We start from the raw sequence: 55,822 nt of genomic DNA on the forward strand, positions 1-55,822 counted from the left end.
CGCCGCAGCCGCCGCCCTTTCCCTCGCCGCACCGATCGGTCCAGCCCATGCGGCCACCCCGGTCGCCGGATCGACCGATATCGGCTGCACCTCCACCGACATCAACCCCTGCCCCATCCGCCCCCTCCTCGACTTGCTCACCCTGGTGACCAGCGGCTCCGCGTAGGAAGACCATCGACCGACTTCAGCGGCTCGATCACCAATCGTCCAGGTAGGACAGGTCGAGGGTGATCGCTGCCGGGCCGGTGGTTGTGATGGATACGGTGGTTTCGTGGCGGTCCAGGGGCCACCCGGATACCGGGCAGGTGCCCCACCAGTAGTCGATTTCCCGACGGGTGCGGTACTCGAAAGCGCAGGCGCGCGTTTCGGTCAGTACCTGGCGCAGGCGCGCGGAGATGTCGTCGGCGCTCGCACCGGGCTGGTCGATGACGAATCGCCGCGTGCAGTCACTGTTCGAGGATCGCGCCGTACAGCCGACGTCCGCGTTTTCACGCACCACCATCCCCTCGGGTAGTGGTTCCAGCGCGTCCTCGGCGGGGACCCATGCCCACGCGCCGAACATCGAGAAGGCCGCCGCGAGCAGGACGGCTACGGTCGCCGTGACCAGGCAGAGCACGACGCTGACGGCATAACACACGCGCCGCCGCCGGCCAGCCGTTCGCGACATAGTCCGGTCGGTCTCCAGCCACGGTCCGAGCAGCAGCACCCCGACGACGAGCCCGGTGAGAACGAACAGCAGGGTGGCCGTACCTTCGGGAAAGACCCACCGCCGCGCCACCGCGACCTGCGCGGCGGCCAGCGAGGCGAGGACCACGAGACCGATCCAGCGGCCGCGCCGGGTAGCGGCGGTCGAAACCCAGAGCACGGCAGGCACAACCGATACACAGAGTGCGAACACCGCCGAACAGTAGCCGGTGGTTGGTGTTGTGATCGCTGTCGTCCACCGATTGTCGGAGCGAATCCGAAGACGAATCGAGGGGGTCGGCCGTCGGGGCACAGGCAGGTACGGTCGGACAGGTGACCGATGCTTTCTATGTTCCCGACCCGACGGATCCGAACCGCTTCGAGTCGACCGAGCTGACCAGGGGGCCGTGGACGCCCGATGCGCAGCATGCGGGGCCGCCTTCGGCTCTGCTCGGGCATGCGATCGAGCGGTGCGAACCGCGTGACGGGTTTCAGGTCGGGCGGGTGGCGGTGGAGATTCTCGGGCCGGTGCCGTTGGCGCCGTTGACGGTGCGGGCTGAGGTGGTGCGGTCGGGGCGCAGCGTCGAGTTGATCGAGGCTACGTTGTCGGCGGAGCGGGGGCCGGTGATGCGGGCGGTGGCCTGGCGGTTGAAGCTTTCGGAGCCGCCGCTGGATCTGCCGCCGGAGTTTCTGCCGAGCGGCACGAGGCCGCTGCCGGACGAGGCGCAGCCGGGGACGTTCCCGTCGAATCAGCGGGTCGGGTTCCACACCGGAATCGAATACCGTTTCAGTACAGGGTCTTTCGCAGCCCCGGGTCCCGCGGTGTGCTGGATCAAACTGAAGTACCCGATCGTCGCGGGCACAACACCGAGCCCGCTCGAACGTGCGCTGGCCGCCGCCGATTCGGGCAATGGGGTGAGTGCGGTGCTCGACTGGTCGAAATACCTGTTCATCAACACCGACCTCACTGTCACGCTGCACCGTCAGCCCGTAGGCGAGTGGGTCTGCCTGGACGCGGTGACCCACCCGCAACCGCACGGCATCGGCCTCGCGGAATCGGCGCTGTTCGACGAGACGGGCCCGATCGGGCGCAGTACCCAGACCCTGTTGATCGCACCGCGCGGATAGGGCACCTTCTCAGCGACGCCCACGCGGTGACACTTCGGTGCGAAGAACCGGGCGGCGCGGCGCGCAATCCCGGTGCCGACCCACCCAGCCCGCCGGGTGCGCACCGCAGCACATTCGTCAGACCACCGAAAAACCCTGGGGCAGTGTGGATCTCCCCGTCAACGCCGACAGCACCGATACTCCGTCGCCGAGGTGGACCGCAGTGCGTGCGGCAAGCACCGTGGCCTCGGTGAGCACGTCCTCGGGTAGTGAGCAGTCCAGGCCGGTGGCGGCGGCGATGTCGAGACTGTGCACGGCCAGCTCGAACGTCCGGGTGGGCAGGTAGGTGTAGAGCCGCATGCCGAGCCCGCCGATCACGGTGATCAACCGATCCTCGGCGCCGGTCACAGCGGCGGTCGCGGCGACGGCCAGCGCGTCGATCGCCGCGGCGGGGTCGTCGCCGAGTTCGGTGGCCGCGTCGCGTCCGCGGCGCACGATCGCCTCGCTACCCGCCCGCGCCGCATAGGCTTTCGCCATGGCGTAGTACTCCTGCGGGCTCGCCACGTCCTCCACCTCGGCGGGCTGCCGGAGGTAGGCGGTGACGGTGGTGAGCGAGCGGGAGGTGTGACCGACCAGCGATCGCAGATCCCACTCGCCCAGTCCCGGCCCCGCCCAGCTGTCGGCGGGGATCTTTCGGACAAGGGCGGCGAAGCTCGCCGCCGCGCTCACAAAGGTTTCGGCCGGATGCTCGTGCACAGCATCGAAAGTACCGGCCGCGGGGTACTCAGCGCAGGGCGTCGAGGTTTACCAGTTCGGCGTTGCCGTGCTTGATCAGTTCCGATTCACCGGTGCTCGTGCGGCGGAACGGATCACCCTTTCCGGTGGTGAGCAGGCCGTGGAGGCTGGTGGTGATGTAGGCACCCCAGGCATTGGCGCACACCTCGTAGCATTCGACCTCCGGCGCCAAACCCACGTGGGTGAAGCGGATTTCGGTGCCTGCGGGGGTTTCGGCGATGTCGAAGACGACATCGGTGTTCTCCCATTCGGCGGTGTCGGAGATGAAGGCGAGGTGGGAGTCGGTGACGTGCCAGACCAGGCGCTTGCCGGGGATCGATTCGGTGGTGGTCATGGTGCAGCGGTGGATGCCGGGGACTTCGAAGCGGTAGCTGTCGCCGACCGTTCCGGAGGTGCCCTCGACCGTCTCCGACCACCACGACCACACGTCGTTGATGGCGGCGAAGGCTTCCGCCGGGGTCTTGGGCACGGTGATTGTCGCGGTGAAGTCGCTCATGGCATTTCCTATGTTCGGCTCAGCCGTCGAGGTGGCGACGGAGCGCGTCGAGTGGACCGTCCCAGTCACGGGACAGGGCGGCCAGGAACTGCTGGGCCACCCGCATGGGGGCGGAATCGAGGCGGTAGCGCACGCGACGCCGTTCACCGGGTTCCGCGATCACCAGGCCCGCGTCCGCAAGCAGGGCAAGGTGTTTGGCGATCGCCTGCCGGGTGATGGGCAGGCGATCGGCGAGGTCGGTCGCGGTGGCCGGACCGTCGGCGGCCAGCGCGGCGAGGACCGCGCGACGGCTCGGATCGGCCAGCGCGACGAAGACCCGTTCGGCGGTTGCCTCGGTCTCAGGCCGCATCGAGGTACTCGACGAGCTCACCCAGCTCGCTCTTCCAGCCGCCGACATTGCCCTCGAACGCCTCCTTGTGGGCATCCTCGGGCAGCTGCGCGAAGCCGGATTCGACCACGGTGAGCCGGGTGCCCGCGCCGGTCGGTTCGAGCCGGAATTCGACGTAGGTGCGGCGCGGGTCGTCGTCGGGCAGGCCGTTGATGGGCCAGGTGTAGCCGAAGACGGTCGGCTCCTCGACCCGCTCCACGCGCATGTCGGCGGCCATGCCTTCGTCCCACGTCATCCGCATGTCCCCGCCGGGTCGCAGGTCGATCTCGGCGGTATTGCCGAACCAGCTCGCGAGCCCCTCGGCCGTGGTGATCGCCGCCCATACCTTGGCGGGCGGGTGGTCGAGTTCTACGGTTCGCACGATCTGATCGGGAAATCCCATGGTGCTTCCTCCTGTGTCGCAACCGATTGGTTGCTACTCACAGTATGGCAACCAACTAGTTGCGTCAAGAGTCAGTGTCCGCCGCTCACCCGGAACCCCTTGGGCACCAGCCAGACGGCGCCGACCGTCACCAGCGCCACCACGGCCGCGGACAGGTACGACGTGGTGGTGAGCGCGGAATCGAAAGCATGGGTGGCGGCACCGAGCAGCTCGGTGCGCGCGGGTTCCGGCAGGTCCGAGGCGACTTCGGCGGCGCCGCCCACCGAGCCGCTCGCCTGCTCCACCCGGTCGGCGGGGACGGGCAGATCGGTCATGTGCTCGGTGAACAGCCGGGCGTGCAGGCTGCCGAGCAACGCCACCCCGAAACCGACGCCGACCTCGTAATTGGTCTCCTCGACCGCACCCGCCTGGCCCGCCCGATCGGCGGGAACGGCACCGACGAGCACGGCGGCGGCCGCGGTGACGGCCATCCCGTCACCGAGCCCGAAGGAGACGAGCACCAGCGCAACCACCGGATACGAGGTCGGTTCCGGGCTCACCGCGAGCAGCAGGAAACCGAGCGCGACCGCGCCGAGCCCGACGCCGAGCACCACGCGGACCCCGAATTTCTCCATCAGCATCGGCGTGAGCAGCGACGCCGTGAGCAGGGTGAGGGCGGCGGGCAGCATCCGGATACCCGCCTGCGACGGGCTGTAGCCGTGCACATACTGCAACCACAGCGAGATCAGGAACATGGCGGCGCCGATGGCCATCATGGCGAGCAGGGTCGCGACGGCGGCCGCGGTGAACGCGCCGTTGCGGAACAGGCGCACATCCAGCAGCGGATCGGCCGACCGGAGCTGGCGGCGGGCGAACCAGGCCAGCGCGCCGACACCGATCAGCAGCATCGCCCAATCCACCACGGTCGCCTCGCCTTTGGCCAGATGCTTGATGCCCCACGCCAGGCAGACGATGCCGGCCACCGACAGCACCGCCGAGAACCAATCGAGCCGACCCGCCTGCGGGGTCCGGTACTCCGGCAGCACCCACAACCCGACGACCACCGTCACCAGCACCACCGGAACGTTCAGCCAGAACGCCGACGACCAGCCGAAATGCTCCACCAGGAAACCGCCGACGATCGGACCGACCGTCGCGCCCACCCCGGCGACCGCCGCCCAGATCCCGATGGCCATGGTGCGCTCGCGCACGTCGGTGAAGATATTGCGGATCAGCGACAACGTCGAGGGCATCACCATCGCGCCACCGATACCGAGCAGCACCCGCCCGACGATCAGCTGCGCCGCACTGCCCGCGGTGGCCGCGATCACCGAAGCGACACCGAACAGCAGAAAACCGCTGATGAACAACAACTTTCGACCCCACCGGTCCCCCAGCGCACCGGTGGTGATGAGCAACCCGCCGAGCACGAGGCCGTAGATGTCGATGATCCACAACTGCTCGAGCGGCCCGACGTGCAGATCGTCGATCAACGACGGCAACGCCACATTGAGAATCGTGGCATCCATCGCCACCAGCAACAGGCTGGCGCACAGCACCCCGAGCATCACCCAGCGCACCGACCCGTAGGTCTTCGTCTGCTCGTCCACCTGTCACCATCCTGGTCGTGATCGGTTTCCGTGGCGCTCGACCGCCCAGGTCAACGTAACCGCTCGGCACCGGTCACCCGGGGCAGCGCCACACCAGGTGAACGCAAAACGGCGCCTCCGACCCGGTGGATCGAAGGCGCCGTCAGGGGTCTGTCTCAGGACTTGTCGAACCTGGTGTCGACGTAGGAGTCGAAGTCGACCTTGCCGGGGATGGCCTTGGCGTCGGTGAACGCGTCGGCGATCTCCTGTTCGGAGGCGATCACCTGGTCGGTGAGCTCGATCGGTTCCTTGATCGAGCGGGTCCAGGTGGTACGGGAGGCATCGACGCTGATCTGGGTGAGTTCGGCGTACTTCGCCGACCAGGTGTCGAGGTTGTCCGAGGACCACTTGGTCGCGGCCGCGTAGCGCTGGAAGAAGTCGGCGAGGGCGGCCGACTTGCCCGGGTCGGCGAGGGTCTTGTTGCCCGCGGCCCAGAAGTTGTAGCCGTTGGCGGCCTGATCGGCGGTGGCGATGGACTTGGCACCGATCTCCTTCTCCGCGATGGCGGTGTAGGGGTCCCAGGTGGCCCAGGCATCGACATCTCCCCTGGTGAGGGCCGTGTAGCCGTCACCGGGCGAGAGGTAGACCGGTTCGACGTCGCTCAGCGACAGACCGGCCTTCTTCAGTTGCAGCAGCAGGTTGGCGTTGGCCGAACTGCCCTTGTAGACGGCGACCTTCTTGCCCTCGAGCGCCGCGACCGAAGCGATCGGCGAATCCTTGCCGACCAGGATCGCATCGCCTTTGCCGGTGGCCGAGAGCGCGCCGACGATCTTGATATCGGCATCGGCGGCGGCACCGAAGATGACCGGGGTGTTGCCGGTCTGGGCGATGTCGATGCCGCCCGCGCTGGCCGCCTCGACCAGCGGCAGGCCGGCGGTGAAGGTGGAGAACTCGATCTTGTAGGGCAGGTTTTCCAGCTGACCCGACGCCTTCAGCAGCACCTCGATCGAGATCGCCTTCTGGTCACCGACTTTCAGCGTCACCGTGCTCAGGTCGACCGGCCCCGAAGGAGCCGCCTCGGTCGCCGCGTCGTCACCGCAGGCGCTCAGCGAGAGCGCGGCGACGACGGCGAGGGCGAGTCCGGCCAGACGGGACTTCGGAGTGCGTTTCACGGGAACAACTTTCGTGCGATGGATGGGTGGGTCAGTGGGTGACGCCGAGCAGCGCGAGCAGCCGGGTCGCGTACTCGGCGACCTCCGGTGCCGCCGGGGTGCGGGGTCGCGGGAGGTCGATGGGGACGTCGGCGGCGATGCGGCCGTCGTCGAGGACGAGCACGCGGTCGGCGAGGGTGATCGCCTCGAGCACGTCATGGGTCACCAGCAGCACGCCGAAGGCGCGCTCGGCGTGCAGGCCGAGCAGCAGGTCGTGCATGGTCAGCCGGGTGAGGGCGTCGAGGGCGCCGAACGGTTCGTCGAGCAGGAGCAGGGTCGGTTCGGCGACCAGAGCCCGTGCCAGCGCGGCACGTTGGGCTTCGCCGCCGGACAGCGTGAGCGGCCACGCGTCGGCGCGCGCGGCCAGGCCGACCTCGGCGAGTACTTCGCGCGCGGCTTGTTCGTCGGCTCGGCGATTGCGCGGTGCGCGCCTGCCGAGCGCGACGTTGCGTACCACCGGCTGCCACGGGATCAGCCGGGGTTCCTGAAAGACGATCGTCGGCCTGCCCTCGACGAGAACCTCACCGGCACTTGCCGAATCGAGCCCGCCGAGAATCCGCAGCAGGGTGGATTTGCCCGAGCCACTGCGTCCGACGAGGGCGACGATCTCACCCGCGCCGATCTCGAGGTCGATGCCGTCGAGGACGGTTCGGTCACCGAAACTCTTGCCTAGTCCAGTGATTCGCGCGGCGGCGGCGGTGCGCGGGGCGGTGGCGGTAGTGGCGGTCATCGGGTGGGCCTCGCAATCGAACGGCGGACGATGGTCGGTCGGCGTGCGTGGCGCCCCGAGGCAGCTGTAGCCGATGGTGACGCCGGTCGCGACGAGATGGACTCGCCCATCACCGCACCCCCGGTCGCCAGCGCAGCGCACGGCGCTCGGCCAGCCGCACCAGCGAATCGGTGAGCAGGCCGAGCAGGCTGTAGACCACCAGCCCGAACACCACGATGTCGGTGCGCAGGAATTCGCGGGCGTTGTTGACGACGAAGCCGAGACCCGCGCTCGCGTTGATCTGTTCGGCGACGATGAGCGAAAGCCAAGCGATGCCGAGACTTTGACGCGCACCGACCAGAATCTGCGGCAGCGCACCCGGCAGCACAAGCAGCCGCAGCCGCTCACCGAGGCCGAGACGAAGGGCGGTCCCGAGTTCGAGCAGCTTCGGGTCGAGCTGACGGATGCCGGAGTAGGTGTTGAGGTAGAGCGGGAAGAACACGCCGAGCGCGATCAGATAGACCTTGGGTTCCTCGCCGATGCCGAACCAGATGATGAACAGCGGGATCAGGCCGAACAGCGGGATGGTGCGGATCATCTGCAGCGGCGGATCGAGCGCGTATTCGCCGATCTTGCTGAGCCCGGCCACCACGCCGAACAGCAACGCGAGCGCCGCGCCGAGCGCGAAACCGTAGAGCGCGCGCTGGCCCGAGACCAGCAGCGCGTCGGCGAGCTGACCGGACCGGTAGATCTCCAGACCGGCCTCGACCACGGCCGACGGCGCGGGCAGCTTCTTCGGTGGAATCCAACCGCTGGTGCTGCCGATCTGCCACAGCAGCAGCAACGCGAGCGGCGCGACCGCGCGCAGCAGGCCGGGTCGGCGATACAGCGGCCGGTCCACAGGTGCGGTGCGCGTTGCGATCGACATGGATGCATGGTGCCCCGCCCCTGTCACGCCACGACAGGGTTGCGATCAGCTCGAGGATTACCCCGCGCGGCTGGAAATCTGCTGCACACCCCACCCGTTGCCGTCGGGATCGCTGAAGAACACGAAGCCGACATTGTCGAGTGGATGCGGTGTGGGCGACGGGTTCACGCCGAGCACCTGCACGTCGGTGACCTCGACGCCGCGGGCTACGAGTTCGGCACGCGCCTGCTCGATATCGGGCACCACCAGCTGCAAGCCCTTCAACGAACCCGGCGGCATCTGTGGAACCGCGCCCTTGCCGATCACGATGGAACAGCCGGAGCCGGGCGGGGTGAGCTGGACGATGCGCACGTCGTCGGAGATCACCGTGTCGTGGTCGACGTCGAAGCCCAGCCGGTTCGCGTAGAAATCCTTGGCCCGGTCGATATCCGAGACGGGAACGACCACTACTTCCAGAGTCCAGTTCACGACGCACCCTCCAAGGTTGGTCTGCCGACTCGCAACGCCGATCAGTGTGCCACCACCTCAGGCTTTTCGCTCCCAACGCCAGGCGAATTCGCCCGGTGCCGGTGGCGGGCCCGGCAGGTCGCCGTCGGCGCGGAGGCCGTCGATCAGCAGGGCGAGGACGCGGCGGCGTAATTCGCCGGTGCGCGCCTGGCCAGGCATGGTTATCGCGGCGCATGCCTCGAGAACCAGGCCGATGTCCAAGGCGCTCACGTCGGCGCGCAGTCGACCGGTGGCGTGGGCGCGGCGGACCAGTTCCTCGGTGACCTCGCCGGAATGCAGCACGTCGGGCAGCATCGCGTCGTCGGGGGTGAAGGTGCCTGCCAACCGCACGGTGAGCGAGTGCACGTCGGCATCGACCACCCGCTCGAGGAAGCCGACGAACCCGCGCCAGCCGTCCGAGTCCTCCAGTGCGGCATCGGCTTCCACGTTGTAGCGCCGTAACCCTTCGTGGCACAACGTGCGCAGCAGCACCTCCTTGCTCGGATAGCGGCGGTAGAGGGCACTGATCCCGACGCCGGCCCGCTCGGCCACCGCGGCGATCGGCGCGTTCGGATCGTCGAGAAACACCGTGCGCGCGGCCTCGAGGATCAGTCCGTCATTGCGCGCGGCCTGCGCCTTGCGACCGGGCAAGCGCGGCTGAGCTGGGGATTCGTTCTGCTTCGGCATGAATATCAGCCTACCACTTGAAACGGAATGATCCGTTCTGTTACGGTTGGAATAGAACGAAGCATTCCGTTTCAACAAGAGGATCCGACATGACCGTCACGCCCTTCCGCATCGATGTCCCCCAGGCCCGGCTCGACGATCTCGCCGCCCGGCTGCGCAACGCGCTCTACCCGGACGAGCTGCCCGGCGTGGGCGATGCCTACGGCGTTCCCGGCGATCGGGTCCGCGCTCTGGCCAAGTACTGGCTCGAAGAATTCGACTGGCGCGCAGTGGAATCCGAGCTGAACGCCTACCCGCAGTTCACCACCGAGATCGACGGCGAGAACATCCACTTCCTGCACATCCGTTCCTCCCGCGCCGATGCGACGCCGGTGATCCTCACCCACGGCTGGCCGGGCTCGATCCTGGAATACGTGGATGTGATCGCGCCGCTCACCGAGCCCGAATCCGCCGAGGATCCGGCGTTCCACCTGGTCATCCCGTCGCTGCCGGGGTTCGGGTTCTCCGGGCCGACCCGCAGCACCGGCTGGAATCGCTACCGCACCGCCCGCGCGTGGGCCGAGCTGATGGCGCGCCTGGGTTACCAGCGCTACGGCGCCATCGGCAACGACGGCGGGTCGATGGTCTCCCCCGAGATCGGGCGGATCGCGCCGGAGCAGGTGATCGGCGTGCACGTCACCCAGCTGTTCTCCTTCCCCTCCGGCGACCCGGCCGAGTTCGAGGGGATGTCGGAGGCGGATATGGCCGCGCTGCAACACCTGCAGTGGTTCCACGAGAACAAGATGGCGTTCAACACCCTGCACAGCCAGCAGCCACAGACCCTGGCCTACGCGCTGGCCGATTCACCGATCGGCCTGCTGGGCTGGAACGCACAGCTGTTCGGTGAATCGATCGACGCGCGGTTCGTGATCGCGAATGTGGCGCTGTACTGGCTCACCGGTACCTCGGGTTCGTCGCTGCGGTTCTACTACGAGGACGCGCACGCGGCCGAGCACCCGAGCACACCGACCACCGTGCCGACCGGATTGGCCATGTTCGCCGGCGACTTCCAGTCCATCCGGCGCTTCGCCGAACGCGACCACAGCAATATCGTCAGCTGGAATTCCTACGACGTGCGCACCGGCGCGGGCGGGGCCAACGATGCCGCCGGGCACTACGCCGCGCACGAGGCGCCGGACGTGCTGGTGGGCGATATCCGGCGGTTCTTCGCCGGCCTGTCCTGAGTCCCGGTGCCCCGGCCCACGCTCCCCTCATCGGTGCGTGGGCCGAGGCCCATTCGAATCATGCACCAGCGCACCGACATGTGCGTAACGAAGTCGGCGATCAGTGGTGTTCGTGCAGGTCGCCCCAGGCGGGGAACGGGTCGTCGTAGGTCGCCCACACGGCCGCCCCCGCGGCGAATTCGGCATCGGTGAGCAGGGCGGCGGTCAGTTCGCGCCGCACCGCCGCCGCGTCGAGCCGCACGCCGATGAACACGATCTCCTGTCCGGCAGGCACCTCGAGCACCGACCACCAGGCGCCCGGTTCGAAGGTGAGGTTGGGTCCGGCCTGCGACCAGATCGCGGCCAACTCGGGGCGGCTGGCGATCCAGCAGAAGCCCTTGCTGCGGAGCATGCCGCGCAGGGTGGTCAGCGCGTCGGCCAGGCGTTGCGGATGGAAGGGACGGTCGGCGGTGAAGGTGAGACTGCTGATGCCGTATTCCTCGGTCTCGGGTGTGTGTCCGCCTGCCAATTCCTCTGCCCAACCCTCGGTTTCGGCGGCGACCACCGGGTTGTAGCGACCGGTGGACAGCACTTCACCCAGGTCGACGACCCCCTTCTCCGTGCGCAGGATGTGGGCGCGTGGGTTGAGCCTGCGCACGGTGGCCTCGACGGTCGCGGCGGCATTCGCACTGACCAGGTCGGTCTTGTTCACCAGCAGTACGTCGGCGAACTCCACCTGATCCACGAGCAGGTCGGCGATGGTCCGCGAATCGCCCTCGCCCGCTTCGAGTTCGCGCTCGGCCAGGGCTTGGCCGCGCACCAGTTCCGCGAGGAACGTCGAGGCATCGACGACGGTGACCATGGTGTCGAGGCGGGCCACATCGCCGAGGCGGAAGCCGTCCTCGAATTCCCAGTCGAAGGTGGCGGCCACCGGCATCGGCTCGGAGATGCCGGTCGACTCGATCACCAACTGGTCGAACCGGCCCTCGCGGGCGAGTCGCGCGACGGCTTCGATCAGGTCCTCGCGCAGCGTGCAGCAGATGCAGCCGTTGGTGAGCTCGACGAGTTTCTCCTCGGTGCGGTCGAGATGCCCCTGACCCGCGACGAGCGCGGCGTCGATGTTCACCTCGCTCATGTCGTTGACGATCACCGCGACCCGACGGCCTTCGCGGTTGGCGAGGATGTGATTGAGCAGGGTCGTCTTGCCCGCGCCGAGGAAGCCGGACAGGACGGTGACGGGCAGGCGGGTGGGCGAATCGGTAGTGGTCACCAGTTAATGATAATGGTTTTCAATTGCTGTAACCGGTTGGGTCCAGGAAATCGGACAGGCGGTCGTAGGGTTGGGGCGTGAAGATGTTGCCGCTCGCCCCCGATGGCCAAACTCCTGTTCGCGCGCTCACCATCGCGGGCACCGACTCCGGTGGCGGCGCGGGCATCCAGGCCGATTCGCGGACCATGGCCATGTGCGGGGTGCACGCCTGTGTCGCCGTCGCGGCGGTGACGGTGCAGAACACGGTGGGCGTCAGCGGTTTTCACGAGATCCCGCCACAGATCGTGGCCGATCAGGTGCGCGTGGTCGTGCGCGATATCGGGATCGGCGCGGCCAAGACGGGGATGCTCGCGTCCACCGCCATCATCGAATCGGTGGCGGCGGTGTGCCGCGAAGTCGGGATCGGGCGGCAGGGAACGGTGCCGCTGGTCGTCGATCCGGTCGCGGCGTCCATGCACGGCGACCCCCTGCTGCACGCCTCGGCGCTCGACGCCGTGCGCACCACACTCATCCCGCTCGCCACCGTCGTCACGCCGAATCTCGACGAGGTGCGCCTGATCACCGGCATCGAGGTGGTCGACGACCCGACCGCCCGCAAGGCCGCCGAAGCCCTGCACGGCCTCGGCGCGCAGTGGGCCATCGTCAAGGGCGGGCACCTGCGCACGTCGGAGACCAGCACGGACCTGCTCTTCGACGGCGACACCTTCCAGGAATTCACTGCGCCGCGCATCGCCACCGGCAACGATCACGGCGGCGGCGACACCTTGGCCGCGGCCATCGCGAGCGCGCTCGCCCACGGGTTCTCGGTGCCCGACGCGGTGGCCTTCGCCAAGGAGTGGACCTACCGCTGCCTGGCCGCGTCTTACGACCTCGGCGCTGGTCACGGGCCTGTGTCACCGTTATGGAGACTCCGCACAGATCGCTAGCGTGGCAATCGAAACTTGTCGGTGGGCAGGTCCATACTGAGGTCATCGCACCCCCACCGGCTCCAACGACGTAGTCGGCGAGAACAACGAGGTTCGTGCCGGGCGCGAGACGTTTCAGGCAGTGATAAAGGCGTCGCGCAATGGCTGTGCGGGGTCGATGCGCACGCCGTTGAAGCGCGCATGAGCTTGAGCCAGGGCCGAGATGCTCTCGGCCAGATAGTCGATGAACCGCTCCACGGGCATCGCCGACACCTCGCGCTGGTTGGCGCCGAGCCACCAGTCCGTCGCCGAGGCGACCGCCCCGAAAATCGAATAGCTCACCAATTCGATGCCCGCCACGTCGACCGACTCGTCCGGCAGCAACCCGGCGATGAACTCGGCGGCGCGCCTGGCCGATTGGCGGGCGGCGGCCAAGGCCCGCTCCGTTTCGCGAGCCTGCTGGCTGAAATGGCTGTGCAGGATGAACCGGAAGACATTCGGGTGTTCCGACACCACCGCCACGTATTCGGCGGCCGCGCGACGCACCAGTTCGGCGGCCGAGTCGTGGGTGAGATCGATCCCGCCGAGCAGCCGCTCCCAGAGCATTTCGCGCACCCGGTCGACGATCGCGTTGTAGAGATCGGTCTTGTCCTCGAAGTGCCGGTACAGCTTGGGCTTTGCGGCGCCCGCCTCCTTGGCGATGTCGCCCATGCTCACGTCCGGGCCGTGCGCGTCGAGGGCACGGAAGGCCGCTTCGACGAATTCGATCCGCACCTGCACACGGTGGGCCCGCCAGCGTTCGGTGCGCGCGTCCACACGCCGGGCTGGGACCTCGTCGGCCTTCCGATGCACGCGCGTCACACTGGCAGTATCGCTGGCCACGCGGCGCGACACGCTGCCACCCCTGAATTTTTGCCGTACCGGCAAGGAAGATTGCCAGTAGACGACATCGGTGTGCACCATCGAGAACATCCGATCAGACCCGCACCATCAGGAGCTTCGATGACCGAGACCACCCCGACCGCCGAACAGTTCTGGGAAGACTTCTACCGGGAGCGCGACCAGATCTGGACCGGCAACGCCAACGCCACCCTCGTCCGCGAAGCCGCCGACCTGACGCCCGGCACGGCCCTCGACCTCGGCTGCGGTGAAGGCGGCGACGCCATCTGGCTGGCCACCCGCGGCTGGCAGGTCACCGCGGTCGACGTGTCGGCCACCGCCATGGCACGGGGCGCGCAGCACGCGGCCGATGCGGGCGTCAGCATCGAGTGGCAGCGCCACGACCTGATGGAAACCTTCCCCGATGGCACCTTCGATCTGGTCTCCGCGCAGTTCCTGCATTCCCCCGTGGAACGCCCCGACGAACGCGCCCGCATCCTGCGCCGAGCGGCCGAGGCCGTGGCACCCGGTGGTTCGCTGATCGTCGGCGGACACGCGGGCTGGCCGACCTGGGCGGCCGACAATCCGCCGCACGCCGTCCACTTCCCTACCATCGACGAGGTGATCGAGCAGCTCGACCTCGCCCCCGGCCAGTGGCAGGTGGAGACGGCCGATTTCGTCACCACGCCGTCGACCAGCCCCGACGGTGTCGCGGGTGAGAGGTCCGACAGCGTCGTCCGCGTACGCCGTCTCGCCTAGCTTCGCTACTCGCCTGGCTGCGCTACCTCGCCTGGCTGCGCTACCTCGCCTAGCTAGCGGAGTCGCCCTGCTAGCGGAGTCGAAGGTGCCACGTGGGTGCCCCACCCGGCGGCGGTCGACCACCGAGGCGACGGCCACAAGGGGTTCAGTGGGCCAGGTTGAGGGCGTCGTGCAGGGTGGCGGCCCACTGGTCGACGATGAGTTTGCGGCGCGCCGAGTCGTCGGTGAGGACGTCGGCGAGGCCGAGACCGCGGGCCAGGTCGAGGGTGGCCTGCACGAGGTGGTGGGTGACCGGGTCGGAGTCGTCGACGCCGAGCGCTTCCACGGCGCGGCGGTGCGCGATGCGGCCGAAGCGGGCCTCGAGCGGGACGATGCGTTCGCGCAGGGCCGGGTCGGCGGCCGCGTGCGTCCACACTTGCAGCGCGGCCTTGAAGAACGGTGTCGTGTAGGACTCGATGAGCGCCGAGACCACGGCGCGGGTGCGGCCGATGCCCTGCGCGACTTCGCGCACCGTTTCGGCTTCGGTCTTGGCCTGGTCCATCCGGAACTCGAACATGTACTCGAGTGCGGCCGTGATCAGGTCTTCCCTGGTCGGGAAGTGGTGCTGCGCGGCGCCCCGCGACACTCCCGCCCGCTCGGCGACCACCGACACCGTCGCGGCGGCCCAGCCCATCTCGGCCAGGCAGTCGATGGTCGCCTCGAGCAGCCGCTGCCGGGTGGCCCGGCTGCGGTCCTGCTTCGGTTCGTGGGGTGTCGCCATGGGCTTATTGTGCCCAGCTCGGCGGACGCTTCTGGAAAAAGGCCGTCATGCCCTCGATCACCTCGGGGGTTCCGAAGAACCCCGCCGAGCGCTGCGCGAGCTCCTCCACCCGGGCGTCGAAGTCGGCGAGCAGCGTCGCGTTGACGAGCTTCTTCGACTCCGCCAACCCCTGCGGCGACCCCTTGCGCAGTTGTCCACACAGGCGTTTCACCTCGGCCGCCGGGTCGCCGGCCGCGATGGTGACCAGCCCGATCTCCCGCGCCGTCGCCGCGTCGAACTTCTCCCCCGTGAGGAAGTAGCGACTCGCCGACCGCTGGTCCATGCGCGGAACCAGCGTGAGCGAAATCATGAACGGCGCCATCCCGATCCGCACCTCGGTGAGCGCGAAACTACTGCTCGGCCCCGCGACAACGAGATCGCAGGCACCGATGATGCCCATACCCCCGGCGCGCACATTCCCGTCGATCCGCGCGATCACCGGCTTGGGCGAGGTGAGAATCCCGCGCAACACGTCGATCATCACCCGCGTCCGCTGGTCGGCGGCCACCGCCGGATCGACGGTACTCGCCTCCTTGAGGTCCGCACCGGCACAGAACGTGTCCCCGGTGTGGGTGAGCACGATCCCGCGCACAGCCGCATCCCCCGCAGCCCGATCGAACCCCTCGAGCAGCTCACGAACCAGCTTCGAGGACAACGCATTCCGGTTGTGCGGCGAATCGAAGGTCAGCGTGGCGAACCCATCGACCACCTCATAACGCACATAAGGCGCATCAGCCGATTCACTCATCGAAACAACTCCCATTCAGTCGCCACTAAATCCGCCATGACCGCACTCCCAACCCCGCACGACCCGACCTCGAGGAGGGTCCGCCGCGAAGCGGCGTAGCGGCCCGGCCGCGAGTTAGCCGCCGTTGCGCATGCGCGAAGCGCGAGCAACGGTGGCTAACTCGCGGCCCTCCAGGGGCCGCGCTCGAGCGCGCCAGCGCTCCAATAAACACAGCCCCAATACCTCCTTCAAACACAAACCAATCAGTAGGACCGCGGCAGCCCCAAAGAGTGCTGAGCCACGAAGTTGAGGATCATCTCGCGGCTCACCGGCGCGATCCGCATGATCCGAGCCGCCTGCAACATCGCCGACAGCCCGACCTCCTTGGTCAGACCCGAACCACCGTGAGTCTGGATCGCCTGATCCAACGCCTTGATACTGGCCTCGGCGGCAGCGTACTTGGCCATGTTGGCCGCCTCGGCAGCCCCGAACTCGTCACCCGCGTCGTAGAGCGTCGCGGCCTTCTGCATCATCAGCTTGGCCAGCTCCAACTCGATCTTGATCTGCGCCAGCGGATGCGAAATGCCCTGGTGCGCACCGATCGGCGTCTTCCAGACGGTGCGCTCCTTGGCGTATTCCACCGCGCGGTCGATGGCGTAGCGGCCAAGGCCGATGGCCATGGCCGAGCCCATGATGCGCTCGGGGTTCAGCCCGGCGAACAGCTGGGCCAAGGCCGCGTCCTCGGAGCCGACGAGGGCGTCGGCGGGCAGGCGCACGTCGTCGAAGAACAGCGTGAACTGGTTGTCCGGCTCGATGACGTCCATCTCTTGGACGTTCTTCACCAGGCCGGGCGCGTCGACGGGGACGATGAACAGCGCGGGCTTGAGCTTGCCGGTCTTGTGGTCCTCGGTGCGCGAGACCACCAGGATGGCCTCGGCCTGATCGACACCGGAGATGAAGATCTTGCGGCCGTTGAGGATCCAGTCGCCGCCGTCACGCCGCGCGGTGGTGGTGATCTGGTGCGAGTTGGAACCGGCGTCGGGCTCGGTGATCGCGAAGACCATCTTCGACGAACCGTCGGCGAGCTTGGGCAGCCAGGTCTGCTTCTGCGCGTCGGTGCCGTACTTGGTGATGATGGTGCCGCAGATGGCCGGGGACACCACCATCAGCAGCAGGCCCGCGCCCTGGGCCGAGAGCTCTTCCTGCACCAGCGCCAGCTCGTACATGCCCGCGCCACCGCCGCCGTACTCCTCGGGCAGGTTCACGCCGAGGAAGCCGAGCTTGCCCGCCTCATCCCACAGTTCGCTCAGCGGCTCGTTCTTGCGCGAGAGCGGCAGCACGTAGTCGCGGTAGTTGTACTTGGTCGCCAGCGAGGCGACCGCCGCACGCAGCGCCTTCTGCTCTTCGGTTTCGTGGAAGCTCATGCCTGCTCCTGCTCTTCTTCCTCGACGACGGCGAGGACAGTTCCGACCTCGACCTGCTGGCCGACGGTCACGTTCAACGCACTGAGAACGCCGGTGGCCGGCGCGACGATGGTGTGCTCCATCTTCATGGCTTCCAGCCACAGGATCGGCTGGCCCTGGGTGACCTGGTCGCCCTCGGCCGCGCCGAGCCGGATCACGCTGCCGGGCATGGGCGCGAGCAGCGAACCCGCCGCGACCTGCTCGGACGGGTCGGTGAAGCGCGGCAACCTGCGCACGGCCACCGGGCCGAGCGGCGAGTCGACGGCAACCAGGTCGTCGTAGCGGGCGATCTCGAACTGGCGGCGCACCGGCCCACGTTCACCCGGCACGGCGAGCACGACCCGGTTCGGCGTGGCCGAGATCAGTTCCAGGCCCTCATGGCCCTCGACCGTCACGGCACCGGACCGGTCGAACCGGTAGCGCACCTCGTGCGTGCCGCTGGTACGGCTCTCGTAGGACTTGCGCTGCGGCTCCGACGCCAGGTTGCGCCAGCCACTGGGCGCCAGCCTGCCGAAGCGGTTGGCGGCGTGGTTGGCGGCCGAGTCCGCGAGCGCGGCGGCGACAATCGAGAGCGCCTCGTCGGCCTCGGACGCCAGCGGCGCGGACAGCACGGCCAGGTCGTGGGTGGCGAAGAAGGCGGTGTCGGTGTCACCGGCGAGGAACGCGGGGTGCCGCAGCACGCGCACGAGCAGGTCGCGGTTGGTGACCAGGCCGTGCAGCTTGGCCCGCTGGAGCGCGGTGGCGAGCAGATGCGCTGCCTCGGCGCGGGTTTCGGCGTAGGAGATGACCTTGGCCAGCATCGGGTCGTAGTGCACACCGACGACCGAACCGTCGACGACACCGGTGTCGAGGCGGACGCCCGGCTGCTCGAGCACAGTGAATTCGCCTGCGGTGAAGGGGATCTCGATCTTGTGCACGGGACCGCTCTGCGGCTGCCAGTCGTGCGCCGGATCCTCGGCGTAGAGCCGGACCTCGATCGAGTGGCCGCGCTGGGCGGGCTGTGTGGCGGGCAGCGGCAGACCGGACGCCACCTGCAACTGCAGGCGGACCAGATCGAGGCCGGTGGTCTGCTCGGTGACCGGATGTTCCACCTGCAGACGGGTGTTCATCTCCAGGAAGAAGAAGTCGCCCTTCTCGTCGGCGAGGAACTCGACGGTGCCCGCACCCTCGTATCCGATCGCCTCGGCGGCCAGCCGGGCCGCCTCGAACAGGCGATCACGCATGCCGTCGATCTTCTCGACCAGCGGCGAAGGCGCCTCTTCGACGACCTTCTGATGACGACGCTGGATCGAGCACTCACGCTCACCGACCGCCCAGGTCTTGCCGAAAGTATCGGACATCACCTGCACTTCGATGTGACGTCCGGTCTCGAGGTAGCGCTCGCAGAACACCGTCGGATCGCCGAAGGCGGACTCTGCCTCGCGCTGTGCGGCGGCGATCTGGTCTTGCAGATCACCCAGCTCACGCACCACACGCATGCCGCGACCACCACCACCGGCGGAGGCCTTGATGAGCACCGGCAGGTGCGCCTCGGTGACCTCGGCGGGATCGAGCTCGGCGAGGACGGGAACGCCCGCGGCGTCCATCATCTTCTTCGACTCGACCTTCGAACCCATCTGCTCGATGGCGGCGACCGGCGGGCCGATCCACACTAGGCCCGCGTCGAGCACCGACCGCGCGAATTCGGCGTTCTCGGAGAGGAATCCGTAGCCGGGGTGGATGGCGTCGGCACCGGCCGCGAGCGCGGCTTCGATGATCAGCTCGCCGCGCAGGTAGGTCTCGGCCGGGGTGTTGCCGGGCAGCCGGATGGCGGCGTCGGCCTCGGACACGTGCGGAGCCGCGGCATCCGCGTCGGAGTACACCGCGGTGGTACCGATACCCATCCGACGGCAAGTGGCGAACACGCGGCGCGCGATCTCACCACGATTGGCAACAAGAACATTCGTAATGGCCATGTTGTCGCGCCTCACATTCGGAAGACGCCGAAGCCCTCGGCGCCCTTGATCGGTGCCGTGTGAATGGCCGACAGGGCCATCCCCAGCACGGTGCGGGTGTCACGGGGGTCGATGATGCCGTCGTCGAAGAGCCTGCCCGACAGGAACATCGGCATCGCCTCGGCCTCGATCTGCGCCTCGACCATGGCGGCGATACCGGCCGCGGCCTCCTCGTCGAACGGCAGGCCCTTGGCCTCGGCCGCGCCGCGCTGCACGATGGTGAGCACGCCGCCCAGCTGCGCGCCGCCCATCACGGCCGACTTCGCGCTCGGCCAGGCGAACAGGAAGCGTGGGTTGAACGCGCGACCACACATGCCGTAGTGCCCGGCACCGTAGGAGGCGCCGATCAGCAGTGAGATGTGCGGGACCTTCGAGTTGGCCACCGCGTTGATCATCATCGCGCCGTGCTTGATGATGCCGCCGTGCTCGTAGTCCTTGCCGACCATGTAGCCGGTGGTGTTGTGCAGGAACAGCAGTGGCGTGTTCTTCTTGTTGGCCAACTGGATGAACTGGGTGGCCTTCTGCGATTCCTCGGAGAACAGCACACCGCGCGCGTTGGCCAGGATGCCGATCGGGAAGCCGTTGATCTCGGCCCAACCGGTGACCAGGCTGGAACCGTAGAGGGGCTTGAACTCGTCGAAGTCGGAGCCGTCGACGACGCGGGCGATCACCTCGCGCGGGTCGAACGGGATCTTCAGATCCGAGGGCACGATGCCGAGCAGTTCCTCGGGATCGTAGAGCGGCGAGATCACCTCCGCGCGCGGCTCGGGGCCCTGCTTCTTCCAGTTCAGCCTGCGCACGATGCCGCGGCCGATGCGGATGGCGTCCTGCTCGTCGGCGGCCATGTAGTCGGCCAGACCCGAAGTGCGGGCGTGCATCTCGGCGCCGCCGAGGGTCTCGTCGTCGGAGTCCTCACCGGTGGCCATCTTCACCAGCGGCGGGCCGGCCAGGAAGACCTTCGCGCCCTCCTTGACCATCACCACGTAGTCGGACATGCCGGGGATGTAGGCGCCGCCCGCGGTCGAGTTGCCGAAAACCAGGGAGATGGTGGGGATTCCGGCGGCCGAGGCCTGGGTGAGGTCGCGGAACATCGCGCCGCCCGGGATGAAGACTTCCTTCTGCGTGGGCAGATCGGCGCCGCCGGACTCGACCAGCGAGATCACCGGCAGGCGGTTCTCCTTGACGATGTCGTTGATGCGCAACGTCTTCCGCAGGGTCCACGGGTTGGACGTGCCACCGCGCACCGTGGGATCGGGCGCGACGATCATGCACTCGACGCCCTCCACGATGCCGATACCGGCGATCGTCGACGCACCGACGTGGAAGTCGCTACCCCAGGCCGCGAGCGGGCACAGCTCGAGGAATGGCGAGTCCTCGTCGAGCAGCAGCTCGATGCGCTCGCGGGCGGTGAGCTTGCCGCGCTTGTGATGGCGGGCCACCTTCTCGGGGCCGCCACCGGCGATGGCCTTGGCGAACTCGGCCTCGACCTCGGTGAGCTTGGTCGCCATCGCCTCCGCGGCGGCGGTGTACTCCGGCGACGCGGTGTCGAGGGTGGAACGGAAGGTCGTCACGACTGGTACCCCAATACTTTCGACGCCAGCATGGTCAGGATCTCGTTGGTGCCGCCACCGATGCCGATGATGCGGATGTCGCGGTAGATGCGCTCCACCTCGGACTCGCGCATGTAGCCCATGCCGCCGTGCAACTGGACGGCCTGGTTGGCGACCCATTCCACGGTCTCGACGGCGGTGTTCTTGGCGAAGCAGACCTCGGCGATGAGGCCCTGCTCGCCGTTCTCCACGCGCTCCACCAGCGAGCGGGTGTACACGCGGGCGGTGTCGACGCGGCGGGCCATCTCGGTGAGCGTCATCTGCACCGACTGGCGGCTGATCAGCGGGCGGCCGAAGGTCTCCCGGTTGCGGCACCACTCGAGGGTGAGGTCCAGCGCGCGCTGGGCCATCGAGTACGCCTGCACGGCCAGGCCGACCCGCTCGCTGACGAACGCGCTGGCGATCTGCGCGAAACCGGAGTTCTCGGCGCCCACCAGGTTGGCCGCGGGCACCCGCACATCGGTGAACGACAGCTCACCGGTGTCCGAGGCCAGCCAGCCCATCTTCTCCAGCTTGCGGGTGACCTCGAAGCCCGGCGTGTCGGTGGGCACGATGATCAGCGAGACCCCGGCGGCACCGGGCCCACCGGTGCGCACGGCGGTGACGATGAAGTCGGCGCGGCAGGCCGAGGTGATGAAGGTCTTGGCGCCGTTGATGATGTAGTCGTCGCCGTCGCGCACCGCCGAGGTGGTGAGGTGGCCGACGTCGGAGCCGCCGCCGGGCTCGGTGATGGCCAGCGAGCCGATCAGGTCACCGGCCAGTGTCGGCTTCACCCAGCGGTCGATCTGCTCCTGGTTGCCCGAGGCGATGATGTGCGGCAACGAGATTCCGCAGGTGAACAGCGATGCCCAGGTGCCGCCGGAGGCGCCCGCGTAGTGGAACTCCTCGCCCACGATGACGCCGTCGATGGGCGAACCGCCCTCGCCACCGGCGAATTCGGGGTACTCGATGCCGAGCAGGCCGAGTTCGCCTGCCTTCTTGTGCAGCTCACGCGGCAGGGCGCCTTCACGCTCCCAGGAGTCCAGGTCGGGCAGGATCTCCCGCTCGACGAACCCGCGCACGGTGGCGCGCAGCTCTTTTCGTTCCGGCGTGTCCCATACAGATGTCATGCGAGCAGCTCCGTCGGCATGTCGATGTGGCGGGAGCGCAGCCATTCGCCGAGCCCCTTGGCCTGCGGGTCGAAACGCGCCTGGTAGGCGACGCCCTTGCCGAGCAGGCCGGTGATGATGAAGTTGATCGCGCGCAGGTTGGGCAGTACGTGCCGGGTGACGTCGAGTTCGGCTGTCTCGGGCAACAATTCGCGCAGCTTCTCGACGGTGAGGGTGTGCACGAGCCAGCGCCACTGCTCCTCGGTGCGCACCCAGACGCCGATATTGGCGTCACCACCCTTGTCGCCGCTGCGGGCCAGCGCGATGCTGCCGAGTGGGACACGACGGGTCTCGGTGGGCGGCAGCGGTTCCGGCAGAGCGGGTTCCGGAAGCGGTTCGAGGGCACGAGTTTCCGTCGCAGCAGCGATGTCGACGCGGGTGCCGTCGGCGAGAACCGCGACGTGGGGTACCTCGTGCGCGTCGACATAGCCGGGGGTGAAGACACCGTAGGGCGAACCGTTGCCGGGCAGCGCGGTGAAGGTACAACCCGGGTAACTGGCGAGCGCCAATTCCACAGCGACACTGGAGAACCCGCGACCGACTTTGTTCGGATCCGGGTCGCGCACCACACAGCGGAGGATGGCGCTGGCCTGCTCCTCGGTGTCGGCATCCGGACGGTCCAGACGCGCAAGGGTCCAGTTGATCTCGGCGGGCTTCACCGGCAGCCACGAGTCGAGCTGCCGCTGTGCCAGTTCGGCTTTCGCCTCGATCTCCAGACCGGTGAGGATGAACGCCATCTCGTTGCGGAATCCGCCGAGGGTGTTGAGCGAGACCTTGAGCTGGGGCGGCGGCGCCTCACCGGTGACACCGCTGATGAGAACGCGGTCCGGGCCCTCCTGGCTCAGGGCGATGCTGTCCAGGCGGGTGGTCACATCGGGTCCGGCGTAGCGCGCGCTCTGGATCTCGTACATGAGCTGCGCTTCGACCGTGTCCACGGTGACCGCGCCACCCGTGCCCGCGTGCTTGGTGATGACACTCGACCCGTCGCGACGGATCTCGGCGATCGGGAAACCGGGGCGGCCGAGATCACCGAGTTCGGTGAAGAAGGCGAAGTTGCCGCCGGTGGCCTGCGTGCTGCACTCGATCACGTGGCCGGCCACCACGGCGCCCGCCAGCGCGTCGTAATCGGTTCGGCCCCAACCGAAGTGGGCCGCCGCCGGGCCGACGATCACCGAGGCATCAGTCACCCGGCCGGTGACGACGATGTCGGCACCGGAGTTCAGGCACTCCACGATGCCCCAAGCGCCGAGGTAGGCGTTGGCCGTGAGCGGCTGACCGAGGCCGAGCTCGCCCGCCCGGGCGACGAGGTCGTCGCCTTCGACGTGGGCGATCTTGGCGTCGAGACCGAGGTCGGCGGCGACCTTGCGCAGTCGCTCGGCCAGCCCGGCCGGATTCAGGCCGCCCGCGTTGGTGACGATCTGGACGTTGCGCTCGAGCGCCAGGCCGAGGCACTCCTCGATCTGCTTGACGAAGGTCTTGGCGTAGCCGAGGCTCGGGTCCTTCATCCGGTCGCGGCCGAGGATCAGCATGGTGAGTTCGGCGAGGTAGTCGCCGGTGAGCACGTCGAGGTCACCGCCCTCGAGCATTTCACGCATTGCGCTGAGCCGGTCGCCGTAGAAACCGGAGCAATTACCGATCCGGATGAGGTCCGGGTCAGCGGAGAGTGCACTCATGGCACCCAGGATCACATCGGTCCCGTAAAAAAGCAAGCATGCGTGCTTGTTAACTGCGGGCAATTCACCAGGCAAGATGGAGAACATGTCTGCGGTCCTGCTCTTCGCCCTCGCCGGTTTCCTGCTCGGCGGCGCCTACACCACCTGGAAGAACAATCGCGCGATGTCGATCGCCCTGATCGCCGCGGCCGCCCTCGCCGCCGCAGGCGCTTTCCTCTGGCTCTGACCGCCAAGGGTTTCGCAAGCCCCGGGTAAGGCGCGCACTGTTGGCTTGCACCCATGTTCACCTGGTACGTCGGACTGCTCGCGGTCAGCGGCTTCGCGATGATCGCGATGGCAAACGTCAACAACGGTCAGAGCGAGCTGTCGCGCGGCCTCAACGCCGTGTTCGGCGTCGTCTACCTCGGCTACGGCGGCTATCTGATGTTCGTGTTCGAGGGCGGCAGCTATCTGATCTTCTTCCAGGCCTTCATCCTGCCCGTGCTGCTGGCCGTCGACTTCGCGCGGCGAACGGACTGGCAGGCGCTGACCACCAGGCCGACACCGACTCAGCAGGCGTTCCGGGCCTACTGGAAGGAACAGGATCGGCTGGCCAAGCGGTCAGGCCGGGGTTAGCTTGAAGATCTTCACGTCCTCGGGGACACCGTTGAGGGGGGCCGCCCAGAAGTTGCGGCGGTAGAGCTTGGCGGTGACGCCCAGTTCGGGGAGGGTTTCCGGGCGCAGGGCGGCCATGGTCGTGCTGGAGATCATGGTGTTGCCGTTGCCGCCCGCCTCCATCATGCGGGCGGCGATGTTCACGTCGACGCCGAGCCAGTCGCCACCGATCTCGCGCGGGGAACCGGTGTGCAGACCGACGCGCATGCGCGGTTTGTAGCCCTGTACCTCCACGTCCGCGAGGTTTCGGCGGGCCGCGAGGGCAGCGCGCACCGCGCGGTCGGGTGAGGAGAACACGGCCATCAGGCCGTCGCCCATGCGTTTGACCACCTGGCCGCCGCGCTCGGCGATCGGCGGTTCGATGGCCTTGGCCACCTTGCGCAACAGGTCGAGGGTGCGTTCGTCGCCCGCGGCCAGCGCCCAGCTGGAGAAGCCGACCAGGTCGGTGAACACGATCGTCACCTCCTCGGTGCCCCGGCCACGTCCGACGCGCTCGAGGGCGGCCTGCCACACCTGCAGCGCGCCGAAACCGATCTCGCGTGCCGCCGTCGGCGCGCCACCGGCGATCCGGTCGGCGACCCTGGCCACCGCCCGCGCCCCACCCGGCCCCGACACCGACAGCGGATCGCCGAACGACGGGTCGCCCGGTAGCTGCTGACGGGCCTTGCGCAACGCGCCGATCACATCGGCACGACGGTTGGCGGCCTGCAGTTTCGACGAGATCTGCACGCGACGACGACCGTTGCGGGCACCGGACTCCTCGGAGTCGGCATCGACGGTCGGCTCCAACGGGATGAACACCTCGGCGTCAGCGTCACGCTGTCGCGGATCCGGCGCGCCAGAAGGCGTTTCACTCACGGCCTGAGCCTACAGTCCCTCCACCCCGGAATTTAAGGCCAGACTTGGGTGCGGGGTGAATTGCGTCGGCGGCCAGACGGTGTCGGGGGTGGAGGTAGTCCGTGCCCGGTGAGTTACCCATGTGCTTGCGAGATATGTGGGGATACGCGAAACCCCCGGCGTCCGGGCAGCGGACGCCGGGGGTTTCCGGGTACGACCTCCCGACAAGGTCGGCCCCACGCGGCCCGGGCTTGTTGCGAGGGCAGCCCGGGCAGGACCAGGTCAGGCGTCGCGGCGGTTCACTACCACCAGGGCGCCGGCGAAGACGATGACGCAGAACGCGGCGAAGTACGCCAGGCTGCCCCATACTCCCCAGTGCCAGTCGCCCGAGACTTCCTCGACCGACAGGAAGCGGTTCACGTTGGCGAAGGGCAGGAACGGGTTGACCGCGCGGCCGAAGCTGCCGAACGCGCCGAGCAGGCTCTCGATGAGCAGCGGCCACAGCACGATGAGCGAGATGGCGGCCGCGGACTGGCGAACCAGCACACCCACACCGACCGCGAGCAGCACGCTCAGGAAGGCGTAGATCGGGATGCCGTAGATGGCGCGCCAGTTGCCGTCGAGCACCAGCATCGGGGCATCGTCACCGACGATCGCCTTGGCAACCACGAAGGCTGCCAGCGCGAGCACGCCGGTCAGCACCGCCGCGTACACACCGACCAGGCCGGCCTTGGACACGATCACCTTCGACCGGTTGGGCACCGCGAGGAAGCTCGTCCGGATCACTCCGAAGCGGTATTCGCTGGTCACCGTGAGCGCGGCCATGATCATCAGCACCATCACGCCGAAGCCCGTCACGCCCGACGTCGCCAGACTCGGGGTGAGCATCGGCGGCCCCTCGCCCGGCTCGGTCGCCTGGGAGGTGTCGACACTGGTGATGACGGCCATCAGGGCCGCGAGGCCGATGCCGAGGAGCACCACCACCGCCGAGCACCACCACGGCGAACGGGTGGAGGTGAGTTTGATTCGTTCCGCAGCGAGCACGCCCATCAGAGCGCACCTCCCATCACCTGATCGATTCCCCCGCCGTGGTATTCCACGGCGCCGCCGGTCATCCGCATGAACGCCTCCTCGAGGGAGGCCTGCTGCGGTGCCAGCTCGTAGAGCGTGACGCTGTTGGTTCCCGCGACCTTGCCGACCTCGTCGCTGGTCACCCCGGTGACGACCAGCGCGGCGTCGCCGTCTTCGCGCACGGTCATGCCGTGCGAGGTGAGCAGGCTGCGCAGCTGGTCGAGCTGCGGGCTCCGCACGCGCACCGACTGTTCGGACGCGCGGTCGATGAAGTCCTTGGTTGTGGTGTCGGCGATGAGTTTGCCGCGACCGATGACGATCAGATGGTCGGCGGTCTGCGCCATCTCCGAAAGCAGGTGGCTCGAGACCAGCACCGTGCGGCCCTCGGCGGCGAGACGCTGCATGAACCGGCGGATCCACAGGATGCCCTCGGGGTCGAGACCGTTGACCGGCTCGTCGAACAGCAGCACCTTCGGATCACCCAGCAACGCGCCGGCAAGGCCGAGCCGCTGTGACATGCCGAGCGAGAAGCCGCCGGCGTTCTTACCCGCCACCTCGGACAGGCCGACCAGCCGCAGCACCTCCTCGACCCGGTCCTTGGGCAGGTCGTTGGACGCGGCGAGCCATTGCAGATGCGCGCGCGCCGACCGGTTGGGATGCACCCATTTGGCGTCGAGCAGCGCACCCACCTGGGTGAGTGGCCGCTCGAGCTCCTGGTACAGCTTGCCGCCGATCAACGCGGTGCCCGCGGTGGGTTTGTCCAACCCGAGGATCATCCGCATCGTCGTCGATTTACCCGCACCGTTGGGTCCCAGGAACCCGGTCACCTGTCCAGGCTGGACGGTGAACGAGAGATCCTGGACCGCGACGGTCTGGCCGAATTTCTTGGTCAGGCCCCTCAGCTCGATCATGCGTCCAGCATGCCCCAGCAAACCCGGCGCGCGCGTCGCCTGGAAGTCGCGAGTCGGGTCATCCTCGAGGATGACCCGAACCCTTAGCGGGCTGGGGAAGAAGCCTGAGCCCAGAAACGCTTCGGGATACGGCCCGCCTGCCGGGCGAGGTAGCCGCCGCGCACGGCCGCGGCCATCGCCGACGCCATCAGCTCGGGTTCGCGGGCCCGGGTGACGGCGGTGGCGAGCAGCACGGCCGAGCAGCCGAGTTCCATAGCGAGCGCGGCATCGCTGGCCGTGCCGATGCCCGCGTCGAGAATCACCGGCACGCCCGCGCCCGCCACGATCATCTCGATGTTGTGCGGGTTGCCGATGCCGAGACCGGTGCCGATCGGTGAGCCGAGCGGCATCACGGCGGCGCAACCGGCGTCTTCGAGACGGCGGGCCAGGGTGGGGTCGTCGGTGGTGTAGGGCAGCACGACGAAACCGTCGTCGACCAGCTTCTCGGCGGCGTCGAGCAGTTCGAACGGGTCCGGTAGCAGCGTGCGCTCGTCGGCGACGACCTCGAGCTTCACCCAGTTCGTCTCCAGCGCCTCGCGCGCGAGCTGGGCGGTGAGCACGGCCTCCGCGGCGGTGCGGCAGCCCGCCGTGTTCGGCAGCAGGGTGATGTCCAAGCGTTTCAGCAGGTCGAGCACGCCGGTGCCGCCGACCGCGTCGACGCGGCGCATGGCGACCGTGGTGAGTTCGGTGCCCGAGGCGATCAGGGCCTGCTCGAGCACTGCGAGGTTCTCGGCGCCGCCGGTGCCCATGATGAGCCGCGAACCGAACTCCTTGTCCGCGATCCGCAATGGTGCGAGGTCAGCCACCCTGCACCGCCGTGAGCACCTCGATGGTCCAGCCGCGGCCGACCGGTTCGTCCCAGCGCGACTTCGGGAACACCGCGCCGTCGACCGCCAATGCCACACCCTGACAGGGCAATTCGAGCCGGGTGAGCAGTTCGCGGACGCTGAGCGGCTCGGCGAACTCGTGGTCGGCACCGTTGACGGTGACGCCGATCGGGATGGTCATCGGGTTCCTCCTCGAGACAGCACGGATGCTGGAAAACGTTGCGGTGCGGCCAGTTCGGCGACCGGCGTGGTGACACCGTCGAGCAGACCGGGGACCAGGGCCGCGGTGAGCGCGAGGGTGAGCATGCCGTTGCGGCCGTGTCCGGTGGCCGCGAGTACCCGGTCGTCGAGTGGGCCGAGCAGCGGCAGGTTGTCGGGGGTGGCGGGGCGGGAACCGGCGGCGGCCTCGGCGAGCTCGTATTCGCCGATGCCGGGCAGGATGGCTTCGGCGTCGGCGATCAGGTCGCGGACCCCGCCGACGGTGACCGTCGTGTCGAGCCCGGCCTCGTATTGTGTTGCGCCGAGGACGATTCCGTCCACCCTTGGCACCAGGTAGACCGGCCTGCCGTGCACTCGCGCACGGATCACCCGGGTCGGCGGTGGGCTCACACCCGGCCTGCGGCGCAACCGCAGGATCTCCCCCTTCACCGGGCGCACCGGCAGGCCGGGCCACAGCTCGGCGGATCGTGCACCCGCCGCGAGGACGATCCGGTCGTGCGGTAGATCCTCCAGTGCGGCAACGGCTTCCGCGCGGATCTCGATGCCCGAAGCGGCACAGGCAGCGTGCAGTGCGCGCAGGACGCGGCGATTGTCGACGGCCGGTTCCGTCCTGGCGTGCAGACCCGCGCGGACGGTGCGGGCCAGCGCCGGTTCCAGCGCGCGGACTCCGGCGCGGTCGAGGACAGGAAGATCGTGACCGAAACCGGCGAGCCAATCGGCGACGGTGTGCAGGTCCTGGGCGTCGGCGGCGTCGAGGGCGACGGTGAGGGTTTCGTCGGCGACGAAGACGGACTCGCCGGTGATCGCGCGCAGCTGCTCGGCGAAGGACGGCCAGGCGGCCAGGGCAGCGGCGCCGAACTCCAGCACGCGGTCTTCACCGGGCCAGCCCTCCGACAGCGGTGCGAGCATGCCGCCCGCGACGAAGGACGCACCGGTTCCGGGGGCCGGGTCGAACACAGTGACGGTCCAGCCCGCCTCGGCGGCCCGCCATGCGACGGCGAGTCCGACGGCACCGCCGCCGACAACCGCCAGTGTCCGCATCACCGATCCTCCGTCACTCTTGCGGCTGGCGCCGCAGGTCCCCGACTTGTCGCCGGGGCGTACGCGGCTTATGCCGCAGGTCCCGACCTGTTGCCGGGGCGTACGCGGCTTGTGCCGCAGGTCCCGGACATGTCGCCGGGGCATACGGCTTATGCCGCAGGTTTCTGACCTGCTGCGGGTATCCGCGGCAGGCGCCGCCCGTCGCACCCTCCGGTCGGTCCGGATCACGGCGGCCGCGAAACCAGCCGACCGCTGGTCGAACATCGATCGGGTTCGGCGGTCGGCTCGGCGGGGTCGCCGCGAGTCCGCCGACTTTTCCGGGTTTCGACGTTCGCGGTTCCACGGTAGCGCGACTACCGTCGTCACTGTGCAGCCCTCCCATCCGAACCGTTCCGTCCCGCCGAGGGAACGCCTCTCCTCGGCCCTGCTGTATCTGTGCACCGACGCGCGCCGGGAGAAGGGCGATCTGGCCAGATTCGTCGATGCCGCGCTGGCCGGTGGTGTCGACATCGTGCAGTTGCGTGACAAAGGGTCGCCGGGCGAGGCCGAGTTCGGGCCGCTCGAGGCGAAGGCCGAACTCGGTGCGCTCGCCGAGATCAAGGCGGCCACCCGGCGGCACGGCGCGCTGCTCGCGGTGAACGACCGGGCCGATATCGCCCTCGCCGCCGGCGCCGACGTGCTCCACCTGGGCCAAGGTGATCTCCCGCCCGCCTACGCGCGCCGCATCCTCGGCCCCGATGTGGTGATCGGCCGGTCCACCCACAACCGCAACCAGGCCGGTCTGGCCGCGATCGACGGCCACCTCGACTACTTCTGCACCGGCCCCATCTGGACCACCCCCACCAAACCGGGCCGCCAAGCCGCGGGCGTAGACCTGATCCGCACCACCGCCGACTCCCACCCGACGCTCCCCTGGTTCGCGATCGGCGGCGTCGACACCGAGCGCCTCCCGGAGGTCCTCGAAGCCGGAGCCCGGCGCGTGGTCGTCGTCCGCGCGATCACCGAGGCCGCCGACCCCGAAGCCGCCGCCCACGAACTCAAATCGGCCCTCCTCGCCGCCTCCTGAACCTGGACGCTTGATCGCTATTGCCCGCCGAAGGGAATTGGCGGGCATCGGTGAGGTTCAGGACAGGAGGTCGGCTCGGGTGACGGTGGGGCCGGTGGTCGGGTTGTCGAGGAGGATTTCGGCGCCGGGGCCGGTGACCGTGGTGTGCAGCCAGTAGAAGCCGTGGCCGGACAGGTCGACGGTGCGGGGTAGGGCGGGGGCCAGGTCGGGGGTGACATCGACGACGCGCAGGGGGACGGCGCGCAGGCCGACCCAGGCGGCGGCGAAACCGGGGTGCAGGGGCAGGGCGGTGACGTCGTCTTCGGGGACCCAGGCCAGTTCGGTGCTCTCCTGGTTGGGGACCGTCGGCAGCGTGCTCGCCGCGTCGGCGACGACAGTCGTGTAGGTCCAGCCGCTGGGTGCGGTCATGGTGAGGCGTTCGGCGCGCACGCGCACGGCGTCGGCGCTGATCCCGGCCTCTTCCTCGGCTTCGCGGACCGCCGCGTGCCGGGCGGTCTCGTGGGAATCGCGGGCCCCACCGGGCAGCGCCCACGTGCCGCCCTGATGACTCCACGCGGCCCGATGCTGCAACAGCACCGCCGACCCACCACCGGGCAGCGGCGCGCGCAGCAGCAGGCCCGCCGCACCGAACTTGCCCCAGTGCCGGACACCACCCGGGCTGTCCGCCCACCCGTCTCCGTCACCGCGCATCCAATACCCTCTCCCTAGCAGCCGTGCAGCAACCGCCACGGGGGTGTCTGAGGGGCTGCGGCACCGGTACGACCACAATAAACTCCGCACCAGGACGGGTGCGCGGACAGGACGGGGAGGTGAGCGATGGTCGAACCGGGAAACCGCGAGGCGGCGACCGAGGTCGCGGCTGTCCGTACCGGCCCGTCACCGCAGGTGGAAGCGGGTGCCGACCCGCGAGCCGCGACTCGGCGGATGCCCTTGCGCAGACCGGTCCTCGTCGCCGATCGACCGCCCGCACCCGATGTGAAAGCCCTGCGCGCGCAGTTCCAGCCCGCCCGCTTGCGAGGGTTCGCGCGGTCGACGCCGGGCCGATTGCTCGCCGCCGGACTGGTGCTGATGCTGCTCTGCGTAGCCGCGGGCATGGTGACTTCGACGACCGTGAGCGAGCGCAAGCAAGCTTTGGGCGTCCTGCTCGACGACACTGAACCCGACGCGCATTCGGCCAACCACCTCTACACCTCGCTCTCGATCGCCGACGCTGCCGCCGGCCGCGCCTTCATCGCGGGCGGTGTCGAACCCGAGGAGGTGCGCGACCGCTATACCCAGGCCATCGGTGAAGCGGCCGCCGAGCTGGTCACCCAGGCCGGTCACATCTCCGCCGAGGAGGCGGCCGACCCCGCTGGCACCGACCGGCGCCTGCGCACGGGCATCGCGACCGGCCTGCCCGTGTATACCGGGCTGATCGAGACCGCGCGGGCCAACAACCGCAACGGCTTCCCGGTGGGCGCGGCGTATCTGAGCGAGGCCTCGCACCAGATGCAGACCATGCTGCTGCCGATGGCCGAGGAACTCGAAGACCACCGCTTCGACGCGGTGACCGCCGCCCAGCACCGGCACGTGCAGCCGCCGTGGGTCGCGATCGGGCTGCTCGTGCTCACGCTCGCCGCGCTCGTCTACGTGCAGGTGGAGCTGGCGCGCCGGTCGCGGCGGGTTTTCAATATGGGCCTGTTGATCGGTACCGCGATGGTGGCGCTCACTCTGCTGTGGACGGTCGCCGGCGGGTCGGTGTCGGCGGTGGCGATGATCCGCTGCCGCGACGAGGGCGCGGTGCCCGCCGCGCGGCTGGCCGAGAGCCGGATCCTGGTGCAGCAGGCCAGGGCCGCCGAAATGGTGAAGCTGGTGCGCCGCGACGCCACCGGCGACTACGACCGCACCTTCGACGCCAATGCCGCCCGGCTCGCCGAACTCCTCGACGGTTACCCGTCCGGCGCACCGGCCGCCGACGAGGTGACCGACGCGCGCGCCGCGCTGACCCGCTGGCAGTCGGCGCATCAGCGGATGAACGACACCCTCCAGCGTGGTGACTTCGTCGGCGCCGCCGCCGTGGCGACCGGCCCGAGCGCCGCCGATTCGGCCGCCCAGGTCGACGCGCTGGAACGCGCCCTCGACGACGCGCGGACAGCCACGCGGGATCGGTTGCGGGACAAGGTGTCCCAGGCCACCGATGTGCTCTCTTTCCTGGCTCCCGGCGCCCTGGTGCTCGGCATCGCCGCCGCCGTCTGCGTGGCGCTCGGGCTCTGGCCCCGGCTGCGGGAGTACCGGTGAGGCGGGGGCGCGCCGTCGCGGCGCTGCTGCTGGTCGCGCTGCTCGGCGGCTGTTCCGACAACAGCACACCGGCACCCGACGAAAACACGGTGTATTCCGAACCGCCCCTGCCCGCCAAGGCGATTCCCATCGGCACCGACACCCCGCTGCCGCCGCGCACCGGCGAGCAGTGCGGCGATCCGACCGCGAGCCTGCGTCCGAGCACCGCCGACGGGCCGACGATCGCGGCCATCCGCGCGCGCGGCAGGCTGGTCGTCGGGCTGGACGCGGGCAGCAATCTGTTCAGCTTCCGCGACCCGGTGACCGGGCGCATCGTCGGCTTCGACGCCGATATCGCCCGCGAGATCGCCCGCGACCTGCTCGGCAATCCGGACCTGATCGAATACCGCAGTCTCGCTTCGGAAGAGCGGGAAAAGGCGCTGCAGGAGCGCACCGTCGACCTGGTGGCCAAGACGATGACGATCACCTGCGAACGACGCGAACGGGTGGCGTTCTCGACGGTGTACCTGCGCGCCGATCAGCGGGTGCTCGCGATGAAGAACTCCGGGATCCGTGGTCTCGCGGACCTGGCGGGCAAGCGGGTGTGCGTGGTGCGCGGAACCACCTCGCTGGACCACATCCGCCGCGATCAGCCCGCCGCGACCATCCTCACGGTCCCGACCTGGGCGGACTGCCTCGTCGTCCTGCAGCAACGCCAGGTCGACGCGGTGAGTACCGACGACGCCATCCTCGCCGGTCTCGCCGCCCAGGACCCCTACACCGAGGTGGTCGGTGCCAGCATCAGCGCCGAGCCCTACGGCATCGGTATCCCCAAGGGCGACGACGACCTGGTCCGCTTCGTCAACGCCACCCTCGACCGCATCCGCACCGACGGCACCTGGACCCGCATCCACCGCCGCTGGCTGTCCACGCTCGGCGAAGCGACACCACCCGCCCCGAAGTACCAGGACTGATCGCGATGAGTACAACGCCACCGAAAGGCGCACCGGGCCACGGCGACCCGGACGATCAGTCACACGCCGACGACGCGGCGCCCGAACTCGCCCCACGCCCCGAACCCACCAGCCTCACCCAACGCCCGAAACCCGGCACGCTCCCCGGCGGCTGGACTCTGCCACCCTCCGCTGAGGACGACGAAACCAAACCCCTCCCGAAACTCCCCCTCGGACAACCCCGTCCGAGCCCCACCGGCACGACCCCACGTCCGCACGCAGCCGCACCCCAGGCGAGTCCGAACATGGCAGCCGACCCGCTTCGCGAGACGCCGGGAGCTGTTGTCGCACAGCCCGCTTCAACGCGTGCGGGTTCCAAAGCAACGCCACCCCACCGGCCTACCCCGGAATCGGCAGCGACCGAGTTGAGTCATCGGCCTGTCGAGCGGGAGCCGTCCGAAACTCAGGCCGCCCCTGGGCTCGCGGAGCCGGAATGGCCGGCCACGCAGGCAAGTACACGCCGCGAGCCCACATCGAACAGCCCCGCCGAGCGCCCGACGGTCGACGAACCTCCCGGGACTCAGGCGTCGACAAGGGCGCCCATGGACGACCTTTCGGATACGCAGGCCGCACAGCGAACGGACCAGTTCAGCGCCGCCGAGCTGGGAGCCTATGCGGCCACCCAGGCGGCGGCACGCACTCCTTTTCCCACGGAGTCTGCGGCGGCTGGGCAGGCTGCGGAACGCGCTGCCGAGCCCGGGGCTGCACCGGCCGGGCCAGGGACTGCGGCGGCAACGCGGGCGGCCGAACGCACTGCCCCGCCTGCCGAGTCCGGGGCTGCGGCCGCCACCCAGGCAGCCGAACGTACTACACCGCCTGCCGGGTCAGGGTCTGCGGCGGCAACGCGGGCGGCCGAACGTGCTGTCCCGCCTGCCGACTCCGGGGCTGCGGCGGCCACCCAGGCAGCCGAACGCACTGCCCCGCCTGCCGGCTCCGGGGCTGCGGCGGCTACGCAAGCGGCAGAACGTAAGTCGGGGGCTGCGGCTGCCACTCAGGCGGCAGCGCGTACTGCCGCGCCTGCGGAAACGGGGGCTGCGGCTGCCACTCAGGCGGCAGAGCGTGCTGCTGTGCCTGCGGAAACGGAGTCCGGGGCGACGGTGCGGTCGGGGCGGAGTGTGCGGACGGCGCGGTCGCGGCCGACGCGGCGGTTGGGGGCCGGGCTGGTGCCGATTCCGACCGTGACGCCCGCTGATCCACGGGATGCGGTGCTCACCGATCCGGTGGTGTCGGAGGGGCGGCGGTTCTGCTGGCGGTGCGGGGATCCGGTCGGCCGGTCGACGCCCGCACGGGCCGCATCGAGCAGTGGTGAGTGCCAGACCTGTGGTGCCGCTTATGATTTCCGGCCGTCTCTGCACGAGGGCGACATGGTGGCCGGGCAGTACGAGATCCAGGGTTGTCTCGCGCACGGCGGGCTCGGCTGGATCTACCTGGCGATCGACCGCAATGTCAGCGACCGGTGGGTGGTGCTCAAGGGCTTGCTGCACGCGGGCGATGCCGAAGCGCAGGCCGTGGCGGTGGCCGAACGGCAGTTCCTGGCCGAGGTGGCGCATCCGAGCATCGTCAAGATCCACAACTTCGTCGAGCACACTGCCGGTGACGGGTCGAGTATCGGCTACATCGTCATGGAGTACGTGGGCGGAAAGTCGTTGCGCGACATCCTCGATGCCCGCCCGCACGGTGAACGGATGCCGGTGGCCGAGGCCATCGCCTATGTGCTCGAGGTATTGCCCGCGCTCGAACACCTGCATTCGATCGGGCTCACCTACAACGACCTCAAGCCCGACAATGTGATGGTCACCGAGGACCAGGTGAAACTGATCGACCTCGGCGCCGTGGCCACCATCGATGCCTACGGAAACCTCTACGGCACCAAGGGTTTCCAAGCGCCCGAGATCGCCAGGACCGGACCCACCCCCGCCTCCGACGTGTACACGGTCGGCCGTACGCTCGCCGCCCTCACCCTGCACCTGCCGAGCGAGCACGGCCGCTACCTAGATGGCTTGCCCGACCCTGCCGCCGAACCCGTGCTCGCCCGCTACGAGTTCTTCCACCGTTTCCTGCTCACCGCGACCGATCGCGATCCGAACCGGCGCTTCCCTTCGGCGCGGGCAATGTCGGCGCAGCTGGCCGGGGTTTTGCGCGAGATCCTCGCCCAGGACACCGACACCGAACATCCCCAGCTGTCCACAGTGTTCAGTCCACAGCGCACCAGTTTCGGCACCGAGGAGCTCATCAGCCAGACCGATGCCTATCTCGACGGCGTGGGCCGCTCACCGCTGATGGACTCGGGCGAAGTGGTCGCGGCGCTGCCGATTCCGCTGATCGACCCCGCCGACCCGGCCGCTCCCCTGCTGGCCGCCACCGCCAATCCCGAACCCGAGCGCGTCCTGGAGGCCCTGCACGACGCCCGCGAACGGGCCGAGGCCGACCCCGACAACGCACCGGAAACCCTCGCCGGTGAACTCCTCTTCGCCGAGGCCCGCGCGCGGCTCGAGCTCGGCGAATCGGCTGCCGTGCTGCATTTGCTCGAGCGGGTGCCGAACGATTCCGATTGGCGTGCGGACTGGTTCGCCGGTCAGGCGCATCTGCTGGAACTCGACTACGAGGCGGCGTTCGATTCGTTCGAGGCGGTCCTTCGCGTGCTCCCCGGCGAGATCGCCCCCAAGCTGGCACTGGCCGCGACGGCGGAACTCATTCTGCAGCACTGGGATTCCCCGGAACCCGAGCAGTGGCGAGCCTTCGCGGAACGCTATTACGACACCGTATGGCGCACCGATCGCGCCGTGGTGAGCGCCGCCTTCGGCCTGGCCAGGCAGTTGGCCGTGGCGGGCCGGGTCGGTGAAGCTGTGCACGCCCTCGACGACGTTCCGGCCGCGTCCCGCCACTTCACCACCGCCCAGACGACGGCAATCCTGTTGCTGCTCACAAGCGCTCCCGTCGCCGACCTGGACGAGCAGGTGCTGCGCCTGGCCGCTTCCCGCGCCCAGTCCGTCCCGCCCGGTGAACACCGCGCCACCCTCATGCGCACCCTGGTGCAGGGCACGGCCCTGGCGTGGCTGCAGGCAGGCAATTCACCGAAACGCAAGGACGCCAAGCTCTTCGGTCGTCCCTTCGACGAACGCGACCTGCGCGATGGCACCGAAACCGGCCTGCGCGCCCTGGCCCGCAATGCCGCCGACCGCACCCACCGCTACGCGCTGATCGACCTGGCCAACTCGCTACGCGCCAAAACCTGGTTCTGAGACATCGGCGTACAGGGACTCGACGCTCCATCGGTGCGCCCCCGGCCGGTCCAGATCAAGGCGGCCGAGAAACCGAGCCCTGTGGGTGCCAGTCCCTCAGCTTGTGAGCTGGTGGGCGGCCCGGGCGATGGCGAGTTCCTCGTTGGTGGGGACCACCAGAACCTCGACCGGGGAGAATTCCGGCGAGATGCGGCGGACTCCTGGCGTCCGGTTTTCGTTGCGTCCCGGATCGACCTCGATACCCAGGCCCGTCAGCCCGGCGAGCGCGTCCGCGCGCACGTTCGCTGCGTTCTCGCCGACACCTGCGGTGAAGACGACGACATCCACCGAGCCGAGCTCCACCAGGTACGCGCCCAGGTAGCGGCGCAGGCGGTGAATGTAGACGTCATAGGCCAGTTTCGCTGCGGCATCTCCCTTGTCGACCAGCTCGCCCAGCTCCCGGAAATCGTTGACCCCCGACAACCCCTTGAGCCCGGAATCGCGGTTGAGCAGGTGCTCCACCTGCGCGAGATCCAGATCGGCCACGCGCACCAGGTGCGGCACGATGCCGGGATCGAGGTCGCCGGGCCGCGTACCCATCACCAGGCCCTCGAGCGGGGTCATACCCATGGTCGTGTCCACCGCGACGCCGCACCGGATGGCCGACGCGGACGCACCGTTGCCCAGGTGGAAGACGATCTGGTTCAGCTCGGTGTAGTCACGTCCGAGGAACTCGGCGGCCTTCTCCGACACGTACTGATGCGAGGTGCCGTGAAATCCGTACTTGCGAATACCGTGCGCGGCAGCGACTTTCGCGTCGATAGCGTAGGTCTTGGCGGCATCGGGCAGCCCGTGGAAGAAGGCGGTGTCGAACACGGCGACCTGCGGGATGCCGGGCAGCAACTCCCGTGTCGACTCGATGCCGACGGCATTGGCCGGGTTGTGCAGCGGCGCGAGCTCGGACAGGTCGCGGATGGTGGTGAGCACGTCGTCGGTGACGATCGTCGGCTCCCAGAACACCTCGCCGCCGTGCACCACCCGGTGCCCGACCGCCCCGACGCCGACGGTGGTCAGGTCGATACCCGTCTCCCGGAACATCTCGAAGGCCTGCCGCAGCCCGTCACGATGATCGGCGATCGGCCCGTCGTGCACCAGTTTTCGCCCACCGCACTCGTGCACGATGCGCCCACCGTGCGCCTCACCGATCTTCTCGGCCAGCCCGGAGGCGACCACCTCACCCGAATCCGCGTGCAGCAGCTGGTATTTGATCGACGACGACCCGGAGTTCAGCACCAGGACCAGGTCACTCACTTCGCGTCTCCCTGCGCTTGGATGGCGGTGATCGCCACGGTATTGACGATGTCGGCCACCAGGGCGCCGCGTGACAGATCGTTGACCGGCTTGCGCAGGCCCTGCAACACCGGCCCGATGGCGACGGCACCGGCGCTGCGCTGCACCGCCTTATAGGTGTTGTTGCCGGTATTGAGGTCGGGGAAGACGAAAACCGTTGCCTTGCCCGCGACATCGGAGTCGGGCATCTTCGCGCTCGCGACGGCGGGCTCGATCGCCGCGTCGTACTGGATGGGCCCCTCGACCGGCAGCTCCGGGGCGCGCTCACGCACGAATTCGGTTGCGGCACGGACCTTGTCGACGTCGGCACCGGTCCCCGACGCACCCGTCGAGTACGACAGCATCGCCACCCGTGGCTCGATCCCGAACCGGGCCGCCGTCGCCGCCGAGGACACCGCGATGTCGGCCAGCTGCTCGGAGGTGGGGTCGGGCACGACGGCGCAGTCGCCGTAGGCGAGCACCCGGTCGGCCAGACACATCAGGAACACGCTCGACACCGTGGAGACGCCCGGGGTGGTCTTGATGATCTCGAACGAGGGCCGGATGGTGTGCGCCGTGGTGTGCGCGGCGCCGGAGACCATGCCGTCGGCGATGCCCTTGTAGACCATCATGGTGCCGAAATACGAGATGTCGGCCATGGTTTCGCGGGCCCGCTCCAGCGTCATGCCCTTGTGCTTGCGCAATTCGGTGTACTCGGCGGCGAATTCGTCGAGGTAACCGGAGGTGCGCGGGTCGAGTACCTGGGCGGCGGCGATGTCGACGCCGAGTTCGGCGGCGCGGGAACGCACGGCGGCCTCGTCGCCGAGGATCGTCAGGTCGGCGATCTTGCGCTGCAGCACCCGACCCGCGGCGCGCAGGATGCGGTCGTCGTCGCCTTCGGGCAGCACGATGCGTTTGCGGTCGGAGCGGGCACGCTCGATCAGGCGGTACTCGAACATCTGCGGGGTGACCACCGTCGAGGACGGCACCTGGATGCGTTCGAGCAGGGCCGACGCGTCGACACGCTGTTCCATCAGCGCGAGCGCGGTGTCGACCTTGAGCGGGCTGCCCGCCCACATGCGGCCACGGGTGCGGTGCACCGCGCTGGCGGTGTCGTAGGTACCGAGTTCGGTGGTGAGGATAGGCAGCTTGGGCTGCAGACCCTCCATCAGCCGTGCGATGGCCGGATGCGGGCGGATGCCGCCGTTCATGATGACCCCGGCCAGCGACGGAAAGCCCGCCGCCTCATGGGCATTCATCACACCGAGCAGCACGTCGGAGCGGTCGCCGGGGGCGATCACCACCACGCCGTCGGAGAGCCGTTCGAGGATGTGCTCGGCCGTCATGCCGCCGACCATGATGCGCAGCGCCTCGCGCTGCAGTAACTCCGGTTCGCCGCTGTAGATTTCGCCGTCGATGGCCTCGCACAGCTCGCCCATGGTGGGCGCCATCAGCAGCGGCACTTCCGGCAGGCCCCAGGACGGCACGTCGAAATCGGCCAGGGCGGCGCAGATTTCGTCCATCCCGTCGGGAGCGCAACGGTTGGCGATCACCGCGACCAGTTGCGCGTGCTCGCCGGCGAGTTCGCTCTCACAGAGTTCGACGAGCTGTTTCACCTCGGCGGGCGTGCGTTCGGCACCGCGCACCACGAGCAGCACCGGGGCGCCGAGGTTCACGGCGATGCGGGCGTTGTAGCGCAGCTCGCTCGGGCTGGCCACATCGGTGTAGTCGCTGCCGACGATCACCACCGCGTCGCAGGCCTTGGCCACATCGTGGAACCGCATCACGATCTCGCTGATGGCGGCGTCGGGATCACGGTGCACGTCCTCGTAGCTCACGCCGACGGCCTGCTCGTAACTGATGTCGGCGGTGCTGTGCTCGAGCAGCAACTCGAGGATGTAGTCGGGTGCGGTGGCCGAGCGGGTGATCGGCCGGAACACGCCGACCCGCGCTGTCGTGGCGCACAACATCTGCAGGACACCGAGGGCGACCGTTGACTTTCCGGTGTCGCCCTCGGGCGAGGCGATGTACACGGTGGACGGCGCTGGTTCGACCATGCCCGCGAGCTTAGTTAATCGACGGCGATCCGGGGGTTCGGTGTGGCGCGATCCTCGCGGTTATAGTCCGGCCATGACACCGCAGTTCCCGGAGCGACTCTGGGGTTCACGCACGAATCTGCTGTCGCGCGCCGCCAACCGTTTCGCCGCGACCAAGCCCGGTTCCCTGCTGATCCGCACCCTGACCCCGCTCGACCGGGCCGTGCTCGAACGCACCGACGCCAAGTACACCGTGCTCGGCCCGATCGGCGCCCCCGTGATCCTGCTGACCACCATCGGCCGCAAATCCGGACAGCCACGCACCCAGCCGCTGCTCTACGTCCACGACGGCGACACCCTCTACGTGGTGGGCTCCAACTTCGGCCAGGCCAAGCACCCCGCCTGGACCGTCAACCTCCTCGCGAACCCAGAAGCCACCGTCGCCATCGCAGGCGAACGCATCCAGGTGACCGCCACCCTCGTCCCCGACGCGGACAAAGAGGCGATCTTCGCCCGCTTCGTCGAGATCACCGGCGCCTACGCCGCCTACCGCGACCGCACCACCCGCGACCTGCGCATCTTCGCCCTCCGCCGCGCCTGACCCGGACGCACGATCACCACGCTCCGGTGGCGGCATCGGCCGAGAGCCGAACGCCACCAGAGCGTGGTGATCCACCGTCCGACGGGAGCTCAGCCCAGAGCGCGCAGGCGGGGCGCCAGGTCGCGCTTGAAGAGGTCGAGGAAGCGGAGCTGGTCGTGGCCGGGGGCGTGGAAGACCAGGTGGTTGAGGCCCGCGTCGAGGTAGGGCTTGATCTGGGCGACGGCCTCGTCGGGGTCGCTGGCGACGATCCAGCGCTTGGCGACCTGTTCGATGGGCAGCGCGTCGGCGGCGGCTTCCATTTCGATCGGGTCGGTGATGTCGTGCTTCTGCTGGGGGGTCAACGACAGCGGCGCCCAGAAGCGCGTGTTCTCCAGGGCGAGTTCGGGATCGGTGTCGTAGGAGATCTTGATCTCGATCATCTTGTCGATCGCGGACAGGTCGCGCTCGGCCTTGGCCGCGCCCTCGGCTACGGCGGGCAGCAGCTTCTCGGTGTAGAGGTCCATGCCCTTGCCGGAGGTGCAGATGAAACCGTCACCCGCGCGACCCGCGTACCTGGCGACCACCGGGCCACCGGCCGCGATGTAGACGGGAATGCCGTCCTTGGGCACGTCGTAGATCGAGGCGCCGACGGTGTGGTAGTACTCGCCGTCGAAATCGACCCGGTCGCCGAGCCACAGTTCGCGCATCAGCCGCACAGCCTCACGCAGTCTGGCGAAACGCTCCTTGAAGTCGGGCCATTCGCCCTTGTACCCGGTGGCGATCTCGTTGAGCGCCTCGCCGGTGCCGACACCGAGCATCACCCGGCCCGGGTATAGGCAGCCGAAAGTGGCGAAAGCCTGCGCGATCACCGCCGGGTTGTAGCGGAAGGTCGGGGTGAGCACCGAGGTGCCGAGCATGATGCGCTCGGTGCGCTCGCCCGCGGCCGCGAGCCAGGCCAGCGAGAACGGTGCATGGCCACCGTTGTGCCGCCACGGCTGGAAATGGTCGCTCACGGTGGCGCTGTCGAGGCCGTGCTGCTCGGCGGCCACCGCCAACTCGACCAGCTCTCGTGGTCCGAACTGCTCCGCCGACGCCTTGTACCCGAGCTTGAGATCGACCATTCCAGCCACTCCTGTTCCTCCGCTGACCGCTGCCTCCTCGACACTAGCGCGCGGCCCGCGATCCGCACCGTCGCCGTTTCGTCTCCCACTGCGCCGGGTTTTAGCGGATGATTAGCTGGTGACCGCCAAGGATGACCAGATCTTGTCGTATCTGACCGATATGGACGGCGTGCTGGTGCACGAGGATCAGCTGATCCCCGGTGCCGACGAGTTCCTCGCCGAGCTGCGCGAGAACGAGATCCCGTTCCTCGTGCTGACCAACAATTCGATCCGGACCCCACGCGATCTGCAGGCCCGGCTGCGCCACACCGGCCTCGACATCCCGGAGGAGTCGATCTGGACCTCGGCGCTGGCGACAGCGACCTTCCTCGACGACCAGCGCCCCAACGGCACCGCGTACGTGGTCGGCGAATCGGGACTCACCACGGCGCTGCACGAGATCGGGTACGTCCTCACCGACAGCGACCCCGACTACGTGGTGCTCGGCGAGACCCGCACCTACTCCTTCGAGGCCATCACCACCGCGATCCGCCTGGTCGACCGCGGTGCGAAGTTCATCGCCACCAACCCCGACGCCACCGGCCCCTCCCGCGACGGCGTCCTGCCCGCCACGGGTTCGGTCGCCGCCCTGATCACCCGGGCCACCGGCAAGGACCCCTACTACGTCGGCAAACCGAACCCGCTGATGATGCGTTCGGCGCTGCGCCGTATCGGCGCGCACTCCCAGTCGACGGTGATGATCGGCGACCGGATGGACACCGATGTGATCGCGGGTCTCGAGGCGGGCATGCGGACGGTCCTGGTCACCTCGGGCATCTCGACCAAGTCCTCGGTCGAGAAGTACCCCTTCCGGCCGACGCTGGTCGTCGACTCGGTCGCCGACCTGCTCAATCGCACCCGGACGCCGTTCGTGGAGCTGTGACGGTCAGCCTGCGCTGACGTCCCCCGCACCGATGGTGTCGAGCACCGCCGACAACTTGGTGAGGGTCTCGACGGTCGCGGCGAACTCGGCCGGGCCGAGCGCGTCGGCCAGGCGGCGGGCCAGCACCTCGTGCTGCGGGTCGATGCGACGGATGGCCGCCTCGCCCGCCGCGGTGATCGCGACCAGTTTGGCCCGTTTGTGCGCCGGGTTCGGCCGGTACTCACACAACCCTTTGCCCACCAGGATGTCGGCCACCCGCTGCACGCTCTGCCGGGTGATGCCGATGGCGCGGGCGATCGCGGCGACCGGCAGCGGTTGATGTTCCACCGCCGCCATCACCTGCCACCACGCCACCGAGATTCCGGCAGGTGCGGCCAATTCGTCACCGAGGGCGAGGAATTGGCCGTTGAGCCGGTAGACGGTGAGCGCGGCCGCGTCGAGTAGCTGCTGTTGTTCGTTCAATCTGCTTGTCCGCCTGCGTTTTCGGCAAGTGCGAAGTAGCCGGTGGGGTCTTTCTGCCCGAACAGCTGGTACCAGGCGTCGAGTACCTGCGGCTCGAAGAGATCGAGGCGGACGAAGATCTCACGCGCGAACTCGAACGGCGACATCGCATCGGCGGTGATGAGGTCACCGTCGGTCACCGCCGATTCGTCGACATAGTGCTCGGCGCCGGAATAGCCGCTGGAGACAAGGTATTCGGCGGCGTTGCTGGTGTGCCGGCGGTCGTCGAGCAAGCCTTCTTTGGCAAGCCCGAGGGTGGCGCCGCAGATCGCCGCGACCGGTACGCCCGCCGCGAGGAATTCCCGCGCCTTGCGGGCGAAGGGAGCCAGGTCGTCGCCCGCGTCCCACAGGTCGGCGCCGGGCAGGATCAGCATCGCGCTGTCGGCCGGGTCGATGTCGGCCAGGGCCAGGTCGGGGGTCACCCGCATGCGTCCGGCGGTGGTGACGGGCGCGGTCGTGAGCCCGACCGTCGCCACCTCGAATCGCCCCGGCTCGCGATGCCAGGAGTCGTCGGCGATATTGACCGTCGCCGCGCCGACTTCCCAGTCCGAAAGAGTGTCGTACACAGCCGCGTGAACTGTCTTCTTGGTCATGACAGCATCCTGTCATTATTGACAGGATGCTGTCAATAAGGATTTTGCAACCCGCTGCCAGGCGCCCCTCCGTAGGCTGACGCACAACCGGTGCGAGACAAGGGAGTTGGCCACGATGACCGACCCGGTGCAGGGACTGACCGGCACCATCACCTCACCGATCCGCGCCGCGGGCGCCCTCGGCGAAGTACTCGTCGCCATTCGTGGCGGCACCGAGCTGTATCTCGCGCGCGCCGACGAACCGATCGAGGCGGGCGCGACCGTGCTCATCGTCGCGGTCAATCCGGGCAGGCTCGTCGACGTCGTGCCCTGGATACCTCTCACACCACCACTGCCGCAAGACAACTGAAAGCAAGGGAGGCTCAGATGCTGGGCTATCACGTTCCTGATCCCGACGAGGCCATGCTGGTCAGCGGCGCCAAGGTCAAGGACAACGCGCCGTTCAAGGTGATCATCGGTCGCGGCACCTGGGTGATCCCGCTGTTCCGCAAGGTCAGCTACCTGTCGCTGGCCATGTTCGAATCCGAGATCCGCGAGCGCTGCGTCACCAAGCAGGCCATCCAGCTCGACGTGCGCGCGGTGATCGCGTTCAAGGTCGCCAACGACACCCAGTCGATCGTCAATGCGGCACAACGCTTCCTGTCCGAACAGGAGAAGGAGATGTCGGTGCTCACCGGCCGCATCTTCTCCGGTCACCTGCGCTCGATCGTCGGCTCGATGACCGTCGAGGAGATCATCCGCGAACGCCAGAAGCTGGCCGACGAGGTGCTGATCGCGTCCAAGGTGGAGATGAGCAATATCGGCCTGTGGGTCGACTCGTTCCAGATCCAGTCGATCGACGACGGCAACCTCGGCTACATCGAAGCCCTCGCCGCCCCGCACAACGCGGCCGTGCAGCGCGACGCCCAGATCGCCCAGGCCCAGGCCGCCCAGCGCGCCGCCGAGGCCGAACAGGAATCGCTGCGCCGCCGCGCGGAATACGAGCGCGAGACCTCGCTGCTCAAGGCGCAGTACCAGCGCGATATCGACAAGGCCAATGCCGAAGCGGCACAGGCGGGTCCGCTCGCCGACGCCGTCGCCCGGCAGGAAGTCCTCACCGCCCAGGCCGAACAGGCACGCAAGAACGCCGAACTGCGCGAGCAGGAACTTCAGGCCGAAGTCGTGAAACCCGCACTCGCCGAGGCGGAACGGGTCCGTATCCTCGCCGAGGCCGAGGCCGACCGCACCCGCATCCAGGCCGAGGCCGCCGCCTCCAACAACCGCATCGCCCTCGACCAGCTGCTCATCGAGCAACTCCCCGAGATCGTCCGCCAGGCCTCCAACGGCCTCGCCAACGCCAACCTCACCGTCCTCAACGGACCCGACGGCGTGAGCGAACTGGTCAACGGCATGGTCGGCCAGGGGTTGACGGTCTTCAACTCGCTGCAGAAGGCCCTGTCCAACGGCGAGGTCGACAAGGCCTGAAACCGAAACGGCCCGCCGGGAGTCCGGCGGGCCGTTTCGGCGGATCAGCTGAGGGCGTGGTCGAGGTCGCCCAGGAGGTCTTCGATGTCTTCCAGGCCGACCGAGATGCGGACCACGCCGTCGGACAGGCCGATCGAGGCGCGGCCATCCGGACCCATGGCCCGGTGAGTGGTCGTGGCCGGGTGGGTGATCATCGTCTTGGCGTCGCCGAGGTTGTTGGAGATGTCGATGATGCGCAGACGGTTGAGTACCTCGAAGGCGCGCTTCTTGCCGTCGTCGCCGTGCAGGGCGAAAGTGACGACGGTGCCGCCGCCCGACATCTGCTCCTGCGCCAAGGCGTGTTGCGGATGTGACTGCAGGAACGGGTATTTCACCCATTCGACCGACTTGTTCGTCTCCAGGAATTCGGCGACCTTCAGCGCCGATTCGGTGGATTGACGCACGCGCAGCGGCATCGTCTCCAAGCCCTTGAGCAAGGTCCAGGCGTTGAAGGGGCTCAGAGCCGGACCGGTATGGCGCATAAGGGTTTTCACCGGACCATCGATGTAGTCCTTGGCGCCGAGGATGGCGCCGCCGAGTACGCGGCCCTGGCCGTCGATGTGCTTGGTGCCGGAGTAGACGACCACGTCGGCGCCGAGTTCGAACCCCCGCTGCAGCAGCGGGGTGGCGAAGACGTTGTCCAGCACCACTTTCGCGCCCGCGGCGTGGGCCAGTTCGGTGACCTTGCGCACGTCGACCAGGGTTTGCATCGGGTTGGCCGGGGTTTCGAAGAACACGGCCTGGGTGGGTACCGACAGGGCCTGTTCCCACTGGTCGAGGTCGTCGCCGTCGACGAAGACGGTCTCGATGCCCCAGCGCGGCAGGATCTCGTTGCACACCACGAAGCAGGAGCCGAACAGGCTGCGCGCGGCGACGAGCCGGTCACCCGCCTTCAGCAGCGCGCCCAGCGCGGTGAAGACCGCCGACATGCCCGAGGCGGTCGCGAACGCGGCCTCGGCGCCGTCGAGCAGGCGGATGCGCTCCTCGAACATGGCGACCGTCGGGTTGCCGAAGCGGGAGTAGACGAAGTGCTCGACATCGCCGGTGAACGCGGCCTCGGCGGCCTCGGCGTTCTCGTAGACGAAGCCGGAAGTCAGATACAGCGCCTCGGACGTCTCGTCGAATCCGGAACGGCGCAGGCCACCGCGCACGCCGAGGGTGGCGGGGCCGACCCCTTCCGGCAGCGGCTTGTCGAAGGAACCACCGGTGATCATGCGAGTCTCCTTATGCCTGGCGCCACGGCAGGCCGACGGCGCGCCAGCCGGTGCTGCCGCGCTGCCCGAACGCGTCGAGGCCGCCCTCGAAACCGTCGAGCACGTTGTAGGAGGGGGTGATCCCCGCCGCGGTCGCCACCGTCGCCGCATGCGCCGAGCGCTGACCCGAGCGACAGAGGAACACCACAGGGGCATCGGCCGGGCGGTCGGCGAGGACCTGTTCGAGCTGCTCACCGAAGCGCGGGTTGCGCGCGCCGGTGCCGTCGACCCATTCGATGAAGTGCGCGGGGCGCTCGATGGAGCTGGTGTCGGGGATGCCGATGTGGGCCCACTCGCCTTCGGTGCGCACGTCGACCAGCACCGCGTCGGGATGCTCGGTCAGAATCTCCCACGCCTTCTCAGGGGTGATGTCGCCGGCGTAACTCATGTCGATCCTCCTGCGTGAATCCGCTCTTGCCGTGGCGGGGAGTCCAGCACACGGCCAGGTCGTCACCCGGAGCACCCCACCGCGGAGGAGGGTTGCCGACCAGCGAGCCGGGGCTTGGCGCTGGTACTCATGACCTTGCGATCTGAGATTGCCCCGGCACTGGTCACCGTGTCAAACCCCTCAGGGGGTGCACACCAGCCAGGCGCCGTCGGCCCGGGTGAGATTCCACGTGCTCGACGTCGACTGCCCGCCCACCGAAACCGTGGCGTCGATCTTGGCCCGGTTGCCGTTCACGGTGGCGTTGGCAAAGCCCTTCTTGTCGATCGTCGCCGCTGATTCCGGGCCGCCGAGCCGTTCGGTGAGGCCCGATTTCGCCTCGTCGAAACCGGGGCAGGCCACCCCGGGCGGCGGACGCTGATCGGTGCGCGAGCGCGCGTCGATATAATTGGTGACGGCGGCCGCGAGCCGATCGGCCTCTGTGACATTTTTCTCAGCGGGCGCGAGGAGCCCGCCGACGACGATGCTGATGAGCACGACCACCGCGATCACCGCGGCCGCGACGAACGGGACGATGGACCGCTTGTCGGTCTGATCGACCTCGATGGGCTGATCGTCCGAGCCAGTTTGCTCCTCGTTCATGTTGTAATCCTGACAGACCCGGGGCGGACAGCTACACCGCGCGCCGGGTAGCCGCAACACCGCAGCTAGAATCGCGTTGATTACGGCCTGCCGCCGATGAGGACGGCAGCTGCCAACAGCCGGATCGCGACTTAGCCTAAGCTAAGTTGACGCCGTCACATCGTTTCTCGACCAAAGGGTGCGCGTAGACAATGACCGAACAGACAGCGACTCGCCCGCTTCGCATCGCGATCGTGGGTGCGGGACCGGCCGGTATCTACGCCGCCGACGCCTTGATGAAGTCCGATGCCGAGGTCAGCATCGACCTCTACGAGCGCATGCCCGCGCCCTTCGGTCTCATCCGCTACGGCGTGGCGCCCGACCACCCGCGCATCAAGGGCATCATCACCGCCCTGCACAAGGTGCTCGACAAGGATCAGGTGCGCCTGCTCGGCAACATCGACTACGGCACCGACATCACCCTCGACGACCTGCGTCAGTTCTACGACGCGGTGATCTTCTCCACCGGCGCCAACGCCGACCGCGCGCTGCCGATCCCCGGCATCGATCTCGACGGTTCCTACGGTGCCGCCGACTTCGTCTCCTGGTACGACGGGCACCCCGACGTGCCGCGTTCGTGGCCGCTGGATGCCGAGAAGGTCGCCGTGCTCGGTGTCGGCAACGTGGCCCTCGACGTGGCGCGCGTGCTCGCCAAGACCGGCGACGAGCTGCTGCCCACCGAGATCCCGCCGAACGTCTACAAGGGACTCAAGGAGAACAAGGCCGTGGAGGTGCACGTCTTCGGGCGTCGCGGTCCCGCGCAGGCCAAGTTCACCCCCCTCGAGCTGCGTGAACTCGACCACTCGCCCACCATCGAGGTGATCGTCGACCCCGAGGACATCGACTACGACGAGGGTTCCGAGGCCGCGCGCCGCAACTCCAAGCAGGTCGACATGGTCGCCAACACCCTCGAGCAGTGGGCCATCCGCGACCAGGGCGATCGCCCGCACAAGCTGTTCCTGCACTTCTTCGAGTCGCCCGCCGAGATCGTCGGCGACGAGAACGGCCGCGTCGTCGGTCTCAAGACCGAGCGCACCCAGCTCGACGGCACCGGCAACGTCAAGGGCACCGGCGAGTTCAAGCAGTGGGACGTGCAGGCCGTGTACCGCGCCGTCGGCTACCTGTCGCAGAACATCAACCAGCTGCCGTTCGACGATCAGGCAGGCACCGTGCCCAACGAGGCCGGTCGCGTGATCGCCGACGAGAGCGCCGAAGGCAACGCCCGCTTCATGCCCGCCACCTACGTCACCGGCTGGATCAAGCGCGGCCCCGTCGGCCTGATCGGCCACACCAAGGGCGACGCCAACGAGACCATCGCCTGCCTGCTCGACGACGCGAAGAACTTCACCCCGGCCCCCAAGCCGGAACTCGACGCCGTCACCGAGTTCCTCGAGGGCAAAGGCATCCCGTTCACCACCTGGGCCGGCTGGTACCGCCTCGACGCCCACGAACGCGCCCTCGGCGAACCCGAAGGCCGCGAGCGCGTCAAGGTCGTGGAACGCGAAGACATGCTCCGCGCGAGCGAGCCCCACAAGGCGTAACAGCGATGACAAGGCCGGTGGACGCGAGATCAGCACCCTCGCCCACCGGCCTTTTCCGCGCGTACTCGCCTGTCATCTCGGCCGAAGTCGGCCGATCCGCCTAGCTCGAGGCATTCTGTACAAGTGTTCGACGCGCATGTTCACATCATCGATCCGCGGTTCCCGCTGATCGAGAACGAGGGCTACCTGCCGGAGCCCTACACGATCGCCGATTATCGAAAGCGGATGGCGCACTTCGATGTTCGCGGTGGTGCCGTTGTCAGCGCATCGTTCCAAGGGACCGATCAGACATACCTGAAGGCCGCCCTGAGCGAGCTGGGTCCGGAGTGGGTCGGCGTCACCCGGCTGGATCTGGATGCCGGTGACGAGGAGATTCTCGAGCTCGACCGGGCGGGCGTGCGGGCGATCCGGTTCAACCTCAAACGCGCCGCCGCCGACATCACCCAGATGACATTGCAGGCCTTGCGGGCCCATGAACTGGCCGGATGGCACGTGGAGCTCTACATCGACGGCCAGATGCTCGCATCGTTGCAACCGGTGATCTCCAAACTGCCCGCCCTGTCCATCGACCACCTCGGGATGTCGGCCGAGGGCCTGCCCTACCTGCTGGATCTGGTCGATCGCGGCGCGAGGGTGAAGGCCACCGGTTTCGGCCGGGTCGACATGGATGTGGCCGAAACGCTGCGGCGCATCCACACCGTGAATCCCCGCGCCCTGATGTTCGGCTCCGATCTGCCCGGCACCCGGGCGGGCCGACCGTTCGAGGATGCCGATATCGACCTGATCTGCCAGGTGGTCGGCGCCGACATGCACGCCGTGCTCGAGGACAACGCCCGCGAGTGCTACCGCCTGCCCCCCGTACACAGGCCAGAGCCCGAGCAGGTTGCGCCCCACGACAACCCGACCCTGCCGATTCCCCGATCAGCACTGCCCGGCGCGGGCGACGACAAGACCCGCCCGCTCCCGATCATCGAAAGACCCTGAGCCTCAGACGAACAGCGCCCCGGCGAGCCACACTCCGGACGCGACCAGCGCGCCGAACAGTTCCACGAGCATCGACAAGCCGACACCCTTGAGCGCGTGCATCGTTGCGGGCCAGGCGGTTTCATGGGTCTTCAACCGCTGAAGTTCCGCCACGTACACGCCGAGCACGAACCCGATGAACAACCCGACCACGGGGATCACGAAGAACCCGACGATGCCGAAGACGGCGCCGACGAGCAACGCTCGGTTCGACACGCCCGCTTCGCGCATGCGCCGCCCCGGCCAGGTGTATTTCACGACGCCCGACAGGATCAGCGCCACCGAGGCGATGGCGAACACCGTCCAGGCGCCCGCACCGCCGGTGAGGAACGCCCACACCGCGACGGCCGCGAAGATCAGGATCACCCCGGGCAGGATGGGCACGATCACGCCGATGATGCCGACCAGAATGACGAGGCCGACGAGGACCTCACCCCATACGCTCACTACCGGGTTCCTCCCATATCGCGCCGAGTCGCGCTGGTGCGAATTCTCCCGCATGGTCTACCGGTGCCGCCACCGCGACGCTATTGTCGGATTGTCAATACCGTTCGACGACGAATGAGGTCACCACGTGAGCACCACCGGTCAGGGCCCCCTCGCGGGCATCAAGGTCATCGAGCTGGCCGGGATCGGCCCGGGCCCGCACGCCGCCCTGCTACTGGCCGATCTCGGCGCCGACGTGGTGCGGGTGCAGCGGCCCCGGCAGCTGCCCGGGTTCATCGAGCGCCCGCAGTGGCGCGGACGCACCATCGTCGAGGCGGATCTGAAGAACCCCGCCGATGTGGCCAAGGTGCTCGACCTGGTCGAGAAGGCCGACGTGCTGCTCGAGGGCTTCCGGCCCGGCGTCACCGAGCGGATGGGCCTGGGCCCCGACGACGCGCTCGCGCGCAACCCGCGCCTGATCTACGGCCGGATGACCGGGTGGGGTCAGTACGGTCCGATGGCCGACCGCGCGGGCCACGACATCAACTACATCTCGCTCACCGGCGTGCTCAACGCCATCGGGCGCAAGGGTGAGCGGCCGGTGCCGCCGCTGAACATGGTCGGCGACTTCGGTGGCGGTTCGATGTTCCTGGTGACCGGTGTGCTCGCCGCGCTCGTCGAGCGTGCGACCTCGGGCAAGGGACAGGTGATCGATGCGGCGATGGTCGATGGGGCACTTGCCCTTTCGCACTTCGTCTGGGGCATGCGCGGCGTGGGCCTGTGGTCGGACGAGCGCGGTGAGAACCTGCTCGACACCGGGATGGCGTTCTACGACACCTACGAAACCGCCGACGGTAAGTACATGGCGGTCGGCGCGATCGAACCGCAGTTCTACGAGCAGCTGCTCGCCGGTCTCGGCATCGACCCGGAGGGCCTGCCCCAGCAGCTCGACCCGGACGGCCAGGAGCAGCTGCGCAAGCTGTTCACCGAGAAGTTCAAGAGCAAGACCCGCGACGAGTGGACCGCCATCTTCGATGGCACCGATGCCTGCACCACCCCGGTGCTCACCTTCACCGAGGCCACCCAGAACGAGCACATCCGCGCCCGCGAGGGACTGATCGAGATCGAGGACGTGGTGCAGCACGCGCCCGCGCCGCGGTTCTCGCGCACCCAGGGCGGCACCCCCACGCCGCCGCCGAGCGCGGCGACGCCGATCGAGGATGTCTGGGCTCAGTAGCAGGTGAGCGGCTGGAGTGGGTCGGCGGCGCGCGGCGTGAGCGCGGTATAGGCGGCGGCGATCGACTTCACGGCCAGCCGCAGGTCGGCTTCGGGGTGCGTGAACGGCAGCCGGATGAACCGTTCGAACGCGCCCTGCACGCCGAAACGTGGTCCGGCGGCGAGCAATACACCGTGGTTGGGTGCGGTGGCGGCCAGTGCGGTCGACACCGGACTCGGCAGCTGCGCCCATACCGACATGCCACCCGCGCCGGGCGCTATGTGCCAGTCGGGCAACTCCTCGGCCACGGCCGCGAGCAGGGTGGCGCGCTGGGCGCGCAGCTGGGCGCGGCGCCGGTCGAGGATGGGTTCGGCGTTCTCCAACAGGTGGACGGTAGCCAGCTGGTCCATGACCGGGGTGCCGAGGTCGACGGTGGCGCGGATGCCGAGCAGCTTGGTGATCAGCGCCTGATTGGTGCGCACCCAGCCCACGCGCAGGCCACCCCAGAACGACTTGGACGCCGAACCGATGGTGATGATCTCCGAGCCCTTCGCGAAAGCCGCGACGGGTGGCGGCATATCGTCGTCGGAGAGGTTGAGGTCGCGCATCGACTCGTCGACGACGATGGTCATTCTGGTGTCGCGGGCGATGGCGGCCAGTTCGGCGCGCCCGTCGGCGTCGAGCAGCAGGCCGGTGGGATTGTTGAAGTCCGGCACGAGGTAGGCCAGGGTGGCCGCCGTCTGCCTGGCGGTACTGCGCAGTCCTTCCAGATCCCAACCCGCGCTAGGGAATTCGGGACGCAGCGGCACCGGGATGGGGCGCGCGCCGACATCGCGGATCGCCTCGATCGCGTTCGGATAGGACGGATGGTCGATCAGGACACGGGCGGCCGGTGAGGTGAGCACATTGAGCAGCAGCCGAAGCCCGTGTTGCGCACCGAGAGTCACCAGGATCTGGTCGGGTTCGGTGGGCAGGCCGCGCGCGGTGTAGCGGCGGGCCAACGCCTCGCGCAGCGCGAGCACACCGACCGGGTCCATGCCGTGAGTGCCGAGGTAGGCCGGAATGCCTTGCAGTGCCACCGAATACGCGTCGTGCAGTTCCGGCGGTGCGGACATGGCGGCGTAGGTCATGTCGATGGTCGGCAGCTCCGGCTGCGCCATCAGCGCCATGATGCCGCGTGCCGGGCGGGCACCGTCGTGCTGGATGCTCGGCGGCAACGCGACCGTGCTGCGCGAACCCTGACGGCTGATGAGGTAGCCGTGCTCGCGCAGCAGCGAGTAGGTGGAGGTGATGGTGGTGCGGCTGACGCCGAGGGTGGCCGCCAGATCGCGCTCGCTCGGCAGCGCGACGCCGAGCGGGGCGCGACCGTCGTGGATCAGCAGCCGGATGGCCTCGGCCAGCGCCAGGTAGGCGGGCCGGTGGGGGCGACGCTCGTCGCCGTCGGTCTCGGGGTCGCGCCACCGGCCGAGGTCGCGGGCCAGGCCCGCCGCGCCGATCACTCTTGTCGCCATAAAGTCCAGTATTCCGTGAGTGGCTATTTTTTGACAAGGCCAGTGGGCGGATTCTTGGGATATGACCACCTTCCTCGCTCTCGCCGTTGCCTTCGCCGTCGGCTATGCCGTCTACCATTTCGCCCCCAAGGAGGGGGAACTGCCGTTCTGGCCCTTCCAGGAATCACCGCATGACCGGGCCTTCGGCACCTACGATGACCAGCGCCAATACCGCGATCTCGAAGCCCTTCGCAGCCGCGGTCAGGACAACTCGGAGCCACCAGTCCAGTCGCCAGAAACTGGCCTGGTTTCGAAGCCGGACAGTGGCCGTCTCGCCGCCTGAGCGGCGGGTCGGGCCGAAACCTGTCACCGGGGCGGCGCACACTGTGCTCATGAGTTCCGGAGCTGACTCGACACGGACCGGCACCGTGGTCGCGGCCCTCTTCGACACCGCCATCGGGCTGTGCGCCATCGCCTGGCGCGACGACACCGTCGTGCGGTTCGCGCTACCCGAGGCCAGCGAGGAGCAGACGCTGGCCCACATCACCCGGCCTTTCGGCGGGCAGCCGGTGGCCGAAGGCGAGCCCGGCCCCGCGATCGTCGCGGCGATCGCCGGCGTCCGGGCCCATCTCGCGGGCACGGTCGACGCGCTGCGCTGGATCGAGGTAGACCTGCCCGGCGTGCCCGAATTCCACCGCGCCGTCTACGCGGTGACCCGCGAGATCGACCCGGGCCGCACCCTCAGCTACGGCGACATCGCCATCCGGATCGGTGCACCCGGCTCCGCCCAAGCCGTCGGGCAAGCCCTCGGCCGCAACCCGATTCCCCTCATCATCCCCTGCCATCGAGTACTCGCCGCCGACCACGCGCTGCACGGATTCTCCGCACCCGGCGGCATCGGCACCAAGGCGCGCCTGCTCGAGATCGAGCGCACACCGGGCTTCGGTGAACCCATGCTCTTCTGAGCGATGAATCGGGTGGCCCCGGACCGTCTGTTCCGAGGAGCCGGAGGGCGGGCGCGCAGGGTCGCGTACCGTCGCACTGCGGTGGTCAGCTATCGAGAGGAACATCATGCAGACAGTCACGTCGGCCGACGGCACAACGATCGCTTACGACCGGGTCGGCGACGGGACCGCGGGGACGGTCATCCTGATCGGCGGCGCCTTCAGCTTCCGCAAGTTCAAGACCATGACCGAGCTCGCGCAGACTCTCGCCGACGACTACGACCTGACGGTGCTCAACTACGACCGGCGCGGGCGCGGTGACAGCACCGACTCCCCCGGCGTGTACGACGTGGCGAACGAGATCGCCGACATCGCCGCGCTCGTGGAGGCGGCGGGTGGGAAGGCGGCGCTGTTCGGATGGTCGTCGGGCGCGGCGCTCGCCCTGCTCGCGGCGCGCGAGATCCCCGGCGTCACCGAGATGGTCGCGTTCGAACCACCCTTCGTGGTCGATGCGAAACATCATGTGCCGCCGAAGGACCTGGAAACCAAGCTGCATCCGATGATCGCGGAAGGCAAGCGCGACAAGACGGTTCGCTACTACATGACCAAGGCGATGGGGATGCCCGCGCTGATGGTTGCGGTGATGCGGGTGACGCCGTTCTGGAAACAGCTTGCGGCCACGTCGAATTCGACGGCACACGACTGGGCCGTGATGAAGCCCTACATGCGTGGGCAGAAGCTCGACCCCGCCCAATGGAGTGGCATCTCCGTTCCGGTCCTCGTCCTCGCGGGCGAACGCACCGCACCCCTGCTCACCAAGGGCGCGAAGGCGGCCGCCGAGGTGGTGCCGAACGCCGAGTTCGCCGAACTCCCCGGCGTGAGCCACAACCCGAAGATCTCCGTGCTCGCCCCCGCCATCGGCGAATTCCTCACGCGCGCACAGTGATCAACCGGTCTCGTTGCCGGTAGCCGACGCCACGATCGCCGCCTTGTCGACGCTCACCCCGTGCGTCAGGGCGGCGGCGGATGGTCGCGGAAGAACTGGCAGGGATCGCCGGCGAGGTAGCCGTCCATGCAGGCGAAGTAGGTCTGCACGCAGGCATTGCTGACGCACCCGGCCGTGTACAGCATTCCCCGGATGCGCTCGTTGCGCTGCTGGGACGGGGCGAGGGTCTCGGCGGGCGGCAGGGCGGTGGTGGACAGCACCGGTGACGCGCTCGGCGCCGGTGCGGGCGCCTCAGGCGTCGAACACC

The 55,822-nt window shown here is 68.6% G+C and carries 59 protein-coding genes and 1 riboswitch (2 of these 60 cut by a window edge); of the genes, 21 read left to right on the forward strand and 38 right to left on the reverse strand.

The features are described 5' to 3' along the window. Positions 1-166, forward strand: the 3' portion of a protein-coding gene (locus tag AB0F86_RS19765; protein WP_356985372.1) for a hypothetical protein. Its footprint begins 35 nt before the window's first position; the window shows 166 of its 201 coding nt (coding positions 36-201); its start codon lies off the left edge, out of view; it ends in the stop codon at positions 164-166. Positions 167-196: 30 nt separating this feature from the next. Here the strand turns inward: AB0F86_RS19765 and AB0F86_RS19770 are convergent, their stop codons facing one another. Continuing rightward, entirely contained in the window at positions 197-898 is a 702-nt protein-coding gene (locus AB0F86_RS19770; RefSeq protein WP_356985373.1) for a hypothetical protein, read from the reverse strand. Positions 899-1,017: 119 nt separating this feature from the next. Here AB0F86_RS19770 and AB0F86_RS19775 point away from each other — a divergent pair, with 119 nt between their 5' ends. Next, positions 1,018-1,812, forward strand: coding sequence for a thioesterase family protein (locus AB0F86_RS19775; protein WP_356985374.1), 795 nt, complete (start codon positions 1,018-1,020; stop codon positions 1,810-1,812). A 117-nt stretch (positions 1,813-1,929) separates the two neighbouring features. Here the strand turns inward: AB0F86_RS19775 and AB0F86_RS19780 are convergent, their stop codons facing one another. The 10 genes from AB0F86_RS19780 to AB0F86_RS19825 form a co-directional block, all read right to left on the reverse strand. Beyond that, positions 1,930-2,547, reverse strand: coding sequence for a maleylpyruvate isomerase N-terminal domain-containing protein (locus AB0F86_RS19780; RefSeq protein ID WP_356985375.1), 618 nt, complete (start codon positions 2,545-2,547; stop codon positions 1,930-1,932). Positions 2,548-2,575: 28 nt separating this feature from the next. Then, positions 2,576-3,082, reverse strand: a complete 507-nt coding sequence (locus tag AB0F86_RS19785) for an SRPBCC domain-containing protein (RefSeq protein ID WP_356985376.1) — start codon at positions 3,080-3,082, stop codon at positions 2,576-2,578. 19 nt (positions 3,083-3,101) lie between these two features. Next, positions 3,102-3,431, reverse strand: coding sequence for a helix-turn-helix domain-containing protein (locus AB0F86_RS19790; RefSeq protein ID WP_067484519.1), 330 nt, complete (start codon positions 3,429-3,431; stop codon positions 3,102-3,104). Beyond that, positions 3,421-3,852, reverse strand: coding sequence for an SRPBCC domain-containing protein (locus tag AB0F86_RS19795; RefSeq protein ID WP_356985377.1), 432 nt, complete (start codon positions 3,850-3,852; stop codon positions 3,421-3,423). Before AB0F86_RS19795 ends, AB0F86_RS19790 begins: the two co-directional genes overlap by 11 nt. 71 nt (positions 3,853-3,923) lie before the next feature. Continuing rightward, a complete protein-coding gene (locus AB0F86_RS19800; protein WP_225278353.1) occupies positions 3,924-5,441 on the reverse strand; it encodes an MFS transporter in 1,518 nt (505 codons plus the stop codon). A 155-nt stretch (positions 5,442-5,596) separates the two neighbouring features. Continuing rightward, the gene (locus AB0F86_RS19805) at positions 5,597-6,592 is read right to left on the reverse strand and encodes an ABC transporter substrate-binding protein (RefSeq protein WP_225278352.1); all 996 of its coding nucleotides are present in this window, start codon (positions 6,590-6,592) and stop codon (positions 5,597-5,599) included. Between the two features lie 31 nt (positions 6,593-6,623). Further along, positions 6,624-7,361 carry an ABC transporter ATP-binding protein gene (locus AB0F86_RS19810; protein WP_356985378.1) on the reverse strand — a complete coding sequence of 246 codons (738 nt, stop codon included), beginning with the start codon at positions 7,359-7,361 and terminating at the stop codon, positions 6,624-6,626. Between the two features lie 109 nt (positions 7,362-7,470). Continuing rightward, positions 7,471-8,268 (reverse strand): ABC transporter permease subunit, encoded by a 798-nt coding sequence (locus AB0F86_RS19815; RefSeq protein WP_225278350.1) that lies wholly within the window; start codon positions 8,266-8,268, stop codon positions 7,471-7,473. Between the two features lie 57 nt (positions 8,269-8,325). Continuing rightward, entirely contained in the window at positions 8,326-8,736 is a 411-nt protein-coding gene (locus AB0F86_RS19820; protein ID WP_225278349.1) for a VOC family protein, read from the reverse strand. A 57-nt stretch (positions 8,737-8,793) separates the two neighbouring features. Next, the gene (locus AB0F86_RS19825) at positions 8,794-9,441 is read right to left on the reverse strand and encodes a TetR/AcrR family transcriptional regulator (RefSeq protein ID WP_356985379.1); all 648 of its coding nucleotides are present in this window, start codon (positions 9,439-9,441) and stop codon (positions 8,794-8,796) included. A gap of 89 nt (positions 9,442-9,530) precedes the next feature. On the opposite strand from AB0F86_RS19825, the gene AB0F86_RS19830 reads away from it, so the two are divergent. Next, entirely contained in the window at positions 9,531-10,664 is a 1,134-nt protein-coding gene (locus AB0F86_RS19830; RefSeq protein WP_356985380.1) for an epoxide hydrolase family protein, read from the forward strand. A 100-nt stretch (positions 10,665-10,764) separates the two neighbouring features. On the opposite strand, the gene AB0F86_RS19835 is transcribed toward AB0F86_RS19830, so the two are convergent. Then, positions 10,765-11,913: a GTP-binding protein gene (locus AB0F86_RS19835; protein ID WP_356985381.1), complete on the reverse strand. Its 1,149-nt coding sequence runs from the start codon at positions 11,911-11,913 to the stop codon at positions 10,765-10,767. A gap of 77 nt (positions 11,914-11,990) precedes the next feature. Here AB0F86_RS19835 and thiD point away from each other — a divergent pair, with 77 nt between their 5' ends. Next, on the forward strand, positions 11,991-12,839 hold the full coding sequence (gene thiD / locus AB0F86_RS19840; protein WP_356985382.1) for a bifunctional hydroxymethylpyrimidine kinase/phosphomethylpyrimidine kinase: 849 nt from the start codon (positions 11,991-11,993) through the stop codon (positions 12,837-12,839). A gap of 114 nt (positions 12,840-12,953) precedes the next feature. Here the strand turns inward: thiD and AB0F86_RS19845 are convergent, their stop codons facing one another. Next, entirely contained in the window at positions 12,954-13,778 is an 825-nt protein-coding gene (locus tag AB0F86_RS19845; protein WP_356985383.1) for a TetR/AcrR family transcriptional regulator, read from the reverse strand. Positions 13,779-13,820: 42 nt separating this feature from the next. Here AB0F86_RS19845 and AB0F86_RS19850 point away from each other — a divergent pair, with 42 nt between their 5' ends. Further along, complete coding sequence (locus AB0F86_RS19850; RefSeq protein ID WP_356985384.1) at positions 13,821-14,456, forward strand: class I SAM-dependent methyltransferase; 636 nt, start codon at positions 13,821-13,823, stop codon at positions 14,454-14,456. 145 nt (positions 14,457-14,601) lie between these two features. Here the strand turns inward: AB0F86_RS19850 and AB0F86_RS19855 are convergent, their stop codons facing one another. From AB0F86_RS19855 to AB0F86_RS19885, 7 genes are all read right to left on the reverse strand, one after another. Next, on the reverse strand, positions 14,602-15,216 hold the full coding sequence (locus tag AB0F86_RS19855; protein WP_356985385.1) for a TetR family transcriptional regulator: 615 nt from the start codon (positions 15,214-15,216) through the stop codon (positions 14,602-14,604). Positions 15,217-15,220: 4 nt separating this feature from the next. Continuing rightward, entirely contained in the window at positions 15,221-16,003 is a 783-nt protein-coding gene (locus AB0F86_RS19860) for an enoyl-CoA hydratase family protein (protein WP_356985386.1), read from the reverse strand. Between the two features lie 242 nt (positions 16,004-16,245). Then, entirely contained in the window at positions 16,246-17,406 is a 1,161-nt protein-coding gene (locus AB0F86_RS19865) for an acyl-CoA dehydrogenase family protein (protein ID WP_356987226.1), read from the reverse strand. Further along, positions 17,403-19,400, reverse strand: coding sequence for a biotin carboxylase N-terminal domain-containing protein (locus AB0F86_RS19870; protein ID WP_356987225.1), 1,998 nt, complete (start codon positions 19,398-19,400; stop codon positions 17,403-17,405). The genes AB0F86_RS19865 and AB0F86_RS19870 overlap by 4 nt, the downstream gene beginning before the upstream one ends. A gap of 11 nt (positions 19,401-19,411) precedes the next feature. Continuing rightward, on the reverse strand, positions 19,412-21,010 hold the full coding sequence (locus tag AB0F86_RS19875; RefSeq protein WP_225278339.1) for a carboxyl transferase domain-containing protein: 1,599 nt from the start codon (positions 21,008-21,010) through the stop codon (positions 19,412-19,414). Further along, a complete protein-coding gene (locus tag AB0F86_RS19880) occupies positions 21,007-22,158 on the reverse strand; it encodes an acyl-CoA dehydrogenase family protein (protein ID WP_225278338.1) in 1,152 nt (383 codons plus the stop codon). Before AB0F86_RS19880 ends, AB0F86_RS19875 begins: the two co-directional genes overlap by 4 nt. Beyond that, complete coding sequence (locus AB0F86_RS19885) at positions 22,155-23,870, reverse strand: acyclic terpene utilization AtuA family protein (protein WP_356987224.1); 1,716 nt, start codon at positions 23,868-23,870, stop codon at positions 22,155-22,157. The genes AB0F86_RS19880 and AB0F86_RS19885 overlap by 4 nt, the downstream gene beginning before the upstream one ends. Before the next feature lie 85 nt (positions 23,871-23,955). On the opposite strand from AB0F86_RS19885, the gene AB0F86_RS19890 reads away from it, so the two are divergent. Both AB0F86_RS19890 and AB0F86_RS19895 read left to right on the forward strand, forming a co-directional pair. Further along, positions 23,956-24,096, forward strand: coding sequence for a hypothetical protein (locus AB0F86_RS19890; RefSeq protein ID WP_166655701.1), 141 nt, complete (start codon positions 23,956-23,958; stop codon positions 24,094-24,096). Between the two features lie 53 nt (positions 24,097-24,149). Further along, a complete protein-coding gene (locus AB0F86_RS19895) occupies positions 24,150-24,485 on the forward strand; it encodes a hypothetical protein (RefSeq protein ID WP_356987223.1) in 336 nt (111 codons plus the stop codon). Here the strand turns inward: AB0F86_RS19895 and AB0F86_RS19900 are convergent. The 6 genes from AB0F86_RS19900 to thiO all read right to left on the reverse strand — a co-directional run bounded on the left by AB0F86_RS19900 (position 24,471) and on the right by thiO (position 29,469). Continuing rightward, positions 24,471-25,253: an adenylate/guanylate cyclase domain-containing protein gene (locus AB0F86_RS19900; RefSeq protein ID WP_356987228.1), complete on the reverse strand. Its 783-nt coding sequence runs from the start codon at positions 25,251-25,253 to the stop codon at positions 24,471-24,473. The two genes, AB0F86_RS19895 and AB0F86_RS19900, sit on opposite strands and share 15 nt — an antisense overlap. 390 nt (positions 25,254-25,643) lie before the next feature. Further along, positions 25,644-26,411 carry an ABC transporter permease gene (locus AB0F86_RS19905; protein WP_225278336.1) on the reverse strand — a complete coding sequence of 256 codons (768 nt, stop codon included), beginning with the start codon at positions 26,409-26,411 and terminating at the stop codon, positions 25,644-25,646. After that, positions 26,411-27,343, reverse strand: coding sequence for an ATP-binding cassette domain-containing protein (locus tag AB0F86_RS19910; RefSeq protein WP_225278335.1), 933 nt, complete (start codon positions 27,341-27,343; stop codon positions 26,411-26,413). The genes AB0F86_RS19905 and AB0F86_RS19910 overlap by 1 nt, the downstream gene beginning before the upstream one ends. An 83-nt stretch (positions 27,344-27,426) precedes the next feature. Next, entirely contained in the window at positions 27,427-28,188 is a 762-nt protein-coding gene (locus tag AB0F86_RS19915) for a thiazole synthase (protein WP_067484468.1), read from the reverse strand. Continuing rightward, on the reverse strand, positions 28,181-28,390 hold the full coding sequence (gene thiS / locus AB0F86_RS19920) for a sulfur carrier protein ThiS (protein ID WP_067484462.1): 210 nt from the start codon (positions 28,388-28,390) through the stop codon (positions 28,181-28,183). The genes AB0F86_RS19915 and thiS overlap by 8 nt, the downstream gene beginning before the upstream one ends. Beyond that, entirely contained in the window at positions 28,387-29,469 is a 1,083-nt protein-coding gene (thiO, locus tag AB0F86_RS19925; RefSeq protein ID WP_356987220.1) for a glycine oxidase ThiO, read from the reverse strand. Before thiO ends, thiS begins: the two co-directional genes overlap by 4 nt. A gap of 367 nt (positions 29,470-29,836) precedes the next feature. On the opposite strand from thiO, the gene thiE reads away from it, so the two are divergent. Further along, positions 29,837-30,535: a thiamine phosphate synthase gene (gene thiE, locus AB0F86_RS19930; RefSeq protein ID WP_225278332.1), complete on the forward strand. Its 699-nt coding sequence runs from the start codon at positions 29,837-29,839 to the stop codon at positions 30,533-30,535. Positions 30,536-30,592: 57 nt separating this feature from the next. On the opposite strand, the gene AB0F86_RS19935 is transcribed toward thiE, so the two are convergent. Next, positions 30,593-31,225, reverse strand: a complete 633-nt coding sequence (locus tag AB0F86_RS19935; RefSeq protein WP_225278331.1) for an NUDIX hydrolase — start codon at positions 31,223-31,225, stop codon at positions 30,593-30,595. 126 nt (positions 31,226-31,351) lie between these two features. Between AB0F86_RS19935 and AB0F86_RS19940 the strand changes: the two genes are divergently transcribed. The 3 genes from AB0F86_RS19940 (at position 31,352) to AB0F86_RS19950 (ending at position 37,046) form a co-directional block, all read left to right on the forward strand. Further along, positions 31,352-32,812 (forward strand): hypothetical protein, encoded by a 1,461-nt coding sequence (locus tag AB0F86_RS19940; RefSeq protein WP_356987218.1) that lies wholly within the window; start codon positions 31,352-31,354, stop codon positions 32,810-32,812. Further along, on the forward strand, positions 32,809-33,765 hold the full coding sequence (locus AB0F86_RS19945) for a glutamate ABC transporter substrate-binding protein (RefSeq protein ID WP_356987216.1): 957 nt from the start codon (positions 32,809-32,811) through the stop codon (positions 33,763-33,765). The genes AB0F86_RS19940 and AB0F86_RS19945 overlap by 4 nt, the downstream gene beginning before the upstream one ends. Before the next feature lie 581 nt (positions 33,766-34,346). Then, positions 34,347-37,046 carry a tetratricopeptide repeat protein gene (locus AB0F86_RS19950; protein WP_356987214.1) on the forward strand — a complete coding sequence of 900 codons (2,700 nt, stop codon included), beginning with the start codon at positions 34,347-34,349 and terminating at the stop codon, positions 37,044-37,046. Between the two features lie 96 nt (positions 37,047-37,142). Here AB0F86_RS19950 and AB0F86_RS19955 read toward each other — a convergent pair whose 3' ends face one another. Then, positions 37,143-38,336 (reverse strand): acetate kinase, encoded by a 1,194-nt coding sequence (locus AB0F86_RS19955; RefSeq protein WP_356987212.1) that lies wholly within the window; start codon positions 38,334-38,336, stop codon positions 37,143-37,145. Next, the gene (pta, locus tag AB0F86_RS19960; RefSeq protein ID WP_356987210.1) at positions 38,333-40,411 is read right to left on the reverse strand and encodes a phosphate acetyltransferase; all 2,079 of its coding nucleotides are present in this window, start codon (positions 40,409-40,411) and stop codon (positions 38,333-38,335) included. The genes AB0F86_RS19955 and pta overlap by 4 nt, the downstream gene beginning before the upstream one ends. 73 nt (positions 40,412-40,484) lie before the next feature. On the opposite strand from pta, the gene AB0F86_RS19965 reads away from it, so the two are divergent. Then, on the forward strand, positions 40,485-40,991 hold the full coding sequence (locus AB0F86_RS19965) for a nitroreductase family deazaflavin-dependent oxidoreductase (protein WP_181701216.1): 507 nt from the start codon (positions 40,485-40,487) through the stop codon (positions 40,989-40,991). Between the two features lie 89 nt (positions 40,992-41,080). Here the strand turns inward: AB0F86_RS19965 and fgd are convergent, their stop codons facing one another. Further along, the gene (gene fgd / locus AB0F86_RS19970; protein WP_356987208.1) at positions 41,081-42,091 is read right to left on the reverse strand and encodes a glucose-6-phosphate dehydrogenase (coenzyme-F420); all 1,011 of its coding nucleotides are present in this window, start codon (positions 42,089-42,091) and stop codon (positions 41,081-41,083) included. Positions 42,092-42,209: 118 nt separating this feature from the next. Between fgd and AB0F86_RS19975 the strand changes: the two genes are divergently transcribed. Next, positions 42,210-43,013, forward strand: a complete 804-nt coding sequence (locus AB0F86_RS19975) for an HAD-IIA family hydrolase (RefSeq protein WP_181701213.1) — start codon at positions 42,210-42,212, stop codon at positions 43,011-43,013. Positions 43,014-43,016: 3 nt separating this feature from the next. Here AB0F86_RS19975 and AB0F86_RS19980 read toward each other — a convergent pair whose 3' ends face one another. Beyond that, the gene (locus AB0F86_RS19980) at positions 43,017-43,475 is read right to left on the reverse strand and encodes a MarR family winged helix-turn-helix transcriptional regulator (RefSeq protein ID WP_356987206.1); all 459 of its coding nucleotides are present in this window, start codon (positions 43,473-43,475) and stop codon (positions 43,017-43,019) included. Next, the gene (locus tag AB0F86_RS19985) at positions 43,472-44,107 is read right to left on the reverse strand and encodes a DJ-1/PfpI family protein (protein ID WP_356987204.1); all 636 of its coding nucleotides are present in this window, start codon (positions 44,105-44,107) and stop codon (positions 43,472-43,474) included. The genes AB0F86_RS19980 and AB0F86_RS19985 overlap by 4 nt, the downstream gene beginning before the upstream one ends. A 115-nt stretch (positions 44,108-44,222) precedes the next feature. Between AB0F86_RS19985 and AB0F86_RS19990 the strand changes: the two genes are divergently transcribed. Together AB0F86_RS19990 and AB0F86_RS19995 are read left to right on the forward strand one after the other, a co-directional pair. Next, positions 44,223-44,456, forward strand: a complete 234-nt coding sequence (locus tag AB0F86_RS19990; RefSeq protein ID WP_356987202.1) for a hypothetical protein — start codon at positions 44,223-44,225, stop codon at positions 44,454-44,456. Positions 44,457-44,473: 17 nt separating this feature from the next. Beyond that, the gene (locus AB0F86_RS19995; protein ID WP_225278322.1) at positions 44,474-45,571 is read left to right on the forward strand and encodes a flotillin family protein; all 1,098 of its coding nucleotides are present in this window, start codon (positions 44,474-44,476) and stop codon (positions 45,569-45,571) included. Between the two features lie 44 nt (positions 45,572-45,615). Here AB0F86_RS19995 and AB0F86_RS20000 read toward each other — a convergent pair whose 3' ends face one another. The 3 genes from AB0F86_RS20000 to AB0F86_RS20010 all read right to left on the reverse strand — a co-directional run bounded on the left by AB0F86_RS20000 (position 45,616) and on the right by AB0F86_RS20010 (position 47,890). Next, a complete protein-coding gene (locus AB0F86_RS20000; RefSeq protein WP_356987200.1) occupies positions 45,616-46,824 on the reverse strand; it encodes an O-succinylhomoserine sulfhydrylase in 1,209 nt (402 codons plus the stop codon). Positions 46,825-46,834: 10 nt separating this feature from the next. Next, a complete protein-coding gene (locus AB0F86_RS20005) occupies positions 46,835-47,251 on the reverse strand; it encodes a rhodanese-like domain-containing protein (protein ID WP_067642064.1) in 417 nt (138 codons plus the stop codon). 17 nt (positions 47,252-47,268) lie between these two features. After that, positions 47,269-47,386, reverse strand: a riboswitch (SAM riboswitch). A gap of 45 nt (positions 47,387-47,431) precedes the next feature. After that, complete coding sequence (locus AB0F86_RS20010) at positions 47,432-47,890, reverse strand: hypothetical protein (protein WP_356987198.1); 459 nt, start codon at positions 47,888-47,890, stop codon at positions 47,432-47,434. Between the two features lie 191 nt (positions 47,891-48,081). On the opposite strand from AB0F86_RS20010, the gene AB0F86_RS20015 reads away from it, so the two are divergent. Both AB0F86_RS20015 and AB0F86_RS20020 read left to right on the forward strand, forming a co-directional pair. Continuing rightward, on the forward strand, positions 48,082-49,470 hold the full coding sequence (locus AB0F86_RS20015) for an FAD-dependent oxidoreductase (RefSeq protein ID WP_181701199.1): 1,389 nt from the start codon (positions 48,082-48,084) through the stop codon (positions 49,468-49,470). Positions 49,471-49,593: 123 nt separating this feature from the next. After that, the gene (locus tag AB0F86_RS20020; RefSeq protein ID WP_356987196.1) at positions 49,594-50,454 is read left to right on the forward strand and encodes an amidohydrolase family protein; all 861 of its coding nucleotides are present in this window, start codon (positions 49,594-49,596) and stop codon (positions 50,452-50,454) included. A 3-nt stretch (positions 50,455-50,457) separates the two neighbouring features. On the opposite strand, the gene AB0F86_RS20025 is transcribed toward AB0F86_RS20020, so the two are convergent. Further along, positions 50,458-50,940: a DUF456 domain-containing protein gene (locus tag AB0F86_RS20025; RefSeq protein ID WP_067642066.1), complete on the reverse strand. Its 483-nt coding sequence runs from the start codon at positions 50,938-50,940 to the stop codon at positions 50,458-50,460. 127 nt (positions 50,941-51,067) lie between these two features. Between AB0F86_RS20025 and AB0F86_RS20030 the strand changes: the two genes are divergently transcribed. Further along, the gene (locus AB0F86_RS20030) at positions 51,068-52,156 is read left to right on the forward strand and encodes a CaiB/BaiF CoA-transferase family protein (RefSeq protein WP_181701193.1); all 1,089 of its coding nucleotides are present in this window, start codon (positions 51,068-51,070) and stop codon (positions 52,154-52,156) included. On the opposite strand, the gene AB0F86_RS20035 is transcribed toward AB0F86_RS20030, so the two are convergent. Next, complete coding sequence (locus AB0F86_RS20035) at positions 52,150-53,646, reverse strand: PLP-dependent aminotransferase family protein (protein ID WP_067642068.1); 1,497 nt, start codon at positions 53,644-53,646, stop codon at positions 52,150-52,152. The genes AB0F86_RS20030 and AB0F86_RS20035 overlap by 7 nt on opposite strands. A gap of 61 nt (positions 53,647-53,707) precedes the next feature. On the opposite strand from AB0F86_RS20035, the gene AB0F86_RS20040 reads away from it, so the two are divergent. The 3 genes from AB0F86_RS20040 (at position 53,708) to AB0F86_RS20050 (ending at position 55,515) form a co-directional block, all read left to right on the forward strand. Further along, positions 53,708-53,968, forward strand: a complete 261-nt coding sequence (locus AB0F86_RS20040) for a hypothetical protein (RefSeq protein ID WP_356987193.1) — start codon at positions 53,708-53,710, stop codon at positions 53,966-53,968. A gap of 49 nt (positions 53,969-54,017) precedes the next feature. Continuing rightward, entirely contained in the window at positions 54,018-54,590 is a 573-nt protein-coding gene (locus AB0F86_RS20045; protein WP_225278317.1) for a methylated-DNA--[protein]-cysteine S-methyltransferase, read from the forward strand. A gap of 106 nt (positions 54,591-54,696) precedes the next feature. Further along, the gene (locus tag AB0F86_RS20050; protein WP_356987191.1) at positions 54,697-55,515 is read left to right on the forward strand and encodes an alpha/beta hydrolase; all 819 of its coding nucleotides are present in this window, start codon (positions 54,697-54,699) and stop codon (positions 55,513-55,515) included. Between the two features lie 65 nt (positions 55,516-55,580). On the opposite strand, the gene AB0F86_RS20055 is transcribed toward AB0F86_RS20050, so the two are convergent. After that, positions 55,581-55,822, reverse strand: the 3' portion of a protein-coding gene (locus AB0F86_RS20055; protein ID WP_181701183.1) for a hypothetical protein. 52 nt of this gene lie beyond the right edge of the window; 242 of the gene's 294 nt are visible here — the last part of the coding sequence; its start codon lies beyond the right edge, outside the window; the stop codon is at positions 55,581-55,583.

The sequence above is a fragment of the Nocardia sp. NPDC023733 genome (genome assembly GCF_040639775.1).
Classification (GTDB): Bacteria; Actinomycetota; Actinomycetes; order Mycobacteriales; family Mycobacteriaceae; genus Nocardia; species Nocardia rosealba.

Bases quoted from the DNA above. Each gene is read 5' to 3' on its own strand.
- AB0F86_RS19950 (WP_356987214.1), top strand. From the start codon at position 34,347: ATGGACGACCTTTCGGATACGCAGGCCGCACAGCGAACGGACCAGTTC.
- AB0F86_RS20000 (WP_356987200.1), bottom strand. From the start codon at position 46,824: ATGATCACCGGTGGTTCCTTCGACAAGCCGCTGCCGGAAGGGGTCGGC.
- AB0F86_RS19910 (WP_225278335.1), bottom strand. From the start codon at position 27,343: ATGATCGAGCTGAGGGGCCTGACCAAGAAATTCGGCCAGACCGTCGCG.
- AB0F86_RS19785 (WP_356985376.1), bottom strand. From the start codon at position 3,082: ATGAGCGACTTCACCGCGACAATCACCGTGCCCAAGACCCCGGCGGAA.
- AB0F86_RS19860 (WP_356985386.1), bottom strand. From the start codon at position 16,003: ATGAGTGAATCGGCTGATGCGCCTTATGTGCGTTATGAGGTGGTCGAT.
- AB0F86_RS20050 (WP_356987191.1), top strand. From the start codon at position 54,697: ATGCAGACAGTCACGTCGGCCGACGGCACAACGATCGCTTACGACCGG.
- AB0F86_RS19995 (WP_225278322.1), top strand. From the start codon at position 44,474: ATGCTGGGCTATCACGTTCCTGATCCCGACGAGGCCATGCTGGTCAGC.
- AB0F86_RS20045 (WP_225278317.1), top strand. From the start codon at position 54,018: ATGAGTTCCGGAGCTGACTCGACACGGACCGGCACCGTGGTCGCGGCC.
- fgd (WP_356987208.1), bottom strand. From the start codon at position 42,091: ATGGTCGATCTCAAGCTCGGGTACAAGGCGTCGGCGGAGCAGTTCGGA.
- AB0F86_RS19790 (WP_067484519.1), bottom strand. From the start codon at position 3,431: ATGCGGCCTGAGACCGAGGCAACCGCCGAACGGGTCTTCGTCGCGCTG.
- AB0F86_RS19905 (WP_225278336.1), bottom strand. From the start codon at position 26,411: ATGGGCGTGCTCGCTGCGGAACGAATCAAACTCACCTCCACCCGTTCG.
- AB0F86_RS19830 (WP_356985380.1), top strand. From the start codon at position 9,531: ATGACCGTCACGCCCTTCCGCATCGATGTCCCCCAGGCCCGGCTCGAC.
- AB0F86_RS19940 (WP_356987218.1), top strand. From the start codon at position 31,352: ATGGTCGAACCGGGAAACCGCGAGGCGGCGACCGAGGTCGCGGCTGTC.
- AB0F86_RS20035 (WP_067642068.1), bottom strand. From the start codon at position 53,646: ATGGCGACAAGAGTGATCGGCGCGGCGGGCCTGGCCCGCGACCTCGGC.
- AB0F86_RS19795 (WP_356985377.1), bottom strand. From the start codon at position 3,852: ATGGGATTTCCCGATCAGATCGTGCGAACCGTAGAACTCGACCACCCG.
- AB0F86_RS20040 (WP_356987193.1), top strand. From the start codon at position 53,708: ATGACCACCTTCCTCGCTCTCGCCGTTGCCTTCGCCGTCGGCTATGCC.
- thiO (WP_356987220.1), bottom strand. From the start codon at position 29,469: ATGCGGACACTGGCGGTTGTCGGCGGCGGTGCCGTCGGACTCGCCGTC.
- AB0F86_RS19895 (WP_356987223.1), top strand. From the start codon at position 24,150: ATGTTCACCTGGTACGTCGGACTGCTCGCGGTCAGCGGCTTCGCGATG.
- AB0F86_RS19870 (WP_356987225.1), bottom strand. From the start codon at position 19,400: ATGGCCATTACGAATGTTCTTGTTGCCAATCGTGGTGAGATCGCGCGC.
- AB0F86_RS19935 (WP_225278331.1), bottom strand. From the start codon at position 31,225: ATGCGCGGTGACGGAGACGGGTGGGCGGACAGCCCGGGTGGTGTCCGG.
- AB0F86_RS19880 (WP_225278338.1), bottom strand. From the start codon at position 22,158: ATGACATCTGTATGGGACACGCCGGAACGAAAAGAGCTGCGCGCCACC.
- AB0F86_RS20015 (WP_181701199.1), top strand. From the start codon at position 48,082: ATGACCGAACAGACAGCGACTCGCCCGCTTCGCATCGCGATCGTGGGT.
- AB0F86_RS19985 (WP_356987204.1), bottom strand. From the start codon at position 44,107: ATGACCAAGAAGACAGTTCACGCGGCTGTGTACGACACTCTTTCGGAC.
- AB0F86_RS19850 (WP_356985384.1), top strand. From the start codon at position 13,821: ATGACCGAGACCACCCCGACCGCCGAACAGTTCTGGGAAGACTTCTAC.
- AB0F86_RS19885 (WP_356987224.1), bottom strand. From the start codon at position 23,870: ATGAGTGCACTCTCCGCTGACCCGGACCTCATCCGGATCGGTAATTGC.
- thiS (WP_067484462.1), bottom strand. From the start codon at position 28,390: ATGACCATCCCGATCGGCGTCACCGTCAACGGTGCCGACCACGAGTTC.
- AB0F86_RS19825 (WP_356985379.1), bottom strand. From the start codon at position 9,441: ATGCCGAAGCAGAACGAATCCCCAGCTCAGCCGCGCTTGCCCGGTCGC.
- AB0F86_RS19815 (WP_225278350.1), bottom strand. From the start codon at position 8,268: ATGTCGATCGCAACGCGCACCGCACCTGTGGACCGGCCGCTGTATCGC.
- AB0F86_RS19890 (WP_166655701.1), top strand. From the start codon at position 23,956: ATGTCTGCGGTCCTGCTCTTCGCCCTCGCCGGTTTCCTGCTCGGCGGC.
- pta (WP_356987210.1), bottom strand. From the start codon at position 40,411: ATGGTCGAACCAGCGCCGTCCACCGTGTACATCGCCTCGCCCGAGGGC.
- AB0F86_RS20010 (WP_356987198.1), bottom strand. From the start codon at position 47,890: ATGAACGAGGAGCAAACTGGCTCGGACGATCAGCCCATCGAGGTCGAT.
- AB0F86_RS20005 (WP_067642064.1), bottom strand. From the start codon at position 47,251: ATGAGTTACGCCGGCGACATCACCCCTGAGAAGGCGTGGGAGATTCTG.
- AB0F86_RS19990 (WP_356987202.1), top strand. From the start codon at position 44,223: ATGACCGACCCGGTGCAGGGACTGACCGGCACCATCACCTCACCGATC.
- AB0F86_RS19965 (WP_181701216.1), top strand. From the start codon at position 40,485: ATGACACCGCAGTTCCCGGAGCGACTCTGGGGTTCACGCACGAATCTG.
- AB0F86_RS19855 (WP_356985385.1), bottom strand. From the start codon at position 15,216: ATGGCGACACCCCACGAACCGAAGCAGGACCGCAGCCGGGCCACCCGG.
- AB0F86_RS19810 (WP_356985378.1), bottom strand. From the start codon at position 7,361: ATGACCGCCACTACCGCCACCGCCCCGCGCACCGCCGCCGCCGCGCGA.
- AB0F86_RS19865 (WP_356987226.1), bottom strand. From the start codon at position 17,406: ATGAGCTTCCACGAAACCGAAGAGCAGAAGGCGCTGCGTGCGGCGGTC.